The sequence below is a fragment of the Sinomonas sp. ASV322 genome (assembly GCF_030908245.1).
Taxonomy (GTDB): Bacteria; Actinomycetota; Actinomycetes; order Actinomycetales; family Micrococcaceae; genus Sinomonas.
Window position 1 is genome coordinate 56,010 of record NZ_JAVFJJ010000013.1, and the last position, 53,473, is coordinate 109,482.

47 protein-coding genes, 1 tRNA gene and 1 pseudogene (1 of these 49 running past the window's edge) are annotated in these 53,473 nt (G+C 69.0%); 27 read left to right on the plus strand and 22 right to left on the minus strand.

Annotated features, from left to right (window positions below; all coding sequences use genetic code 11):
• A protein-coding gene (locus tag RBS12_RS15805; RefSeq protein WP_307967095.1) for a methyltransferase crosses the window boundary here: on the minus strand, positions 1 to 1,018 show its 5' portion. 719 nt of this gene lie to the left of the window's left edge; the window shows 1,018 of its 1,737 coding nt (coding positions 1-1,018); its start codon is at positions 1,016 to 1,018; its stop codon lies beyond the left edge, outside the window.
• Positions 1,019 to 1,135: 117 nt separating this feature from the next.
• Between RBS12_RS15805 and RBS12_RS15810 the strand changes: the two genes are divergently transcribed.
• Together RBS12_RS15810 and RBS12_RS15815 are read left to right on the plus strand one after the other, a co-directional pair.
• Positions 1,136 to 1,660 (plus strand): hypothetical protein, encoded by a 525-nt coding sequence (locus tag RBS12_RS15810; RefSeq protein WP_307967096.1) that lies wholly within the window; start codon positions 1,136 to 1,138, stop codon positions 1,658 to 1,660.
• 187 nt (positions 1,661 to 1,847) lie between these two features.
• Positions 1,848 to 2,387, plus strand: a complete 540-nt coding sequence (locus tag RBS12_RS15815; protein ID WP_307967097.1) for a hypothetical protein — start codon at positions 1,848 to 1,850, stop codon at positions 2,385 to 2,387.
• Here RBS12_RS15815 and RBS12_RS15820 read toward each other — a convergent pair.
• Positions 2,377 to 3,324, minus strand: coding sequence for a rhodanese-related sulfurtransferase (locus RBS12_RS15820; RefSeq protein ID WP_307967098.1), 948 nt, complete (start codon positions 3,322 to 3,324; stop codon positions 2,377 to 2,379). The genes RBS12_RS15815 and RBS12_RS15820 overlap by 11 nt on opposite strands.
• A gap of 115 nt (positions 3,325 to 3,439) precedes the next feature.
• On the opposite strand from RBS12_RS15820, the gene RBS12_RS15825 reads away from it, so the two are divergent.
• Together RBS12_RS15825 and RBS12_RS15830 are read left to right on the plus strand one after the other, a co-directional pair.
• Complete coding sequence (locus RBS12_RS15825) at positions 3,440 to 4,126, plus strand: GNAT family N-acetyltransferase (protein WP_307967099.1); 687 nt, start codon at positions 3,440 to 3,442, stop codon at positions 4,124 to 4,126.
• A 56-nt stretch (positions 4,127 to 4,182) separates the two neighbouring features.
• Positions 4,183 to 6,543, plus strand: coding sequence for a DEAD/DEAH box helicase (locus tag RBS12_RS15830; RefSeq protein WP_307967100.1), 2,361 nt, complete (start codon positions 4,183 to 4,185; stop codon positions 6,541 to 6,543).
• Positions 6,544 to 6,624: 81 nt separating this feature from the next.
• Here the strand turns inward: RBS12_RS15830 and RBS12_RS15835 are convergent, their stop codons facing one another.
• The 7 genes and pseudogenes from RBS12_RS15835 to ssd all read right to left on the minus strand — a co-directional run bounded on the left by RBS12_RS15835 (position 6,625) and on the right by ssd (position 12,272).
• The gene (locus tag RBS12_RS15835) at positions 6,625 to 7,059 is read right to left on the minus strand and encodes an Rv3654c family TadE-like protein (RefSeq protein ID WP_307967101.1); all 435 of its coding nucleotides are present in this window, start codon (positions 7,057 to 7,059) and stop codon (positions 6,625 to 6,627) included.
• Positions 7,060 to 7,217: 158 nt separating this feature from the next.
• Positions 7,218 to 7,541 (minus strand): TadE family type IV pilus minor pilin, encoded by a 324-nt coding sequence (locus RBS12_RS15840; RefSeq protein WP_307967102.1) that lies wholly within the window; start codon positions 7,539 to 7,541, stop codon positions 7,218 to 7,220.
• Positions 7,542 to 7,660: 119 nt separating this feature from the next.
• A pseudogene (locus tag RBS12_RS15845) lies at positions 7,661 to 7,804 on the minus strand (DUF4244 domain-containing protein); the annotation flags it as partial.
• Between the two features lie 718 nt (positions 7,805 to 8,522).
• The gene (locus RBS12_RS15850; protein ID WP_307967103.1) at positions 8,523 to 9,206 is read right to left on the minus strand and encodes a type II secretion system F family protein; all 684 of its coding nucleotides are present in this window, start codon (positions 9,204 to 9,206) and stop codon (positions 8,523 to 8,525) included.
• Positions 9,203 to 9,838, minus strand: coding sequence for a type II secretion system F family protein (locus RBS12_RS15855; protein ID WP_307967104.1), 636 nt, complete (start codon positions 9,836 to 9,838; stop codon positions 9,203 to 9,205). Before RBS12_RS15855 ends, RBS12_RS15850 begins: the two co-directional genes overlap by 4 nt.
• Positions 9,839 to 9,945: 107 nt before the next feature.
• Positions 9,946 to 11,124: a TadA family conjugal transfer-associated ATPase gene (locus tag RBS12_RS15860; protein ID WP_307967105.1), complete on the minus strand. Its 1,179-nt coding sequence runs from the start codon at positions 11,122 to 11,124 to the stop codon at positions 9,946 to 9,948.
• On the minus strand, positions 11,121 to 12,272 hold the full coding sequence (gene ssd, locus RBS12_RS15865) for a septum site-determining protein Ssd (protein ID WP_307967107.1): 1,152 nt from the start codon (positions 12,270 to 12,272) through the stop codon (positions 11,121 to 11,123). Before ssd ends, RBS12_RS15860 begins: the two co-directional genes overlap by 4 nt.
• A gap of 121 nt (positions 12,273 to 12,393) precedes the next feature.
• Between ssd and RBS12_RS15870 the strand changes: the two genes are divergently transcribed.
• Positions 12,394 to 14,064 carry a bifunctional 3'-5' exonuclease/DNA polymerase gene (locus RBS12_RS15870; RefSeq protein ID WP_307967108.1) on the plus strand — a complete coding sequence of 557 codons (1,671 nt, stop codon included), beginning with the start codon at positions 12,394 to 12,396 and terminating at the stop codon, positions 14,062 to 14,064.
• 15 nt (positions 14,065 to 14,079) lie between these two features.
• Here the strand turns inward: RBS12_RS15870 and RBS12_RS15875 are convergent, their stop codons facing one another.
• The 3 genes from RBS12_RS15875 to RBS12_RS15885 are packed head-to-tail and all read right to left on the minus strand — an operon-like array spanning position 14,080 to position 17,056.
• Positions 14,080 to 14,757, minus strand: a complete 678-nt coding sequence (locus RBS12_RS15875) for a CoA pyrophosphatase (protein ID WP_307967109.1) — start codon at positions 14,755 to 14,757, stop codon at positions 14,080 to 14,082.
• Positions 14,754 to 15,632 (minus strand): endonuclease III, encoded by an 879-nt coding sequence (gene nth, locus RBS12_RS15880; protein WP_307967137.1) that lies wholly within the window; start codon positions 15,630 to 15,632, stop codon positions 14,754 to 14,756. Before nth ends, RBS12_RS15875 begins: the two co-directional genes overlap by 4 nt.
• A complete protein-coding gene (locus tag RBS12_RS15885) occupies positions 15,629 to 17,056 on the minus strand; it encodes a hypothetical protein (protein ID WP_307967110.1) in 1,428 nt (475 codons plus the stop codon). Before RBS12_RS15885 ends, nth begins: the two co-directional genes overlap by 4 nt.
• A 300-nt stretch (positions 17,057 to 17,356) precedes the next feature.
• On the opposite strand from RBS12_RS15885, the gene acs reads away from it, so the two are divergent.
• The gene (gene acs / locus RBS12_RS15890) at positions 17,357 to 19,336 is read left to right on the plus strand and encodes an acetate--CoA ligase (RefSeq protein WP_307967111.1); all 1,980 of its coding nucleotides are present in this window, start codon (positions 17,357 to 17,359) and stop codon (positions 19,334 to 19,336) included.
• Positions 19,337 to 19,440: 104 nt separating this feature from the next.
• Here acs and RBS12_RS15895 read toward each other — a convergent pair whose 3' ends face one another.
• The 3 genes from RBS12_RS15895 to RBS12_RS15905 form a co-directional block, all read right to left on the minus strand.
• Positions 19,441 to 20,478 (minus strand): hypothetical protein, encoded by a 1,038-nt coding sequence (locus RBS12_RS15895; protein ID WP_307967113.1) that lies wholly within the window; start codon positions 20,476 to 20,478, stop codon positions 19,441 to 19,443.
• 259 nt (positions 20,479 to 20,737) lie between these two features.
• The gene (locus RBS12_RS15900; RefSeq protein ID WP_307967114.1) at positions 20,738 to 21,763 is read right to left on the minus strand and encodes a LacI family DNA-binding transcriptional regulator; all 1,026 of its coding nucleotides are present in this window, start codon (positions 21,761 to 21,763) and stop codon (positions 20,738 to 20,740) included.
• Position 21,764: 1 nt separating this feature from the next.
• Positions 21,765 to 23,033, minus strand: a complete 1,269-nt coding sequence (locus RBS12_RS15905; RefSeq protein WP_307967115.1) for a Gfo/Idh/MocA family oxidoreductase — start codon at positions 23,031 to 23,033, stop codon at positions 21,765 to 21,767.
• 152 nt (positions 23,034 to 23,185) lie between these two features.
• Between RBS12_RS15905 and RBS12_RS15910 the strand changes: the two genes are divergently transcribed.
• The 14 genes from RBS12_RS15910 to RBS12_RS15975 all read left to right on the plus strand — a co-directional run bounded on the left by RBS12_RS15910 (position 23,186) and on the right by RBS12_RS15975 (position 38,203).
• Positions 23,186 to 24,136, plus strand: coding sequence for a sugar ABC transporter permease (locus RBS12_RS15910; protein ID WP_307967116.1), 951 nt, complete (start codon positions 23,186 to 23,188; stop codon positions 24,134 to 24,136).
• A gap of 13 nt (positions 24,137 to 24,149) precedes the next feature.
• Positions 24,150 to 25,058, plus strand: a complete 909-nt coding sequence (locus RBS12_RS15915) for a carbohydrate ABC transporter permease (RefSeq protein WP_307967117.1) — start codon at positions 24,150 to 24,152, stop codon at positions 25,056 to 25,058.
• A 121-nt stretch (positions 25,059 to 25,179) separates the two neighbouring features.
• Positions 25,180 to 26,535 carry a sugar ABC transporter substrate-binding protein gene (locus tag RBS12_RS15920; RefSeq protein WP_307967138.1) on the plus strand — a complete coding sequence of 452 codons (1,356 nt, stop codon included), beginning with the start codon at positions 25,180 to 25,182 and terminating at the stop codon, positions 26,533 to 26,535.
• Between the two features lie 137 nt (positions 26,536 to 26,672).
• Positions 26,673 to 28,874, plus strand: coding sequence for an alpha-galactosidase (locus RBS12_RS15925; protein WP_307967118.1), 2,202 nt, complete (start codon positions 26,673 to 26,675; stop codon positions 28,872 to 28,874).
• A gap of 52 nt (positions 28,875 to 28,926) precedes the next feature.
• Positions 28,927 to 29,115 (plus strand): hypothetical protein, encoded by a 189-nt coding sequence (locus RBS12_RS15930; protein ID WP_307967119.1) that lies wholly within the window; start codon positions 28,927 to 28,929, stop codon positions 29,113 to 29,115.
• Positions 29,112 to 30,239, plus strand: coding sequence for an acyltransferase (locus RBS12_RS15935; RefSeq protein ID WP_307967120.1), 1,128 nt, complete (start codon positions 29,112 to 29,114; stop codon positions 30,237 to 30,239). The genes RBS12_RS15930 and RBS12_RS15935 overlap by 4 nt, the downstream gene beginning before the upstream one ends.
• Before the next feature lie 146 nt (positions 30,240 to 30,385).
• Entirely contained in the window at positions 30,386 to 31,201 is an 816-nt protein-coding gene (locus RBS12_RS15940; protein WP_307967139.1) for a YdcF family protein, read from the plus strand.
• 10 nt (positions 31,202 to 31,211) lie between these two features.
• Positions 31,212 to 31,454, plus strand: coding sequence for a hypothetical protein (locus RBS12_RS15945; protein ID WP_307967121.1), 243 nt, complete (start codon positions 31,212 to 31,214; stop codon positions 31,452 to 31,454).
• A gap of 137 nt (positions 31,455 to 31,591) precedes the next feature.
• Positions 31,592 to 31,891, plus strand: coding sequence for a hypothetical protein (locus RBS12_RS15950; protein ID WP_307967122.1), 300 nt, complete (start codon positions 31,592 to 31,594; stop codon positions 31,889 to 31,891).
• A 171-nt stretch (positions 31,892 to 32,062) separates the two neighbouring features.
• Positions 32,063 to 34,099: a beta-galactosidase gene (locus tag RBS12_RS15955; protein ID WP_307967123.1), complete on the plus strand. Its 2,037-nt coding sequence runs from the start codon at positions 32,063 to 32,065 to the stop codon at positions 34,097 to 34,099.
• A 143-nt stretch (positions 34,100 to 34,242) separates the two neighbouring features.
• Entirely contained in the window at positions 34,243 to 35,544 is a 1,302-nt protein-coding gene (locus tag RBS12_RS15960; protein ID WP_307967124.1) for an ABC transporter substrate-binding protein, read from the plus strand.
• A gap of 70 nt (positions 35,545 to 35,614) precedes the next feature.
• Positions 35,615 to 36,526, plus strand: a complete 912-nt coding sequence (locus tag RBS12_RS15965) for a sugar ABC transporter permease (protein WP_307967125.1) — start codon at positions 35,615 to 35,617, stop codon at positions 36,524 to 36,526.
• Complete coding sequence (locus RBS12_RS15970; RefSeq protein WP_307967126.1) at positions 36,523 to 37,431, plus strand: carbohydrate ABC transporter permease; 909 nt, start codon at positions 36,523 to 36,525, stop codon at positions 37,429 to 37,431. Before RBS12_RS15965 ends, RBS12_RS15970 begins: the two co-directional genes overlap by 4 nt.
• Positions 37,432 to 37,435: 4 nt before the next feature.
• A complete protein-coding gene (locus RBS12_RS15975) occupies positions 37,436 to 38,203 on the plus strand; it encodes a DeoR/GlpR family DNA-binding transcription regulator (protein ID WP_307967127.1) in 768 nt (255 codons plus the stop codon).
• Positions 38,204 to 38,307: 104 nt separating this feature from the next.
• On the opposite strand, the gene RBS12_RS15980 is transcribed toward RBS12_RS15975, so the two are convergent.
• Positions 38,308 to 39,246, minus strand: a complete 939-nt coding sequence (locus RBS12_RS15980; protein ID WP_307967128.1) for a plastocyanin/azurin family copper-binding protein — start codon at positions 39,244 to 39,246, stop codon at positions 38,308 to 38,310.
• A 311-nt stretch (positions 39,247 to 39,557) separates the two neighbouring features.
• Here RBS12_RS15980 and aroQ point away from each other — a divergent pair, with 311 nt between their 5' ends.
• Positions 39,558 to 40,079, plus strand: coding sequence for a type II 3-dehydroquinate dehydratase (gene aroQ, locus RBS12_RS15985; RefSeq protein WP_307967129.1), 522 nt, complete (start codon positions 39,558 to 39,560; stop codon positions 40,077 to 40,079).
• A 72-nt stretch (positions 40,080 to 40,151) separates the two neighbouring features.
• Here aroQ and RBS12_RS15990 read toward each other — a convergent pair whose 3' ends face one another.
• On the minus strand, positions 40,152 to 41,336 hold the full coding sequence (locus tag RBS12_RS15990; protein WP_307967130.1) for a MarP family serine protease: 1,185 nt from the start codon (positions 41,334 to 41,336) through the stop codon (positions 40,152 to 40,154).
• Between the two features lie 131 nt (positions 41,337 to 41,467).
• Here RBS12_RS15990 and RBS12_RS15995 point away from each other — a divergent pair, with 131 nt between their 5' ends.
• Complete coding sequence (locus tag RBS12_RS15995) at positions 41,468 to 42,145, plus strand: Crp/Fnr family transcriptional regulator (RefSeq protein WP_136611216.1); 678 nt, start codon at positions 41,468 to 41,470, stop codon at positions 42,143 to 42,145.
• Positions 42,146 to 42,335: 190 nt separating this feature from the next.
• On the opposite strand, the gene RBS12_RS16000 is transcribed toward RBS12_RS15995, so the two are convergent.
• From RBS12_RS16000 to RBS12_RS16010, 3 genes are read right to left on the minus strand one after another with little or no spacing between them, the layout of a single operon-like run.
• On the minus strand, positions 42,336 to 43,274 hold the full coding sequence (locus RBS12_RS16000) for an NUDIX hydrolase (RefSeq protein ID WP_373886540.1): 939 nt from the start codon (positions 43,272 to 43,274) through the stop codon (positions 42,336 to 42,338).
• Positions 43,258 to 43,749, minus strand: a complete 492-nt coding sequence (locus RBS12_RS16005; protein ID WP_307967131.1) for a RidA family protein — start codon at positions 43,747 to 43,749, stop codon at positions 43,258 to 43,260. Before RBS12_RS16005 ends, RBS12_RS16000 begins: the two co-directional genes overlap by 17 nt.
• Complete coding sequence (locus tag RBS12_RS16010) at positions 43,746 to 43,904, minus strand: DUF4177 domain-containing protein (protein ID WP_138414528.1); 159 nt, start codon at positions 43,902 to 43,904, stop codon at positions 43,746 to 43,748. The genes RBS12_RS16005 and RBS12_RS16010 overlap by 4 nt, the downstream gene beginning before the upstream one ends.
• A gap of 37 nt (positions 43,905 to 43,941) precedes the next feature.
• On the opposite strand from RBS12_RS16010, the gene RBS12_RS16015 reads away from it, so the two are divergent.
• On the plus strand, positions 43,942 to 46,227 hold the full coding sequence (locus tag RBS12_RS16015) for a transglycosylase domain-containing protein (protein WP_307967132.1): 2,286 nt from the start codon (positions 43,942 to 43,944) through the stop codon (positions 46,225 to 46,227).
• A 113-nt stretch (positions 46,228 to 46,340) separates the two neighbouring features.
• Positions 46,341 to 47,225: a metallophosphoesterase gene (locus tag RBS12_RS16020; RefSeq protein ID WP_307967141.1), complete on the plus strand. Its 885-nt coding sequence runs from the start codon at positions 46,341 to 46,343 to the stop codon at positions 47,223 to 47,225.
• Positions 47,226 to 47,286: 61 nt separating this feature from the next.
• Here the strand turns inward: RBS12_RS16020 and RBS12_RS16025 are convergent, their stop codons facing one another.
• Positions 47,287 to 48,438, minus strand: coding sequence for an ATP-binding protein (locus RBS12_RS16025; protein ID WP_307967133.1), 1,152 nt, complete (start codon positions 48,436 to 48,438; stop codon positions 47,287 to 47,289).
• 167 nt (positions 48,439 to 48,605) lie between these two features.
• Here RBS12_RS16025 and RBS12_RS16030 point away from each other — a divergent pair, with 167 nt between their 5' ends.
• The 3 genes from RBS12_RS16030 to RBS12_RS16040 all read left to right on the plus strand — a co-directional run bounded on the left by RBS12_RS16030 (position 48,606) and on the right by RBS12_RS16040 (position 52,545).
• On the plus strand, positions 48,606 to 50,480 hold the full coding sequence (locus RBS12_RS16030) for an ABC transporter ATP-binding protein (RefSeq protein WP_307967134.1): 1,875 nt from the start codon (positions 48,606 to 48,608) through the stop codon (positions 50,478 to 50,480).
• Positions 50,477 to 52,360, plus strand: a complete 1,884-nt coding sequence (locus tag RBS12_RS16035; protein WP_307967135.1) for an ABC transporter ATP-binding protein — start codon at positions 50,477 to 50,479, stop codon at positions 52,358 to 52,360. Before RBS12_RS16030 ends, RBS12_RS16035 begins: the two co-directional genes overlap by 4 nt.
• 108 nt (positions 52,361 to 52,468) lie before the next feature.
• A tRNA-Pro gene (locus RBS12_RS16040) sits at positions 52,469 to 52,545 on the plus strand.
• A gap of 103 nt (positions 52,546 to 52,648) precedes the next feature.
• Here RBS12_RS16040 and RBS12_RS16045 read toward each other — a convergent pair.
• A partial coding sequence (locus tag RBS12_RS16045; protein WP_307964492.1) for an IS1249 family transposase occupies positions 52,649 to 53,473 on the minus strand: 825 nt, incomplete at its 5' end.

The following is a 53,473-nucleotide window of genomic DNA, read 5'->3' on the forward strand; positions in this document are numbered from 1 at the left end:
CCACGAGCCCAGCGACGAGCTGGTCGCCCGGGAGACCGGCGTCGCGGTACGTGAACTGGTCCTCGGCACTCTCGCCCTCCTCGCGGGGCGTGATGACGAACGGCGGATTCGACACGATGAAGTCGAACCGCTCGCCCGCGACCGGCTCGAGGAGGGAGCCGAGGCGGAGGTCGACGCGGTCATCGAGCTGCTCGGGGTCGAGGCCGAGCTGCCCGGCGTTCAGCACGAGGTTGAAACGCGTGAACGCGAGGGCGCGCTCGGAGACGTCGGTCGCGACGACACGACGCGCATGGCGGAGCAGGTGAAACGTCTGAATGCCGCAGCCGGTGCCGAGGTCGAGTGCCGTCCCGACGGGGCGCCGCGCGGTCGACTGGACGAGCGTCGTCGACGCGTGCCCGATCCCGAGCACGTGGTCCCTGCGCAGGATTCCGGGGCGCTGATGTGCCGCGAGATCGGACGCGACCCATAGCCGCACTTCGCCGTGGCCAGCCGCTTCGGCGTCGACCCATGCGTAGGGCCGCAGGTCCACCCGGGCCCGGAGCCGGGCGGGCTCCGTGCCCTCGCGCGCCGGGACTTCTTCCGCGAGCCCGAGCTCCACGAGTCCAGACGGCCCAATCGTCGGGAGGGCCGCGGCGACCGCGCCTTCGGGCTCGTCGCGCCCCAGGAGGAAGAGGCGCACGACGACGGCGAGCGCCGCGCGCCGGGCCGCACCGCCGTCGTCTGTCGGCTCGGCGGGCCTCGCCTCAGCAGCGAGCCTGGCCTCACCGGCGCGCCCTGCCTCAGCGGCGCGCCCTGCCTGAGCGGCGCGCCCTGCCTCAGCGGCGGCCCTGATGGCCCGCTCCGTCGCCACAAGGGCCGGGACGATCTGATCGCGCGAAAGGGCAGCGTGGGCCGCAGGACCCACAAGCTCCGCGACGTCGTCGACCGTGTAGCCGACCGCCTCGAAATCCGCGGCAAGGCGCCGCAGGAGCGCAAGGTCGCCGGCGCTGGGGACGTCGACGGCGGTCTCGTGGCCCATGGGCATTCCTCCTGGATCAAGGGGTACGGGTGCTGGATGCCACGCTATCGCGAGTGTCAGACACGGAAGCACCGGCAAGGAGCGCCCTGCGGAACGCCCCAGTGCTTGAATGTCTGCATGGGGGATTCCCGGCGCTCCTCGCATGGCACGGTGGCCATTGCCGTGCTCACGGGTGCGGCTCTGCTCCTCTCGGGGTGCGCATATGCCTACGATGCGGGGCCGAGGCCAAGCCCCAGCGCCACGCGGGAGACCCTCGGGAGCGCGGCATTCGGTCCTCTCCTTGATCGGCCGGCCGCCGAAAACTGGGCCGCTGCCGTGTTCGCTCGCGCGCGCGGTCTCGACCCCGGCGAGGGCGCCCACCACGGCGTCGGCACGCTGCGGGATTTGCCGGGCGAGGAGACCCTCAACGACGAGTTCTCCGTGCCCCCGGGCGACTACGCGCTGAGTGTCGCGTGCCGGGTGGCTGCCACGATCGTGGTGCGGGTCGCCGTCGATCGCCGACCGTGGTTCGCCGAGGCCGTGGAATGCGGCCAGCCGGTCCGGATTCCGTTCACAGTCGAGGCCGGACAAGGCGTATATCTGCGCTTCGACATGACGTCCGGAGTCCCGTCAAACGTGGCCTATCGCGTCGATCCCGAATGACCAGCCGGCCTCTGGCGCAAGCCCGTGTGCGGCGCCGCACGTCGCCTCTGGTACCGGCCCCTGTCCGGGCTGACAGGTCGCTGCATCTGGCGCCGGCCCCTGTCCGGGCTGATAGGTCGCTGCATCTGGCGCCGACCCCTGTCCGGGCGCATGCTCAGAAGGTAAGAAGTGCGCAAGGAGGTGAGCCATGCGCCGCTCGGCCGCGGCTCTCGTCGCCGCCCTCCTCATCGGCCCTCTGTCCGCGTGCGCCTATTCCTACGGTGACGGCCTGCCCCCGCTCGGAAGCCGCGCCACGCCGTCGTCCCCGCCTGCTCCAAGCGTGAGCCACCCGCAGTGGGACTCCCTTCCGCCGCCCTCCGGTCCCACCGAAGCCTCGCCCGAGAACTGGTCTCCGGACATGCTCTCCTCGTGGGCGGCAGCGGCTGTTCCGGACACGAGCGGCGTCTCGCTCGCGTTCGGCTACGGCATTGCGCTCTCCAACCAGCCCGTCGTGGCCATCGCGACGGTCCCGGCCGGAACCCTCGCCATCGAATACGCGTGTCGGGGCGCGGACACCGCTCGCCTCACCCTCTCGGTCGGGGGCACGGCGCTCGTGGATTCCAACTACGTGTGCGGGCGGCTCTGGGTGCGCGTGATCGTCATCGAAAAGGAATCGGTGGCCGAGGTGCGCTCGGCTCCGTCCGTGGCAGCGCCCGCGGCGTACGCCTTCCGCATCGTCAAGAAATGATGACGGCGTCCTTCGGGACGGCGCTCTCCGGGATGGCCTCGGCGTCGCCATCGCATCCGCCCGGACAGCGCAGCTCGTCGCCGCTTTCGGCGCAGGACGCGCAGAACAGCGTGAGCTCACGGCACGCGGGGTTTGCGCAATTGTGGAAGTCGCTCGTCGGGGCGTCGCAGCGGGCACACGAGCCGATCGTCGCGGAGGCGCCGCTGAATTCAAGGTGCATGCGGCGGTCGAAGACGTAGAGCGAGCCTTCCCAGAGGCCCTTGTCCCCGAACGCCTCGCCGTAGCGCACGATCCCGCCGTCGAGCTGGTAGACCTCTTGGAAGCCCCGGCTCCGCATGAGCGACGTGAGGACCTCACACCGGACGCCGCCCGTGCAGTACGTCACGACGGGCTTGTCCTTGAGCTCGTCATACACGCCCGACTCGAGTTCGCGGACGAAATCCCTCGTCGTCTCGACCTCGGGAACAATCGCTCCCTTGAAGCGGCCGATTTTGGCCTCGAACGCGTTCCGCCCATCGAAGAACACGACGTCGCCGCCCGCGGCACGCTTCGCGTCGACGAGCTCGTGGAGTGCCTCGGGGGTCAGCCGCGCGCCCCCGCCCACAACGCCGTCGTCACCGACCTCGAGCTCATCCGGTGCTCCGAAGGAGACGAGTTCGGGACGCACCTTGACGCTCAGGCGCGGGAAGTCCTCGGCCCCGCCTTCGGACCATTTGACGTCGATCCCACGGAAGCCCGGATACTCCTTGGTCGCCCGCACGTAGCGCTTGACGGCGCCGAGTTCACCGCCCACCGTCGCGTTGACACCGTGCCGGGAAATGATGATCCGTCCACGTAATCCGAGGCCCTCGCACAGGGTGCGCTGCCAGAGCCTGACGGCCTCCGGATCGGCCAGCGGAGTGAAGCAGTAGAAGAGGACGATTCGGTGCAAAGCCACGGATTCAAGGGTATCGCCAAGGCCGTCATGCCCCCCTTGGCGGCCGGGTTGCCGGGCGGTGACAGTTGAGTCACAAGGGTTATCAGAAACCCCGCGTACCGGTATGGTCGTGGCTATGGCAGAGGCACAGCTCAAGGAACTTTTGGCCATTTGGGTGGAGGGCTGGGCCTCGTCACGTCACTATCCAACCCAGACGATCGGCGGCTTTCCGGCGGCCCAGCTGCTCGACCGCAGCGGCGACTGGGTCGCGTTTGCGACCGATCCGACGGACGATGATTTCGCCCGGCTCGCGGAGTTCACGGCCGCCAGCCAGGACCGCATCCTGACCATCCTCACGGACGACCACCTGCGCTACCGGACGTTGGCCGAACGGCACGGCCTCTCCGTGCTCGGGGCCGACCAGGAGCTCATGGTGATGGACTTCGAGGGCAAGGATGTCGAGGAGCCCTGGCTCAACGACGACGAGCTCAAGCTCACGACCGAGATCGAGGAGCGCGCCGCGACCGTCACCGTCGCCACGCACGACGGCGACCTCGCCGCGAGTGGGCACGTCGCCGTCGCCGACGGCTTCGCAGTGTTCGACCGGATCGTGACCGAGCCGAACTTCCGGCGCCGCGGCCTCGGCTCGTTCGTCATGCGGGCGCTCACCGCGGCCGTGAGCGAGCACGGCGCCGATCAGGGGCTCCTCATCGCCTCGATCGACGGGCAGCACCTGTACCACCACCTCGGCTGGGGCGATGTCTCGGGCGTTCTCATGCTCAAGAACCCCCTGAACCCCGACGGTCCTTCGCTCAACGACTGACGAGCGGACGTCGGCCCGGCTCAGCCGGCAGCCTGTTCGGCTGGCAGAATGCTGGGGTGGCGCAGCACGATTCCCTCCTACCGCTCTTGGGGCGCAGTCCCCAGCCTGAGCAGCTCCGCCACGTCCGGCTCCTTCCCCCCCGTGAGGCTCGGACCATTCCGTGGCCCGAATGGGTGCACCCGGACCTCGTCGCCGCCTATGGACGCCTCGGCGTCGTTCGGCCGTACACGCATCAGGCCCAGGCGGCCACGCTCGCGCATGACGGCGCCCACGTCGTCGTCGCCACCGGGACAGCCTCCGGAAAGTCGCTCGCCTATCAGCTCCCCGCGCTCGACGCCGTGCACCGCGCCGAGCTGCGGGTCCTCGCCGAGCCGGGGCGCATCCACGACGACGGTGCCGTCACCCTGTATCTCTCCCCCACCAAGGCCCTCGCCGCGGATCAGCTTGCGGCCATCCGCGCCTTGGGCCTGCAGACCCTGCGTGCCGAAACGTACGACGGCGACACGGACCAGGCGGCGCGGCGCTGGATCCGCGACCACGCGAACGTGATCCTCGCCAACCCGGACATGCTGCATTTCGGGATCCTCCCGAACCACACGTGGTGGTCCGCGTTCTTCCGGCGATTGCGCTACGTCGTGATCGACGAGGCACACAGCTATCGCGGAGTATTCGGCTCGCATGTGGCGAACTTGCTCCGGCGGCTGAGGCGCGTGTGCTCGTACTACGGTTCCGAGCCCGTCTTCATCGCGGCGTCGGCGACCACTGCCGAGCCAGAGAGGTCCGTGTCGCGGCTCATCGGAGCGCCCGTCGTGGCCGTCACGGACGACGGATCGCCCCACGGCGCGACCGAGATCGCGTTCTGGGAGCCCGCGTTGACCGAGGCGCGCGGCGAGAACGGGGCGCCGCAGCGGAGGAGCGCCGTGGCCGAGGCGTCGGACCTGCTCGCGAACCTCGTCTCCGCGCATGTGCGCACGATCGCGTTCATCAAATCCAGACGCGGCGCGGAAGCCATCTCCTCGATCGCCCAGCGGCATCTCGACGAGGTGGATCCCGCCCTCGCGGGACGCGTCGCTGCCTACCGATCGGGATACCTCCCCGAGGAGAGGCGCGAGCTCGAGCGGAGGCTCCGAACCGGGGAACTGCTCGGCATCGCGAGCACGTCGGCGCTCGAGCTCGGCATCGACATCTCCGGCCTCGACGCCGTTCTCGTGGCCGGGTGGCCGGGGACCCGCGCGTCGTTGTTCCAGCAGATCGGGCGAGCCGGGCGGGCGGGCCAAGACGCCCTCGCCGCGTTCGTCGCGAGCGACGACCCCCTCGACACGTACCTCGTCAACCATCCCGAGGCAATCTTCGACGTCCAGGTCGAGGCCACGGTCTTCGACCCCTCGAATCCGTACGTTCTCGGGCCGCATCTGTGCGCCGCCGCGGCCGAGAAGCCGATCACGCCGGCCGACCTCGAGCTCTTCGGCCCGGCCGCGGAGGGAATCCTCGGACAGCTCGAGCGCCAGGGCCTCCTTCGACGCCGCGCCTCGGGCTGGTACTGGACGCACCCGGAAAGCGCCGCCGGGATGGTGAACCTGAGGTCCGGTGGCGGCGGGCCGGTGCAGATCATCGAGTCGGAGACCGGCCAGGTGCTCGGGTCGATGGACTCGCCGCAGACGCACTATCAGGCGCACGAAGGCGCGATCTACGTGCATCAGGGCGCGAGCTACCTCGTCGAGGAGCTCAACGAGGCGGAGCACTACGTGGCGGTGCGCCGGGTGAATCCCGACTACTACACGACCGCGCGCGACATCACACAGATCGAAATCCTCGCCGAGCAGCGCGCTGAGGCATGGGGGCCCGTGGGCGTGCACTTCGGCGAGGTCAAGGTCACAACGCAAGTGGTCTCCTTCCAGCGCAAGGCGCTCATCTCAAACGAGGTGCTCGGCGACGAGCCCCTCGAACTCGGGGCGCGTGACCTCTTCACGAAGGCCGTCTGGTTCACCATGGACGCGCGGAGCCTCTTCGCGGCAGGACTCATCGAGGCGCAGTTTCCCGGCGGCCTCCACGCGGCCGAGCACGCTGCGATCGGGCTTCTGCCCCTCGTCGCGTCGAGCGATCGCTGGGACGTGGGCGGCGTGTCGACCGCCCTCCACGCGGACACCGAGGAGCCGACGATCTTCGTCTACGACGGTCACCCTGGGGGGGCCGGCTTCGCGGAGCGGGGCTTCGAGCGGGCCCGCGAGTGGCTTTCCGCCACCAAGGCCGCGATCGAAGCGTGCGAGTGCCCCTCGGGCTGCCCGTCGTGCGTTCAGAGCCCTAAATGCGGCAACAAGAACAATCCCCTCGACAAGGCCTCCGCGATCCGGCTGCTCGGCGCGCTGCTCAAGGAGGCGGACCGGGCACGCACGGACGCTGGTCAGTCTCCGTGGTGAGCGGCGGGTGCTGCTGCGGGGTGAACTCCCTCGCGCGCGCCGGGCGCTCGCCCGAACGCGAGTGATGAGCTTCTTGATGCGTCACGACGGATTTCCCGCGCGGGCGCGGCCCTCGGCGGCGCCCAGACCCGCCGGGGCAGGAATCGTAACCACGATGCGGACGATCCTGCCGGGGCTCTCGACGTTGCACGAAACGAGTTCCGCACCGTTGAGGCGGGCGACTGACTCGGCTTTCGCGCACGCGGCCCCCGGGACGAGGCCGCGCTCGGCGTCGGCAGCCGCGAGGGCGGCGAGGTCCGCAGCCCGCGCAGACCTCGCCGCCGTCGCCAGCCCCTGAGAGACGAGGACGCCGGCACCGCAAGCGAAGACCACCACGAGCGCAAGGCCGAGCGCCAGAACCGTCCCGGCCCCGCGTTCGAGGTCATTGCCGCCCGGGGCGGGTATGTGTCCCGAGGCGGGTACCGGTCCCGAGGCCCGCGCGCCGCCCTCGGCCGCCACCCCATTCTCGGCAAGCACGCCAACCGCAGCAGGCGTCCCACTCCGACTTCGCGAGCCGCGCTGGCGCCGCTTGGCCGCCACCCCATTCCCGGTAGGCACGCCACGAACAGCAGGCGACCAGATCTGAGTGCACCGGCCGCGCTGGCGCCGCTTGGCCGCCACCCGGATTGCCGGCGTCATCTGCCAACCTCGAGGGGAAGGGCTGCGCTCGCCTCGGCGACGATCCCCGCCGCGGCGGCGAACGGCCCGGGCACGGGAAGCCGCACCCGGACGGTGACCTCACCGCCCACTGCAGCCACTTCGGGCGCTACGCCTTCGCCGGCCACGCGTCGCGCCGTGGCCACCACCACGTCCGGCGCCTCCCCGCGCGCGAGCTCCCGTGCAGCCGCCCGCACCGCCTCCTCAGCCCGCAGCTGAGTGATCCCGGCGGCCACCACTGTCAGGAGCACCCCGAGGAGAACGATCACCGCTGGAATGCCCACAGCAAACTCGGCTGTCACCGCTCCCCTGGACCCGACCCGGTCCGACGAGCGATGGCGCAGGCCACGGCCACATCCCCGGAGGTTGCACCGGACCAGACCGAGTCCCAAGCAGCGCAGGACGGACGCGCGGGGCCGCATCACGGGATGGCCAGCGCCGTGCGGACGATGTTCACGAGGAACCCGCGCACCTCGTCACTGCGCATGATGACGACCAGCAGCCCCGCGAAGGCCACCGCGGCAAGGGTTGCAATCGCATACTCGGCTGTTGCCATGCCGAGCTGTCCCTGGACGTTCCATCGAGGTCCACCGATCCCGAGGGCGGCAAGGACGCCCCGAACCGCAACCCGAAGCCGCAGAACGGCCCGCTTCCCCGAGACTGCCGTGTTCCCCGAGGCTGTCTTCTTCCCCGAGACTGCCTTCTTCCCCGAGACTGTCTTCTTCCCCGAGACCGCCGTGTTCCCCGAGACCGCGGTCTTCCCCGAGGCTGTCTTCTTCCCCGAGACTGCCGTGTTCCCCGAGGTAGAGCGACGCGCGTCCGCTTCGGTGCGGTCCGGTCGAGGCGATGTGGTGCGCTTCCGTCCCCCACGACTCCCGCCGCCCCGCGAGGTTCCCTCCCCGCCATCGGCAGGCCGAGTCGGCCGCTCGGCCTCCCCCGGCTGCCGCACCACGGGAGCCTTCGAAGCCCCGGGGTAAAGCTCGACGACGTCCATGAGCCGGTCTCCCGGCCCAGCGCGGAGACCGCCATCGTCGCTTACCGAAAGGTCCTTCGCTGGCGTCGGCTCCTCGTGCGGCATTCCTGCTGAATCGGCTGCCTCGGTAGGCACCTCGACCCCGCTCGTTGCTGTCGTGACCCCGCTCGTTGCTGTCATGGCCCCGCTCGTTGCTGTCATGGCTCCCCCTTTTCGTTGTCCGGCGCCGGTCGCTCCGGTGCCGTCCCCCGCCCGCCATGGCGGAAGCATGTGCTGCGCGATGTTCATCCCGAGCGCGTCATCATCCACCTCAGCCCGGCATCATCGAGATGAGCACCGGCACGACGCCGAGGCACAGGAACGCGGGCAGCGAACAGGTTCCGAGGGGAACGACGAGCCTGACGCCGAGGGCCGCGGCCCGCCTCTCAAGCTCACGGTGCCGCGCACGCCGGAGCAGTCGTGCGCGAGCCGAGATGAGCTGTGCCGAGGGCGCTCCGGTGGCCGCCGCGAATTGGAGCGACGCTCGAATCTCCGACACCTCGTCACCGATCTCATCGGGCGGCCAGGCGTGCTCCCACGAAACGCCGAGCTCAAGGGCCGCGGCCGCGCGGCCGACCGCACCATCCCCGAGGCCCGCCACCCGGGCCGCGATCCCAAGGGCCCGGGGCAGGGACGACCCGGCATCGAGCATCGCAGCAACAAGTTCGAGCACAAGGGCCGATCGCAAGACGCCGCCCGCGTCAGCGTCGTCATTGACGGTGGGCCCGCCCCCACCTCCGCGGCTCCCGCGCCCGAACCACCCGCGCCCGAACCACCCACCTCGGAAGCCCGCACATCGGGGGTCGCCGCCGAAGCGCCGTCCGATGCTGAGAGCACGGCCGTCCCGCTCTGTGCGTGCCCAGCCCGCCGGGAGCTTCCCCGCCGCGGATCCCCATACGAGCCACCACGCGCCGAACGCCGCCGCCCCGACGACGATCGCACCGAAGGCAGTCACCGGGCCACCCCCGCCGCCGCAACGAGCCGAGACGACCATGAGCGTCCGAGGACGGTCAGCAACGCGCCCGCACCGAGGCACGCGAGCCCGAGCGGCGTTTCGAGCAGGACCTTGAATGGATCGACGCCGATGAGCGTCCCGAGAGCAAGGCCGATCAAGGGCAGAACGCTGAGGATCTGCGTCGTCGTTTTGGGCCCGGCCAGAGCCGTCGCGCGCGCTGCAGCCGCATCCGCGTCGGCCTCGAGCTGGATCGAAAGCCGGTCGAACACGCCCGCAAGAGGGCAGCCCGAGGCCTCAGCGGCCTCGATGCACGCTGCCACTTCTTGCCACAGAACGGAGTGTCCGCGAGCGACGCGTTCGCGCCGTCCACCTCGTCCCGTCGCGCCGAAGGCTGCGGCCTCGCGGATAGCCTGCGCGATGGGCGCCCCGACGGCCGCCGCACGGGCGGCCGCCTCGAGAACCCTCCCGAAGGCGGGAGAGCTGGCCGACGCGGCCTGGCCCCACAGCTGTTCTGCGGTCCGCCCGGCCCGCAAGAGCGCGGCGAGCTGGGCCACCATGAGAGACGCCTCGTGGAGCCCCGTCGAGGACGTCGTGCGTTCCTGTCGAAGACGCCGGAGAAGTCCTCGGAGCACAGTCGGACCCCTCCGCTCGGACGGCGTGTGAAGCCAGGCGTCCCTGCGCCGCGGAGCTGTGAGGAGAGCCCCGACCCAGAGGAAGCAGAAAACGGCCAAAGCACCGATCATGGCCGTTTCCCTCCGGACGTTCCAGCGAGCCTCGCCGCGAGCGCCGCCCAGCCGGGGCCCCGGTCGAGCTGATCCGTTGAGACGTCTCGCATGAGCGCAGGCTCGATGTGAAGCCGCCCGTCGCGCTCGGCGACGGCACCGATGGTCGCAAGACGTCGACCTGCCGGGGTGCGCTCGAGATGGACCACGGCACCTATGGCGTGCGCGGCCTGGAGAGCCGTTGCCTCAGACGAGAGTCCCGCGAGGGCCCCGAGCGCCGCGAGCCGCGCCGCGACAGACTCCGCGGAATTCGCGTGGATCGTGCCCGCTCCGGAATGCCCCGTGTTGAGGGCTGCGAGCAGTTCCCGCACTTCGGCTCCACGGCATTCGCCAACGACGAGACGGTCTGGCCGCATGCGCAGGGCCTGACGCACAAGCTCGGCGAGATCGACGCCGCCGCTTCCCTCGACGTTGGAGTGCCGGACCTCGAGTCCTACGACGTGGCCGTGCTCGGGATTCAGCTCCGCGGCATCCTCGACGAGGACAACGCGTTCCGAGGGGGCCGAGAGGCCGAGGAGCGTGCTCAAGAGGGTCGTCTTCCCGGTTCCGGTCGCCCCGCTCACGAGGTAGCTGACCCTCCGCTCGACCAAGGCCTCGAGCACCGACCGTTGCTCGGCCATCACCATGCCGGACCGCTCGAGCTCCTCGAGGCTGAACACGCGCTCACGACGGATGCGCACGGAGATGAGCGGCCCGCTCGCCGAGACGGGAGGCAGCACAGCGTGGACGCGGTAGCCACCCGCGAGACGAACGTCGACGCACGGACAGCTGTCGTCGAGGCGCCGCCCGCCGGCAGCGACGAGGCGAACCGCGAGCGCCCTGATCGCTTCGTCCGAGCCGAAGCGCACTCCAGCCCGCTCGAGCCCGTTGCCGCGGTCCAGCCACACCTCCTCCGGGCCATTGACGAAGATGTCCGTCACGGACGGATCTTTCGCAATCGTCTGGAGAGGCCCGAGACCGCTCAGCTCCGCCGTGATCGCTTCTACTGCCGCGAGCGTCCCCGCGGTCCCCAAGAGCCTTCCGCTTTCGTTGACGGCCGCGGCGATGCGAGCGGGCGTGACCGGCCCGGGTTCGGACAAGACCCGCTGGCGGACGGTTTCGAGGAGTTCGGCATCGACGAGCCGCGCGGATCTCATCGCGTCCTCGCGAGCGGTGCCCGCCGAGCGCCAGATCCGGTCAGCTGCCCCTTCGCGGGCTCGCCGTCGGGAAGGGCGTCGAGGACTCCCAGCACCTCGTCCGCCATGCGGCGCACGGATCTGCGGCGCGCAAGGTCGAGGAGGCGCCCTGCATCGGCCGCGGCGGCGAGACCGCGGATGTCAGGGACACGCGCCGCGAGAGGCGCACCGACCGTCTCCGCCAGCCGTTCTGCATCGATTCCTTCGGCCAGACGCCCGCGCGCGAGAACGGCAGTCGGGACGGGCGGAAGCTCGTGGAGGATATGGGCGGCCGCGAGCGCCGCGCCCAGCCGGCCCGGCACGACGACGAGCAGCCGATCGCTCGCCCACGCAAAATCCTCGATGGCCTCGCGCCCCCGGCCCACGTCGACGAGAACCAGCTCGAACGCCCTCTGCGCCGCATCGAGAACGCCCGCGATCGCGGCCGACGGGAGGCTTGCGGCGCGCGGCGGCGCCGAGGGCCACGAAAGCGTCGCGAGGCCGCCGAGGCGTGGGAGCGAGACGTCGAGCTGGGAGGGGTTGATCTTCCCGCTCGCGGTCGCGAGATCTGGCCATGAGAGGCCCGAGGGCCGGTCGTCCGCGAGACAGAGCTCAAGACCGGGGCCTAGGCGGTCGCCATCGACGAGGACGGTGGCCCATCCTCGCGCGGACGCCGCCCCGGCGAGCAGCACCGCCGTCGTACTGGCCCCTGCACCGCCGCAGCCGCCCACGATCCCGAGAATCATGCCTTCGCCGGCGTGAGGCTGCCTTCGACCGAGGAAGTCCACAAGCCAGCCTGCAGCGTCGGGCAGTTCGGCGACGTGCTCGACCCCGAGGTCGGCGGCGCGCCGCCACAGGAGCTCGCGCGCGGACGAGCGCCCCACCAGGACGGTGTCCATGGCCCTGCGGGGAGGGACGTCGTCGATATCGGCGCCCAGAAGAAGCTGGCCGCCTGCGGCACGCCCGGCCGTCGCGAAGCTCGCTGCCGCCTCAAGCCGGACGCCGGCCACGGCCGCGACGCGCGCGCATTCCTCGAGCAGTGTGTCGTCGGCCGTCACGCAGAGGACGGGGGACTCGTCCGGCAGCCACGCGCCGGCCGTACGTCCCGCAGAGTCCTGTTCCTTGCCCATGCACCAACCCTGCCCGGCCGCGTGGGCTCACGGCGCCGGGCGAACGGCCCATGTGGACGACACTCGCCCGCGGACTGTGTGGAGGACCAATCCTGTCCGCTGGGCACGCAAGAATGTGGGAGTGCACGTCATCCTGGCCCCCGCTCCCGACGGGCGCGTCGTCCTTCGCCCGCTCGACGCGCGGGGCCGCAGGACCGGGCCGGACACCACCGTCGCGCGACCCGAGCTCGCCCGCGAGGCCCAACGCATCGAGGCGGCCGACCGCCCCCGCTGGGTGTGGCGGCGCGCGGCAGACTGGTACCCCGGGTTCCTCGCGGCGGGGGTGCGCCTCGAACGCTGCCACGACCTCACGCTGTGCGGGACCGCGCTCGAAGGCTCAGCGTTCGCGGCAACGACCGGGTACACGAGCGCGTTCGCGGCGCGAACGGAGGTCGCGGACCCTGCGGGTACGCTCCCCCAGCTCCCGCCCGCGGAAGGACAGGGTTTCCTCTTCGAGGACGCCCCCGACCACGGCCCCGGCGCTGATGACCTCGAACGAGAGCTCACGGCCCAGCTCGCCGCCATAGCCGGATCGAGCCAGCCCGGGCGCCTGCGCCTCCTCTGTGCGGCCGACTCGGCGGGGGCTCTCGTCGCGGCAGAGATGCAGGCCGCCGGCATTCCGTGGGACGCGGCGACCCACGAGGCCCTCCTCGCAGAGCAACTCGGGCCGCGCCCGCGCGGCCTCGAACGCCCCGCGCGCCTCGAAGAGAAGGCCAACGAGCTCCGCGACCTCCTCGGCGCCCCGAAGCTCAACCCGGATTCGCCCCAAGAGCTCATGCGCGCCCTCCACCGCGCGGGCATCGAGGCCCACACGACGCGCGCGTGGGAGCTCCGAGAATTCACGCACCCCGCGATCCAGCCCCTCCTCGAATACAAGAAGCTCGCGCGGCTCCTGGCGGCGAACGGCTGGGCCTGGCTCGACGCCTGGGTGCGCGACGGCCGGTTCCGGCCCGAGTACGTCGTCGCGGGGGTTGTGACGGGCCGCTGGGCATCGCGCGGCGGCGGAGCCCTACAGATCCCGAAGCAGGTCCGCGCGGCCGCACGCGCGCTGCCGGGCCACAAGCTCGTCGTCGCGGATGCGTCGCAGCTCGAACCGCGAGTCCTCGCGGCCCTCGCGCGGGACGACGCGATGGCGGCCGCCGCCGAAGACTCCGACCTCTACGCACGCATCGCCGCGGCGGGCTTCGGCGGCGACCGCGCCAAAGCGAAAGTCGCGCTCCTCGGCGCCATCTATGGGGCCACGACAGGCGAATCCGGCCGCCTCCTGCCGCAGCTCGCCAAGCTCTACCCGCGCGCCGTCGGCTACGTCGAGCAGGCAGCGCGCGACGGCGAGCGCGGGCTCACCGTGACCACCCACCTCGGCCGCAGCTCCCCACCCCCGTCGGAGCGCTGGCACCACCTGCAGCGGTCGACGACGGCGGAGGAGCAGCGCCGGGCCGACGCCGTCGCGCGGGACCGGGGGCGCTTCACGCGCAACTTCGTCGTGCAGGGGACCGCAGCCGAATGGGCCGAATGCTGGATGGCCGAGCTCCGCCTCCGCCTGCGCCGCCTCGCCGCGCGCGGGTTTCGCGGGGAGCTCGTCTACTTCCTCCACGACGAGGTCATGGTGCACGCCGAAGAATCCGTGGCCGAGGCGTGTGCCGACGCGATCCGGGACGCGGCCGCCGCCGCCCGTCGTCTCCTCTTCGGCCAGGCGCCCGTCGAATTCCCGGTGAGCATCGCCGTCGTCGACTCCTATGACCAGGCGAAATAGGCATGCCCGCGCGGATCAAGGCGAGACGAACAGCTTGCGCTCCCTATCCCACGGAAGGGACCAGCCGAGGCCCTCGAGGAGGGCGTCGAGAACCATCGCGGTAAACCCCCACACGAGAACGCCGCTGACCTCGAACGCGGGGCTTGCGAACGTGGCACCCCGGCGCTGCACGACGGCGGTGACGCGGTTCGCCGGGTCGAGAAGGTCCCGAATCGGCGTGCGGAAGACCCTCGCCGATTCGGCGAAGTCCACGACGTCGACGGGCGACGGCGCAGCCCACCACGCGAGGACGGGCGTCACGAGGAAGCCGCTCGCCCCGAGCCCGAGCGCGGGCAATTCGGCGAGGACGTCGACGCCGGCCGGGTCGAGTCCCGTCTCCTCGACCGCTTCGCGGAGGGCACAGTCCACGAGGTTCGCGTCTTGAGGCTCACGGCTCCCGCCCGGAAACGCGACCTGCCCGGGATGGGCCCCGAGGGTCTGGGCGCGTTCGAGGAGCAGGACGTCGAGATCCGCGGGCATCAATGGCCGGTCCGAGGGCATCGGCGCGCCGTCGAGCGTTCCGAAGAGGACGAGTACAGCGGCCTCGCGCGCCTCGTGCCCCACGACCTTGGGGTGCCAGCGGGGATCGAAGGGATCGAGTTCGCCCGAGCGGACGCCTGCGGCGAGCGACTCAAGCTGCGCCCGGGCGCTCACGCCCGGTCCTTCCCCGCCGCCGCGTTCCCCGCCGCCGTGCTCGCAGCCGCCGCGCGTTGCGTCCGCATGCGGATCTCGGCCGCGCGATGGACGTTCTCGATCATCTCGGCCCGCAGCTCCTCCTGGCCCGGCGCAAGCTCGTATTTGAGGAGCTTCCGCGCCTTCTCGGGGTCGGTCTCCCCGTCGCCGAACGAGGGGCACATGGCGGCGACGGGGCACGCGCCGCATGCTGGCTTCCGGGCGTGGCACACGCGCCGGCCGTGGAAGACGACGTGATGCGAGAGCATCGTCCAGTCGCTCGGCGGGAAGAGCTCCATGACGTCCTGCTCGACCTTGACCGGATCCTCCGACGCCGTCCACCCGAACCGCTTGGCGAGCCGCCCGAAATGCGTGTCGACGGTGATGCCCGGCACCCCGAACGCGTTGCCGAGCACGACGTTCGCCGTCTTGCGCCCCACGCCCGGCAGCGTGACGAGATCCTCAAGCCGTCCCGGCACGACGCCGTCGAAATCATCGACGATCTTCTGCGAGAGGACGTGCAGGCTCTTGGTCTTGGCCCGGAAGAAGCCCGTGGGCTTGATGATCTCCTCGATATCCGAGGGTTCCGCCTCGCTCAGGGCGCGCGCGTCCGGGTATTTCGCGAACAGGGTCGGCGTGACCTGGTTGACGCGCACGTCGGTCGTCTGCGCCGAGAGGACCGTCGCGACGAGGAGCTCGAACGGGTCGCGGAAGTCGAGCTCGGCGTGCGCGTACGGGTAGAACTCCGCGAGCACCCGGTCGATCTTGCGGGCGCGGCGCTTGAGTGCGAGCGGGGATTCGTCCGCCGTGAGCCGGCGCCGCGCGGGCCTGCGCTCGGCACCGGCGAGACTGGTCAGCCCCGCTCGATTCCGGAGAGATCGCGCAGCACGCCGATCCTCCCGTCCTGGCTCTGGACGAGGAATTCGTGGCCGCGGTCTTGGAGCGCGAGGATCCACTGTCCCGGTTCCAGCGTGAAGACGGGCAGCCCGCTCTGCGGATCGACCGCCGTACGTGACTCGCTCACCGCGAACCAGAAGGCATCGTAGGCCGGCTCCGGCTCCTCGTGCTGCGTCGCCTCGATGCCCGCCGCACGGTCGACGGCGGGGGTCGCCTCGGGCTCGCGGCCCTCGTCTGCCGATGCGGCGGGCATGAGGCGCGTGTGGCCGAAGTCGACTTCAGCGGGCGATTCCGGGCTGGGGGCACCGTAGACCTCGCCGTCGGCGTCGCCGGCGATGAACGCGCCCTCCGGCCCGCCTGCTGCCGCCGCCGCCAGTGCTGCCGTGGCCGGTTCCGCCGCCTGCCCGACGGCGCTCGGTGCGGCCTCGGGCTCGAAGCCAGGCACGACGGCCTCTGGCTCCCCGAAGCGCTCGGCGTCTTCCCAACCAGGCACTGCGGCCGCGGGCGGGGGCCCCGCAGCACCCGCCGCCTCGACGTACTCGCTCGGGGACTCGGCTCCCTCCGCGTGGGACGCGCCCTCACCCGCGGCCATCGCGCCTGCGGCAATCGCCGCGACTCCCGCGCCCGCCGCCGTCGCCCCCGCGAAGCCGGCCGCGGCCGCCGCGGCCCCGGCGGAGGAGACCCCGGCGCCTAACGTGCCCTCGCCGCCCTGGCGAGCCTCGTCGTCGTGCGCGTAGGAGCCGGCCCACGGCGCCCCTATGGCGCTCCCCTGAGACGGCGCAGGCTGAGATTGCGCCGGCTGCGCTGCTGGTTTCGTGAGGGGGGCGGGCTTCGGGAGGGGGGCGACGGCGTCGCGCGCGACGACGTGCGCCGGCACCTCGGCGCGCCCCTCGAAATCGCCGGCGAAAGGCGGAATCATCCGCGCGAAGACGGTCGCGGCGACGAGGATCGCGCCGCCGAGGAAGCCGACGATCCCGCCGAGGCTGGCAGTCGTCACCGCCAACAGGAAGAAGAAAGAGGCGGAGAGGACGGCGACGACCGAGGCGAACTGGTCGAGGGAGAGGGACCCGATCCGGATCGAAGCGTCAGCGGCGACGCGACGCCACACGAAGAGGCCGGCAAGCGCGAGCGGCACAAGGATCCCAATGCCCAAGTAATAAAGGCCCGCCGCGTTCCAAAGATTCGGGTAGCCGTAGGGGGTTTGAAGGATCATCATCGGCAGGAGCGAGCCGAGGAAGGTCACAAGAACGCCAGCGAAGACCGCGAGGTCGCGCACGGTGAAAGGTCCCAAGACAGCCTGGTTCGCAGGCGGTTTGGGGTTTTCGCTCCCAGGCCCCGGCGCGGCATTTTCGGCGCGGGCGGGACCGAGACGGGAATCAGACATGGCTGCTCCTTCGGTCGTCCTTGCACTTCAGCCTAGCCACATCGCCTGTGCACCACCTAGCGGGGAGCCAGTTTCGTCGGGGCCGCTCGGCGACGGCTGGATACCGCCCGTCGCACGCGGCCCCCCGCACGGCGAGGCAATGTGACCCACGCAACTCGCTTGCTACTCGTGAGGGGCTAGTGTGGACGTGAAGCAGCCACCTGTATCCGCCACTGACCCCCTGGGACGCCGCCTGCGCGGGTCCCGGCTGAGCGGACGCATGGGCTGGACGACGCGACCGATCGAGCCGAAAGGACGTTCATGTCCCAGCAAACCGTCAACGGAGACGCTTTCGAGAACCTCCTTCGGGAGGAGCGCCGTTTCCCGCCGTCGCCCGACTTCGCGGCAGCCGCCAACGTCCACGAGGACATCTACGCGGCGGCCGAGGATCGGACCGCGTTCTGGGCCGATCAGGCGCGCACGCGGCTCACGTGGTCGAAGGACTTTGAGGAGACCCTCGACTGGTCCGACGCGCCGTTCGCGAAGTGGTTCGTGGGCGGCAAGGTCAACGCGGCCTACAACGCGCTCGACCGCCACGTCGAGAACGGGCTCGGCGACCGCGTCGCGATCCATTTCGAGGGCGAGCCCGGGGACACCGAGACCATCACCTACGCCGACCTCACGGAGCGGGTCAAGAGGGCCGCGAACGCGTTCGAGTCCCTCGGCGTGCAGGAGGGCGACCGCGTCGCGGTGTACCTGCCGATGATCCCCGAGGCCGTCGTGACGATGCTCGCGTGCGCGCGGATCGGCGCGGTCCACTCGGTCGTGTTCGGCGGCTTCTCCGCCGACGCGCTCCGCTCCCGCATCGACGACGCCGAGGCCAAGCTCGTCGTCACGGCAGACGGGACGTACCGCCGCGGCAAGCCGTCCTCGCTCAAGCCCGCTGTCGACGACGCCCTCGCCGAGCCGGGGCACACGGTCGAGCACGTCGTCGTCGTTCGCCGCAACGGGCAGGACATCGCGTGGACCGAAGGCCGCGACCTCCACTGGACCGAGCTCCTGGACGCCGCCTCGCCCGAGCACACCGCCGTCGGCCACGACTCCGAGCACCCCCTCTTCATCCTCTACACGTCCGGGACCACGGGGAAGCCCAAGGGCATCCTCCACACGACCGGCGGCTACCTCACGCAGACCGCCTACACGCATTCGGTCGTCTTCGACCTCAAGCCCGAGTCGGACGTGTACTGGTGCACGGCAGACATCGGCTGGGTCACGGGCCACTCGTACATCACGTACGCGCCGCTCATCAATGGCGCGACCCAGGTCATGTACGAGGGCACGCCCGATTCGCCGCATCAGGGCCGCTGGTGGGAGATCGTCGAGAAGTACAAGGTCTCGATCCTCTACACCGCCCCCACGGCGATCCGCACGATGATGAAGTGGGGCTCCGACATCCCCGCGAAGTACGACCTCTCGAGCATCCGCCTCCTCGGATCCGTGGGCGAGCCCATCAACCCCGAGGCGTGGATGTGGTATCGCGAGGTGATCGGCGGAAGCGGCGGGAAGGCAGAACCAGCCCCGATCGTGGACACGTGGTGGCAGACCGAGACAGGCGCCATCATGATCGCCCCGCTTCCCGGCGTCACCGCGACGAAGCCAGGCTCGGCGCAGGTTCCGATCCCGGGCATCGCCGTGGACGTCGTCGACGAATCCGGCAACTCGGTGCCGAACGGGCACGGCGGATTCCTCGTGATCCGCGAGCCGTGGCCCGCGATGCTGCGCACCATCTGGGGCGACCCCGAGCGGTACAAGGACACCTACTGGTCCCGGTTCGACGGCATGTACTTCGCGGGCGACGGCGCCAAGAAGGACGACGACGGCGACATCTGGCTCCTCGGGCGAGTCGACGACGTCATGAACGTCTCGGGTCACCGCCTCTCGACGACCGAGATCGAGTCCGCGCTCGTCTCCCACGAATGGGTCGCCGAGGCCGCCGTCGTGGGGGCCGCGGATCCGACGACGGGCCAGGCCGTGGTGGCGTTCGTGATCCTGCGCGGCGAGGCCGAGATCCCCGACGGCGAGGACGCCTCCGCGGCGCTGCGGGCCCACGTGGGCAAGGAGATCGGGCCCATCGCGAAGCCCAAGCACGTGCTCGTCGTGCCCGAGCTGCCCAAGACCCGCTCCGGCAAGATCATGCGCCGCCTCCTCAAGGACGTCGCCGAGGGACGCGATCCCGGCGACGCGACCACGCTTGCCGATCCGTCGGTCATGCAGCAGATCGCGGCCGACCTGCGGAAGTAGCGGCTGCTCGCCGAGGAAACGAACGACGGCGGGGCTCACCTCGAGTGGTGAGCCCCGCCGTCGTCCGTGTCAACCGCGCCGGAGACGGTCGGGCCACCCAGCAGTTACCTTCGGTCTTCGGAAGGTCCCTCCACGAGAACTTCCGGAACATTGCCGTGACTTCGGATGGGACGGAGTCCAGCGTCGAGCAGTCTGGCACGGAAGAGCTCCGGCGGTTCAAGCTCGGACCAGTCCCATCGGAGCACCGGGTGGCCTAGGGCAAGCAGGCGATTCTCGCGCCGCTTTTCGCGACGGATGACTTCCCGCGGGTCGATTCCGCCGGTGAGTTCCTCGCGAAAGTACTTGCCCCAGCCGTCGAACTCGCCGACCGGGCCGGGACCAACGTCCCACGCGAAATCTGTTCGGCCGATGAATCCACGCGAATCGCGAAACTCCTTCTGGAGCGTGGGCTCGGGGAACCCGAACAGGTGCATGAGAGCACGGCTCACAGACTCGCCTGGCGACTCCGCGCCCGTTCGGGCCAAAGCGGCGATGTCATGGGCTCGCTTCCTTCGGGTTTCGAACGCCAGCGCCTCGATTTCCTCGCGGACACCCCGCACGTCGAGCAGTGAGTCGAGCCCTGATCGGCGCAGCATGCCGTCGGCCACCGTGAGTCCACGTGCGAACCGGGCCGAAGCCAATACTTCGACGAGCGCTGCCGCGGGTGGCACGGTGTGAAACTCGTCAATCGTGACTAGCTCGGACTGCGCATGACGGTGCCGTCTTACGGGCGGAGGTGGCATGAACCGAGCGCGCTGGGCGTGATCCGATTCGCCCCGGACGCAGAACGTGTTCGGCCGAATGCCCAGCTTGGTAGTCGAGGCAATGGCCACATCAATGGCCGGCGGCACCTTGACGACCGGAATGCCATGCAGGAACAACGCGGTCTCACCACAGAAGACCGCCTGCGGGTTGGCCCTCGAGTAAGCCGCGACCGCCGTGCGGAACCGCTCATGGGGAGGCGCATCGACCCACGCCGATGTCGGCACATAGAACCCTCGGCGGATCCGCACGAAACGCCCGCTTGCGATTGCCGAGCGTGGCGCTAGCGGACCGTCCGCGAACCGCGAGGAGGTATCGATGAGCGGCAAAACACGTTCCATGGCTCGACTCTGCCGGGCGGGTGAACACCCCGCACAGCCAGGTGCCGAGATGTGGACGACGGGCCGGAACTGGTGGTGTTGAGGACATATGAGGTGCGCGGGTGGAGTTCCGAGTGGCAGTCACCCTGAAGCGCAGAAAGGTCCCCTCGAGGTGACTTCCCGCCCATTAAGGTGACTGCCCGCCGTCGCCCGCCCCTCACTACGGCGCCCCGCCGTCGCCCGCCCCTCACTACGGCGCCCCGCCGTCGCCCGCCCCTCGCTACGGCGCCCCGCACCCGCACGACTCGCGGCGCACGAGGGTCGCGTGGAACCGCCGGTTGCTCTTGTGGCCGCCCCCTTCCACGAGTGCCTCGACGGCGGCCTGGGCCATCTCCTCGACGGGTTGGGCGAGCGTCGTGAGCGGCGGCCAGCAGTACTCTGACTCGGCCAGGCCGTCGAAGGAGACAATCGCGACGTCGTCGGGAACGCGCACGCCGCCCTCGTGGAACGCGCGGAGCAGGCCGACGGCGATGAGGTCGGAGGAGGCGAAGATCGCCGTGGGCCGCTCCGCGGAGTTGAGCAGCCATTTGCCGGCCTGATAGCCCCCGTCGCGGTCGAAGGGCTGCCGCATGACGGGTCCGACGGGGAGCCCCGCATCCTCAAGCCCCTTCCGCCACCCCGCCTCGCGCCCGTCGAGGCCTCCGCCGGTCGTGATGCCCATGATCAACCCGATGTTTCGGTGGCCGTGCGAGACAAGATGCTCGACGGCGGCACGCCCCGCCTCCACAAAGTCGACGCCGACGGAATCGAAGCCCGGGCTCTCCGTGCTGTGGTTGAGCAGCACAGCCGGGATCTCCATGGCTTCGAGCTCGCGGAGGTCGGGCTCGAAGAGGACACTCGAGAGGAACACGCCATCGACTCGACGGCTCGCGAGCTGCTCGACCGCGCGTCGTTCCGCCGAGAGGGAACCGCCCGAATTCGCCATGAGCAGCGCATAGCCGCGCGCCACAGCGGCCTCCTCGACCGCATGGGTGAGCGTCGCGAAGAACGGACTCGTGATGTCCGGCACGACCATGCCGAGCATCTCGCTCGACCCGAGCTTGAGTGCCCGCGCGGCGGCGTTCGGCCGGTAGCCGAGCGCCGCGATCGCGTCGCGCACCTTGGCCTCCGTGGCAGGCGAGACGCGCTTGGGCCCGCCGTTGACCACGTAGCTCACGACGGCGGTGCTCACCCCCGCGAGCTGGGCCACGTCCTTGCGGGTGGCGGTCGGCTTCGCGGGGGTGGGCAGGTGCGGCATAGCCACCATGCTAGCCGCGCGCTTCTCCCGCGCTGGCGGACGACGACGGCGCAATCTCGCGCGCGGACAGCTCGCCGGGGGCGTCGCCGAAGTCGGGCACGGGCAGGCGCTCGCCGCCGCGGAGGGCCGATTCGTGGGCGACGATCCCAGGAAGCGTGTAGCGCGCGGCCTCCCACGCGTTCACGGGCGGGAGGGACCGGGTCGCGACCGCGGCCGCGAAGTCGTCGACGAGGAAGTGGTGGCTGCCTTCGTGGCCGCTCGGAAGGCGGCGGAGCTCCTCGGGGAGGCGCGCGGCGTCGTGCACGGGGGCGAGGCCCGAGACGAACGCATCGCGGAGGGCCGGGTCGACGTTGGCGAGCGACGGGTCGTCGTGGGACATCGTCGGCAGAGTCTTGAGCTGTTCGCTCACGTCGGAGAAGCCCTCCTTGTCCTGCCACACGGCGGTCTCGACGAGCTGCTCGAAGCTGCCGTCCGTGCCGAAGTAGCGGAAGCGGCTCTCGCGCAGGTGCGAGGGGTAGCCGACGCGGCGGAACTCGTTGATGCGCATGGACCCGCCGCCCGCGAGCTCGAAGAGGGCGGTCGCGTTGGAGAAGTCGTTGTGGAACATGCTGACCTCGCGGTCGAACACGCCGTCGCCGCGGTCGTCGCGCACGCCGATGCAGCTCACGCTCACGGCGTGGCCGCCGATCGCGCCGATCACGCCGCCCACGGAGTGCGTCGGGTACAGCATCGGCGGGTAGCTCGCGGTGCGCTTCCACTCGGGGCCGCCGCTGTACTCGTACGCGGCGTAGAAGCCGAGGTCCATGTCATGGACGTAGTCGCCCTCGGCGTAGAAGATCCGCCCGAAGGCCCCCTCCGCGCGTCGCTGGCGTGCATAGACCGTCGCGGGGTTGTAGTAGCTCGTCTCGCCCATCATGTAGGTCAGCCCGGTCTCGCGGACGGCCTCGATGATCGCGCCGATCTCCTCGACGCTGATGGCCATCGGCACGGCCGAGTAGACGTGCTTGCCCGCGCGAAGTGCCTGGACCACGAGGGGGCCGTGGGTCCAGCGCTGGGTGAAGATCCCGATCGCGTCGACGTCGCTCTCGAGCATCGCCTCGAAGCTCGGGAACGTCCCCGAGAGCCCCTGCTGTTCCGCGAGCGCCTCCGCGCGCTCGGGGAGGACGTCGGTGACGTAGACGGAAGAGACGTACGGGTGGGCCTGGAAGAGCTTCGTGAACTGCCCGGAGAACTGTCCGGCGCCGACGATTCCGAGGGAGAAAGGCGTGGGTTGAGTCATGCAGGGAGTCTCCCACTGGTATCTACTCGAGTCAATCACCAGATCGGAAGACTTGCCTCATTCCCGGAAGTTTCGGTAAACCTTCTTGCATTTTCAAAAGTTACTCGTGTAGATTTCTCGGCAACTGTTAGCCACATCACAGCGAGGAACCAATGACGACCACCTCAGTGGGGACGCGGAAGCCGGCGCGGCGCAGCACCGAATCCGATGGTCCCAAGCGCACCGCCCTCCGCCGCGGGCTCGGCGACCTCCGGGTCGCCCTCCTCTTCGTTGCCCCGGCCCTCGTGGGCTTCGTGCTCTTCTACCTCGTGCCCACGATCCGCGGCATCTACCTGAGCTTCACGGACTACAGCATCCTGGGAAACCCGGTATGGGTCGGGGTCAAGAACTACGTCAAGATCTTCCAGGACAAGCTCGTCTGGAACGCGATGGGCGTCACCCTCGAGTACGTCCTGCTGAACATCGGCTTCCAGACCGTGATCGCCCTCGGGCTCGCCCTGCTCATGTACCACGTGGCCAAGTCGACCCTCATCCGGGGTGTCCTGCTCTTGCCCTACCTCGTGGCCAACGTCATCGTCGCCCTTCTGTGGTTCTGGATGCTCGACTACCAGATCGGAATCGTGAACCAGGTCCTCCAGTGGATCGGCATCCCTCGCGTGGCGTTCTTCGGAAACGAATTCTGGGCCATCCCCACGGTTGCCTTCGTCAATGTCTGGCGGCACATGGGCTACACGGCCCTGCTCATCTTCGCCGGCCTGCAGGCCATCCCGGGCCATCTCTACGAAGTGGCCAACCTCGACGGCGCGAGCAAGTGGCAGACGTTCTGGAAGATCACCATGCCGCTCCTGCGGCCCGTGCTCCTCCTCGTCATGGTCGTGACGATCACCGGATCGTTCCAGATCTTCGACACCGTCGCCGTGACAACCCAAGGCGGCCCGGTCAACGCAAGCCGCGTCATCCAGTACTACATCTATCAGCGCGCGTTCAGCCAGCAGGACTTCGGGTATGGCTCGGCCCTGAGCGTGATCCTCTTCATCATCCTCGCGATCGTGGCCTTCCTGCAGATGAAGTTCCTCCGAGGCAACGAGAACGACCTTTCCTGAGAGGACGCACACCATGACCACCCTCACCTCAGCCGCCCGGCGTCGTCGTCCGATCAATTGGGGCCGTGTCGCCTCGTGGGCCGCGCTCGTCCTCGCCATCGTCGTCACCGTCGGCCCGTTCCTCTGGATGCTCCGCACGGCGCTGTCCAACAACCACGCCCTCGCGTCGCAGTCGAGCAGCCTCCTGCCGGCCGACTTCACGTGGGGCGCGTTCGCCCGCGTCTTCGGGCTCCAGTCCCAGGCACAGGCCCAGGCCGAGGGCGGCTCGGGCGCCTCGATCAATTTCTGGCAGTACCTCGTCAACTCGGTCATCGTCTCGACGATGATCACGGCCTCCCAGGTGTTCTTCAGCTCGCTCGCGGCCTACGCGTTCGCCCGCCTCCAGTGGCCGGGCCGCGACAAGGTCTTCGCGCTCTTCCTCGGAACCCTGCTCGTCCCGGCGATCTTCACGGCCCTGCCGAACTTCCTGCTCATCAAGAACATCGGCCTCCTGAACACGTATCTGGGGATTGCACTCCCGAGCATGCTCATGACCCCGTTCGCGGTGTTCTTCCTGCGGCAGTTCTTCCTCGGCATGTCCCGCGAGGTCGAGGAAGCGGCGATGCTCGACGGCGCGAAGCACGGCCGGATCTTCTTCCAGATCGTCCTCCCGAACGCCGCCGCCCCGCTAGCGACACTGTGCCTGCTGACCTTCATCGCGGCGTGGAACGACTACTTCTGGCCGCTGCTCGTGGGCAACGACCCAGCCATCCGAGTGCTCACCGTCGGCCTCGGCGTCTTCAAGTCGCAGTCGCCCCAAGGTGCACCTGACTGGTCCGGCCTCATGGCGGCGACCCTCGTCTCGGCCCTCCCGATCCTGCTCCTGTTCGTCGCCTTCGGGAAGAAGATCGTCAACTCGATCGGATTCTCGGGCATCAAGTAGGGCTTCCTCCGGCCCACCACCCAAACCCCACCACCGAAACCCGCCCTACCAAACCCATCCCCAGAAACGACCGGGAAATGCCCGGCCGTCACCACCCCCCTGTCCCGGAAAGGACATCATGATGAAGAAAGCACTCGGCGCCGTTGCCGTCGCAGCCGCCGCGGCGCTGGCCCTCTCGGCCTGCACAGGCAGCGGCTCAAGCAATCAGGCCGCGAGCGGCGGCGAGGCCAAGGGCGACATCAGCTACTGGCTGTGGGACGCGAACCAGCTTCCGGCCTACCAGCAGTGCGCGGACGACTTCCACAAGGCGAACCCGAACATCAACGTCAAGATCACCCAGACCGGCTGGGACGACTACTGGACGAACATCACGAACGGCTTCGTCGCCGGCAACGGCCCGGACGTGTTCACCGACCACCTCTCCAAGTTCGGCGACTTCGTCAAAAACAACCAGATCCTCGCCCTCGACGACGCGGTCAAGAACGACAACGTGGACCTCAAGCAGTACCAGAAGGGCCTCGCGGACCTCTGGGTCGGCAAGGACGGCAAACGCTACGGCCTCCCGAAGGACTGGGACACCATCTCCCTGTTCTACAACAAGGACATGGTCGCCAAGGCCGGCCTCACCGCAGACCAGCTGGGCACGCTGTCCTGGACCCCGCAGGACGGCGGCACCTTCGAGAAGACCGTCGCGCACCTCACCGTCGACAAGAACGGCAAGCGCGGCGACGAGGCGGGCTTCGACAAGAACAACGTCGCAGTCTACGGGCTCGGGCTCGCCGGCTCGGGCTCGGGCAACGGCCAGACCGAGTGGAGCTGGCTGACCGGCACGACCGGCTGGACCCACACGGACAAGAACCCGTGGGGCACGAAGTACAACTACGACGACAAGAAGTTCCAGGACACGATCGCCTGGTTCCACAGCATCATCGACAAGGGCTACATGCCCAAGCTCGAGACCACGGTCGGCGCCTCCGTGGCCGACACGTTCGCCGCCGGCAAGGCCGCGATCAACGCCAACGGCTCGTGGATGATCGGCCAGTACTTCGGCTACAAGGGCATCAACGTGGGCCTCGCCCCGACTCCGACCGGCCCCGACGGGAAGCGCGCCTCGATGTTCAACGGCCTCGCCGACTCGATCAACGCCGCCACGAAGAACCCCGCCGCCGCGACCAAGTGGGTCGAGTACCTCGCCTCCCCCGCGTGCCAGGACGTCGTCGCCTCGAAGGCCGTCGTCTTCCCCGCCATCTCCGAGGCGACGGACAAGGCCGCCGCCGCGTTCAAGGCCAAGAGCGTCGACGTCACGTCATTCACCCAGCAGGTCAAGGACAGCACGACCTTCCTGTTCCCGATCACGGAGAACGCCGCGAAGGTCGACGGCATCATGAAGCCGGCCATGGACGGCGTCTTCTCCGGCAAGGCCCCGGCCAGCTCGCTGACCGACGCCAACAGCCAGGTCAACGCGCTCTTCCAATAGTCCAGGAAGAAGGCATTGACTAGGACGGGGTCCGGCGCACACCGCTGGGCCCCGTCCGGCTCCTCCCCGTCCCGCAGCCGGCACCGAACCCGGCCGCTCGCCTGCCACAAGCAGGCATCGACACGAAAGCGATCTTCATGCACCCCCTCCACCTCCGCACCTCTGGCACGAGTCTCCTGCTGGCCTTCGACCGCGGTGAGGCCGAGATGGTCCACTGGGGCGCGGATCTCGGCGATTCGATCCCGGACCTTGCGCTCCTGCGCAGCCCGATCCCGCATTCCGCGCTCGACGTTCCGGTCGTCGCAGGGCTCCTCCCGCAGGCGTCCTCGGGCTGGCTTGGGCGGCCGGGGCTGCGCGGGCACAGGATGGGGGCCGTCGAGGCAGAACACAGCGTCCCGGGCTACGCCTTCTCGCCCGCCCTGCGTGTGGTGGCGGCCGAGCAGAGCGAGGACGGCCGCAGCGCGCGGATCGTCCAGTCAGATGCGGAGGCGGGCCTCGATGTGGTGTCCGAACTCGTCCTCCACGAGGGCGGGCTCCTCGAGATCTCGCACGAGCTGACCAACACAGGAGGCGGGGCCTACCAGCTCGACGAGCTCGGCGTCGTCGTCCCCGTCCCGGCGCAGGCCGCGGAGCTGCTCGACCTCACGGGCCGGTGGTGCCGCGAGAACCACCCGCAGCGCCACACGATCCAGCAGGGCACCTGGGTGCGGTCGGGGCGCCACGGCCGCACAGGCCACGACTCCTCGCTCCTCGTCGCCGCCGGGACACCCGGCTTCGCGAACCGCTCGGGCCGCGTCTGGGCGGTGCACTTCGGCTGGTCTGGCAACCACGAGCAGTACCTCGACTCCCTCGCGGACGGCCGCCGCATGCTCGGCGCCACCGAGCTGCTCGGCTCGGGCGAGATTGTGCTAGCGCCAGGAGAGAGCTACCGCACCCCGATCCTCTACGCGGCGTACTCCGACCGCGGGCTCGACGGCGTCACGGACGCGTTCTACCGCTGGTTCCGCTCGCGCCCGAACCACGTGGGCACCACGTCGGGACGGCAGCGCCCCGTGGTGCTGAACACGTGGGAGGCCGTGTACTTCGACCACCGGCTCGAGCCGCTCCTCGAGCTCGCGGAGTCGGCGGCGGAGCTCGGAGTCGAGCGCTTCGTGCTCGACGACGGCTGGTTCCGCGGCCGCCGCGACGACCACTCAGGCCTCGGCGACTGGTACGTCGACGAAGCGCTCTGGCCGGACGGCCTCACGCCGCTCATCGAGAAGGTCAACGGCCTCGGGATGGAATTCGGCCTGTGGGTCGAGCCGGAGATGGTCAACCTCGATTCGGACGTCGCCCGGGCTCATCCCGATTGGATCGTTGGGCCCTCTGCAGCCTCGCATCAGGACGGCGGTCGCCTCCCGCTCGAGTGGCGTCACCAGCACGTCATCGACCTCGCGAACCCGGACGCGTGGCAATACATCTACGACCTCCTCGACGCGCTCCTGACCGAGAACAACATCGCGTACCTCAAGTGGGACCAGAACCGTGACCTCACGGAGCACGGCCACAGGGGCCGACCGTCGGTGCACGAGCAGACGCTCGCCGTGTACCGGCTGTTCGACGCGCTCAAGGCCGCGCATCCGGGTGTCGAGATCGAGTCGTGCTCGTCGGGCGGGGCGCGCGTTGACCTCGGCGTGCTGCAGCGCACCGACCGAGTATGGGCCTCGGACTGCAACGACGCGCTCGAACGGCAGACCATCCAGCGCTGGACCCAGGCCGTCCTCCCGCCCGAGCTCGTGGGGTCACACGTCGGACCCACGCATTCCCACACGACCGGCCGCGTCCACGACATCACGTTCCGCGCCATAACAGCCCTGTTCGGGCACTTCGGCATGGAATGGGACATCCGGGAAGCCACAGACCGCGACCGTGCCGTGCTCAAGCGCACGATCGAGCTCTACAAGCGCCACCGCGGACTCCTGCATTCGGGCGAACGCGTCAACGCGGACCTCGCGGATCCGAATCTCAAGCTGCACGGCGTCGTCGCCCAGGACCGCTCGGAAGCGCTCTTCGCCGCCGTCGTCCATGGCTCGCTCGCCGCCGAGGTGCCCGGCCGCGTCGGGCTCCCCGGCCTCGACCCCGAAAGGACGTACCGGATCGAGGCCATCATGCCGACGTCCGCGGACCTGCCCAAGACCGTAGAGGGCGACGCCGAAAGCCCGTTCGCGGAGATCTCGCCGCCCGCGTGGCTGGCCGACGGCGCGACGGCGTCGGGCCGCTTCCTCGCGGAGGTGGGCCTCCCGCTCCCGGTCCTTCGGCCTGAGCACGCGCTGCTGCTCAGGGCGACGACGGTGGGCTGAGCTCCGTGAGCGCCCCGCGGGACGTTCCTCGGGTCACCTGGGCAGTGCGGTCGTGCCGGGGGCCGAGGTGGAGGCGCGCATCGGCGACGTCGTCCATTTCCGCGGTCGCGTCGTCGTGCTGCACGAGCCGATGCAGCTCTTCTGGGCAGTCGACCCGATCGGCGAGCGCCGCATCATCGACTTCCACGAGTTTGCGGTCCGCATCGTGACTGAAGTCGAAAGCGCGGAAGGTGCCGCGTGAACGCGACGCTCATGGGTTCCCGGAGCCTGGGGTCCGCCCTGGGCCCGGGAACCAACTCCCTCAACGCGCTGCGTCTCCTCTTCGCCGCATGTGTCATCGTCTCCCATGCGTGGTGGCTCGGCGGGTACGGGCCGGAGCCGGCGCTGTACGGGATCAAGCTCGGCACGGCGGGCGTGATGGGGTTCTTCGCGATCTCGGGGTACCTCATCACGGTCAGCGCCGAGCGCTCGACGCCGCTCGGGTACGTTCTGGCGCGTTTGGCCCGGATCTATCCGGCGATGGCCGTCTCGGCGCTCCTCGTGGCCTTCCTCGCAGCGCCGATCGGTGCGCTCATCACGCGCGGTCGCTACAGCATCTCGGGAGCCCTCGCGTTCCTCGAGTCCGCCCTCGGCCTCGGCATCGGGCTCATGAACACGCCCCCGATCGGCAGCTCGCTGCTCGGGAACCACGACCGCTTCGACTGGGACGGGCCGCTGTGGACGCTAACGTGGGAAGCGCTGTGCTACGTCGTCGTCGGGCTTGCCGTGTTCCTCGCGCGGAGGTTCTCGAAAGGCCGGGCGGCGATGGTGATCGTTGTCCTCTTCGCCGCCGCGACCGGAGCCCTCCTCGGCAAGATCCTCGCGGGCGGATACGGGCCGAACCGGACCGAATTCGTCCTGCCGTTCATCGCGATCTTCATGGCGAGCGCGCTGTTGGCCACCATGAGGGATCGGGTCCGAGTCGGGGCCATGCCGGCCGTCGCCGCAGGCCTTGCGGTCTGGGGTGCTCTCGCGACGGGGCAAGGCACGGCCCTCGCGCCGCTGCCGTTCAGCTACCTCGTCCTGTGGCTAGGCTCGCTGCGTGTGGCATCTCGCGTCGGGAGTCGCTTCGACATCTCCTACGGTGTCTACCTCTACGGCTGGCCCGTGCAGCAGCTCCTCGCGGCCGCACGCGTGCCGCTGCATGTCCCGCCGCTCGGGTACGCGGCCCTGGCCCTCGTGCTCGTGTGGCCGCTCGGCTTCCTCAGCTGCGTCGTCATCGAACACCCGGCGCAGAAGCTGCGGCGAGCCATCGCCCGCTCGAGGGACAGCTCCGCCTCACGAATCGCGGGGTCGGAGAGCGCTCCTCGGAGCCCTGAACGGTGAGGCGCCGCGCTTCAGCCCTGTGGATCGCGGCCATTCTGGCTGGAGCGGTCGGCGCGAGCGAATACCTGACGTGGAAGGCCTCGCAGGACTTCGTACCCGAAGGGCACACCCGCCCGAAAGAGGTCACGGCTGGCGAAACCATCCTTGTGCTCGGATTCCCCGCGGATTCACGCGGTCGGCTCAGCTTGGTTCAGCGCTGGCGCGTCCGGATCGCCATCCGGTCAACGGACCCTAATACCGCGCGTTTCGTTTTCACGGGAGGCATCACTCGCGGCGAAACGTCAGAAGCGATGATGATGGCGGAGCACGCAATCCAGGCCTTCGGCGTCCCGAGACATCGCATCGTGCTCGAAGAGCGTGCACGCACGACGTGGGAGAACATCGCGCTCTCGCTCCCCCTGATCGGCGACGCTCCCGCCATCAAGATCGCCTCCAACACCTTCCACGCCCGCCGAGCACGCCAATACCTTGCCGCTCAAGCCCCCGAGCTCGCGGCACGCCTGCGCCGCGCCCGAGACTTCGTGCCCGGAGAGCTCGCCCTCCTCAAGCCAATCCTCGTCGCTCACGAATGGCGCCGCGCAAGGCGTGAATCCCGCTTTCGGCTCCGTTCCCCCTTCTTCCGCGTTCGCGCGGGCAAGGTGCCCGGGGTCGAGCAGGGCCGCGACGGCGTCCCGGGCCATGTCGACGATGGGCTGGCGGGCGGCTGTGATCCCCGGGTGGGCGAACGCCGATTCGGGCGAGTCGTCCAACGCAACTACCGCAATTTCGCGGAACGGACCCATCATCGAAGATGTCGGGTGGGGTACAGCTGCTGGCAAAGTGCGCTTGCCCAGGCTGGGTACGCGGCCGCCAGCGGAGCGATTTGCGGAGCCATCGGAGCCTTCAGCGCCGGCATCGGATGGTGGACGTGCTTCGGATTCGGGGCGTTCGGAGGAGGGATCAACTGGGATGCCGCGTGCTAACACTGAGGGTATGAGCCGAAGCCCGCTTCTTCGCACCCCAACAACATGGAAAGGTCGCCTCTTCCTGTTCGTGGTGTCGGTTGGCGGCGTCTACTCTGCTCAATGGCTCGCCTACTGGGCAACGTCCTGGCAACAGATCAGGCCCTCCGACTTAAGCCCGGTGATGCTGGCCGTGATCTTCGGCGTGTTCTCGGCGACCATTCCCGGCGGGCGCCCTTGGTTCGGCCGGCGTGGCGGGATCGATCAGGGGTAGCCCGAAGTCGGACCGGCTCACCGCCGTCGTTCGCGAACGGACGACGGCGGGAGGGCTGACGGCAGCGCTTGACGGAACCTTCGCTCCGGCTCCACCCAGCGGTACCGTAGGCACAAGCGGCAGGAAGGACAGCAACGATGCGCTTCCTTATCACCTACCACGGCATGCCGTACCCGCAGGAGGAGATCATTTCCGCCTCCCGAGCGGCCCTGCGCAGCTGGGCCGATAAGTCCCTCGGCGCTGCGCTCGTCGACTTCGGCGCTCCGCTGCTCCTGGGCGGCCAGCTCGCTCGGGGCGAGCCTGTCGACGCCGTCGATATCGACGGCTACTCGATCATCGAGGCACGTTCTCTCAGCGATGCTCGAGCCGTCCTCGCGGACCACCCCTACATCGCGCTCGGCGGCACGATTCAGATCAACGAGTGCCTTGAGCTCTGATCCCACCCAGATGCCGGCCTTAAGGCCTGAGGGATCTTTCGTTTCTGATTCGTTCTGTACGTTCTTGTTCGCCACGCCGTACTCTGGTGTGACGACGGCCACCGACCTGGCACCCATCCGCCCGCCGGACGACATGGCCGCCCTTCCCCACCATTGAGACAGGGCAAAAGCATGGACATGAACGACCTCACGCGTCGCCTCGGCGGCGGATCCCCCCGTGTCGCCTTCGGCGCGGACTACAACCCCGAGCAGTGGCCAATGGAAGTGTGGAAGCACGACGTCGAGCTCATGCGCGAGGCCGGTGTCAACCTCGTGAGCCTCGGCATCTTCAGCTGGGCCCTCCTCGAGCCCGAAGAGGGCCGGTACGAATTCGGCTGGCTCGACGAAGTCATGGACCTCCTGCACGAGAACGGCATCGCCGTCGACCTCGCGAACGCGAGCGCGTCCCCGCCGCCGTGGTTCACCGTCAAGTATCCCGACTCAGCGCCCGTGAGCGCCGACGGTGTCCGGCAGACCCACGGCTCCCGCCAGGCCTTCGCCGCATGCTCCCCCGACTACCGCCGCGCTGCCGCCGCCCTCACCACGGCCATCGCCGAACACTACTCGGACCATCCGGCCCTTGCCATGTGGCACGTCCACAACGAGTACGGCTGCCACAACCAGCCGGACTTCGGCCCGCACGCCGAGCGCGGCTTCCGCGCTTGGCTCCAGGCCCGCTACGAAACCCTCGATGCCCTCAACGACGCGTGGGGCACCGCCTTCTGGTCGCAGCACTACTACGACTGGTCCGAAATCATGCCGCCGCGCCGCTCGGGCACGCACGTCAACCCGAGCCAGCAGCTCGACTTCGCGCGCTTCTCCTCCGACTCCCTGCTCGAATGCTTCGAGGCCGAGGCCGCGATCATCCGCGCCCACTCGGACAAACCCGTCACGACGAACTTCATGGGCCTGAACATGGGCCTGCACGCCCCAATCGACTACTGGCGATGGGCAAAGAGCATGGACATCGTCTCGAACGACCACTACCTCATCGCCGAGGACCATCGGAACCACCAGGACCTCGCGCTCACCGCGGACCTTACGCGCGGCTGGGCGGACAACGAGCCGTGGCTCCTCATGGAGCACTCGACGTCCGCCGTGAACTGGCAGCCCCGCAACATCGCCAAGTCCCCCGGCCAGATGCTGCGTAATTCGTTCCAGCACCTCGCGCGCGGCGCCGACGGCATCCTGTTCTTCCAGTGGCGGGCGTCGCGCGCGGGCGCGGAGAAGTACCACTCCGGGATGCTCCCGCACGCCGGCCGGGACACGAAGGTCTGGCGCGAGGTCGTCGAACTGGGAGCCTCCCTCGAGAAGGTCTCAGAGGCGGCCGGCTCGCGCGTGGTGGCGTCGGCCGCGCTCGTGTTCGACACCGACGCCCGCTGGGGCGCAGAGCTCGACTCCCACCCGAGCATCGAGGCCCAGCCCGTCCGCGAACTGAGGGAGTGGCATGACGCGCTCTACCGCGCGGGCATCACGACGGACTTGCGGCAGAGCACCGACGACCTCTCCGCCTACCAGCTCGTCGTCGCACCCATGCTGTACCTCGTGACGGACGACGGCGCCGCGAACCTCCGTCGGTACGTCGAGGGCGGCGGCACGCTCGTCCTGACCCATTTCTCGGGCATCGTCGACGAGCATGACCGCATCATCATGGACCCCATCAACGGCGGCGGGTACCCGGGCGCGTTCCGCGAGCTCCTGGGCATCGAGATCGAGGAGTTCTTCCCGCTGCGCGCGGGCGAAGCGGTCGTGCTGACCGCCGGCTCGGGCGCGCGGTGGAGCGAGCTGGGGCGGACGACGACGGCGGAGGTTATCTCCCGCTACGAGGCGGGCCCGACGTCGGGGTCCCCAGCCGTCACGCGCAACGTCGCCGGGGCCGGAATCGCCTACTACGTGGGCACCGCACCGGACCCAGCAGCCCTCGCCGCCCTCCTCCCCCAAGTGTTCGCCGATGCCGGGCTCGAGGCCGCGGCCCACGCGAGCGAGTTCCCCGACCTCGAGGTCGTCACGCGGGCGTCGGGCGAAGGCTCTTGGGTCTTCGCGATCAACCACGGCGACGCGGAGGCGCGCCTCGGCGTGAACGGATCTGAACTCCTCTCTGGCACCCCGACCGGCGGCGCGCTCGCCATCCCCGCGGGCGGCATCGCCGTCGTCCGTCTCTCGGCCTAGGCGACGCCCACCGCGGAGCCGCTGCGGCGATCACGGATCGGCAAAATTTGCGTTCCTGATCTTTTCCGATCGTTTTTGAACGTCTACCATAGCGATGTGGCGCAGGTCACCCGACCGCGCAAGGCACTCCCAGGAGACCCCCCATGGACATTGAAGTCCCGTCCCGCCCCCTCGACCGCCGGACCCTCCTGAAGACCCTCGGCGTCGGCGCCGTCGGCCTCGCGGGAATTCCGCTCCTCTCGGCCTGTACGGGCGGCTCGGGGCCGTCCGGCGGATCGGGCGGCGGCAAGTCGTTGACGTTCGGCTCGTCCGCCTCGGATGACGTCCCGAAGCGCGCCTACCAGGCCGTCGTCGACGCCTTCCAGAAGAAGACGGGTGCGACCGTCGCCACGAACGTCGTGCCGCACAACGACTTCCAGAACAAGATCAACTCCTACCTGCAGGGCAGCCCGGACGATGCCTTCACGTGGTTCGCCGGCTATCGCATGCAGTACTACGCGGGCAAGGGCCTCCTCGCGCCGATCGACGACGTGTGGCAGCAGATCGGCGGCAACTACTCCGACGCGCTCAAGAAGGCCTCGACCGGGCCTGACGGCAAGATGTACTTCGTCCCGAACTACAACTACCCCTGGGGATTCTTCTACCGGAAGAGCTTCTGGGCCGAGAAGGGCTACACCGTCCCGAAGACGTTCGACGAGCTCAAGACGCTAGCCGCCAAGATGAAGTCCGACGGCATCATCCCGATCGGCTTCGCCGACAAGGACGTCTGGCCCGCCATGGGCACGTTCGACTACATCAACATGCGGCTCAACGGCTACCAGTTCCATCTGGACCTCTGCGCCCACAAGGAGTCGTGGAACCAGCCCAAGGTCCAGGCCATCTTCGACACGTGGAAGGCCCTCCTCCCCTACCATGACCCGGCGGCCCTCGGGCAGACGTGGCAGGACGCGGCCCAGCTGCTCGGGCAGAAGAAGACCGGCATGTACCTGCTCGGCTCATTCGTGACGCAGCAGTTCACGGACGCCGCCGTGCTCGCGGACATCGACTTCTTCCCGTTCCCGTCAATCGCGGTCGAGGGCCAGGACGCGATCGAGGCACCCATCGACGGCCTCCTGCTCTCGAAGAAGGGCGGCCAGAACCAGACCGCGAAGGATTTCCTCGCGTTCATGGGCACGCCCGAGGCGCAGAACGCCTACTACGCCGTGGACACGTCCAACATCGCGACCGCGAAGGGCTCCGACACGTCGAAGTTCACCGCGCTCAACAAGAAGTGCGCCGACGCGATCGCGAACGCGAAGTCGATTAGCCAGTTCTTCGATCGCGACGCGCTCCCGGCCATGGCGAACAACGTTTTGGGCCCCGCGCTGCAGTCCTTTATCAAGGACGGCACGGTGGATGTGAAGAACCTCGAGTCCCAGGCGGCCGCACTCTACGCGGCCCAGTAAGACCACACGGACTGCTGGCGTGGGCGGACGAACCCTCCCGCCCACGCCAGCCCGACTCGCAGGAAACGTCATGCCCACTACCCGCCGCAAAGTCCGCCGCCTGTCGAGGCAGGACAAGATCGTCCTGACCGCCATGGTCGCCATCCCGACGCTCATCGAACTCGTCTTCGTCTGGCTGCCCACGCTTTTCTCGATCGGCCTCAGCCTCACCCGCTGGAACGGCCTCGACCTGACCGACATCCGCCCCGCCGGCGCCTCGAACTACCAATTCGTCGTCGAGGACTACCCTCCGTTCTGGCCCGCGGTCCAGCACAACGTCCTCTGGCTCGTGTTCCTCGCCCTCATCGCGACGCCGCTCGGCCTGCTCCTGGCAGTGCTCCTCGACCAGAAGATCCGCGGCAGCAGGATCTACCAGAGCATCTTCTTCGCCCCCGTCATGCTCTCGCTCGCGCTCGTCGGCGTCATCTGGCAGCTCTTCTACCAGCGGGACCACGGCCTGCTGAACTTCCTCCTCGGCACGGCCGGCCAGCCCGCCGCCGTCGACTGGTTCGGCGACAGCAACGTCAACATCTGGGCCGCGCTCATCGCGGCGACGTGGCGGCATTCGGGCTATGTCATGCTGCTCTACCTTGCCGGGCTCAAGGGCGTCGACCCCTCGCTCAGGGAGGCCGCAGCGCTCGACGGGGCGAACGCAGCCCAGACCTTCTTCCGCGTCGTGTTCCCGGCGATGCGCCCCATCAACATCGTCATCGTGGTCATCACGATCATCGAGTCGCTTCGGGCGTTCGACATCGTCTACGTCATCAACCGCGGCACGAACGGCCTCGAGCTCATCTCCGCGCTCGTCATCCAGAACCTCGTCGGCGAGGGCCAGGTCATCGGCGTCGGCTCCGCGCTCGCGACGATCCTGCTGGTGATCTCGCTCGTACCGATCGTCTTCTACCTCACCCGCACGTTCGGAAAGGAGGCCAAGGAATCATGACGACGGTCATCGCGCCCTCGGACCTCGCACGCGGCACCGAGTATGCCGGGTCCCGGCCCAAGCGCCACATTGGAACCCACATCATCCTGCTCGTCCTGGCCGTCATGTGGCTCCTGCCGCTCGGCTGGTCGCTTTACACGGCCCTCCGTCCGATCGAATCGACGAATCAGAACGGCTACTTCAGCGTCGCCGGGCCGTACAACTTCGACAACTTCGTCACGGCATGGAACCAGGGCGGCTTCTCGAAGTACTTCTGGAACTCGGTCACGATCACGGTTCCCGCCGTCCTCCTGACGCTCTTCCTCTCCTCGCTCATGGCGTTCGCCGTGAGCCGAGTGAGCTGGAAGTTCAACATCACGCTGCTCATCATGTTCACGGCCGGCAACCTCCTGCCCCCGCAGGTTCTCGCCGCGCCGCTGTTCCAGATGTTCAAGCACCTGAATCTCCCGTACTGGTTCAGCGATTCGGGAACGCTCCTCAATACGTACATTTCGGTCATCGCAGTGGACACGGCGTTCCAGATCGGCTTCTGTACATTCGTGCTCTCGAATTACATGAAGGCCCTCTCGTCCGACCTGACGGAGGCCGCGCTCGTCGACGGGGCGGGCGTCTGGCGACAGTACTGGTCGATCATCATGCCGCTGTGCCGCCCGGCGTTCGCGGCGCTCGGAACCCTCGAAGTCATCTTCATCTACAACGACTTCTTCTGGCCCCTCCTCTTCATCCAGAGCGGCGACCGCCTCCCCGTGACGACGGCGATCAACAACCTCCAGGGAGTGTTCCTGAGCAACTACAACCTGCTCGCCGCGGGGGCGACGATCACGGTCATCCCGACCCTCGTCATCTATCTCCTCCTGCAGCGCCAATTCGTCGCCGGGCTGACGCTCGGATCGAGCAAGGGGTAGACGGATGCTCGCCGCAGCCCGACAGTCCGTGATCCTCGACACGGTCCACCGAGAAGGCGTCGTCAAGGTCGCGGACCTTGCCGAGCGGCTCGGGGTTTCGGCCGTCACGGTCCGCCGTGACATCGATGCCCTGAGCGACTCCGGCCTCCTGACGCGCGTTCACGGCGGCGTCATGCTCCAGGAGGACGTGGGGACGCACGAGCCGGGGTTCGCGCTCAAGTCCACTCAGCGGCTCGAGGAGAAGGCCGCGATCGCCCGGGAGGCCGCGGGGCTTGTCACGGAGGGGATGGCGGTGGGTATCACGGCTGGATCGACCACGTGGATGCTCGCCAAAGCGCTCTCCGCGGGACCCCGCATCACAGTCCTCACGAATTCGGTGCGCGTCATGGAGGCCTTCGACGCGTCGTCGTCCGGCGCAACGGTGCTCCTCACGGGAGGCGAGCGGACGCCGTCGGACGCCCTCGTCGGCCCGCTCGCCACCTCGTCCATCCGCCACCTGCACCTCGACCTGCTCTTCCTCGGGGTGCACGGCATGGACGAGCGGGCCGGCTTCACGACGCCCAATCTGTTGGAAGCCGAGACGAATCAGGCTTTCGCGGCGTCGTCGCGGCGCGTCGTCGTCGTCGCGGACCACAGCAAGTGGGGCGTTCAGGGCATCGGCAGCATCTGCGGGTTCAACGACATCGACGTTCTGGTCACCGACCCTGGTCTGCCGCAGTCCGCTCTGGCCTACCTTCGCGACCGCATTCCGTCAGTGCGCGTCGCGGGCTGAGCATACGACGGCGGCGGCGACGCACTGCGAAGGCGGCGAGGCACGACGGCGGCGCCGCTCCAGATCGGGAGCAGCGCCGCCGTCGTCGGGCAGAGACTGAGGGGCTAGGGAACTACTGTCACGCTCCCCACCATGCCCATGTCGTCGTGGAACTCGCAGAAGTAGTTCCAAATGCCGAGCTGATCGAACGTCACGGAGAACGTCGACGGTCCGCCGACGAACGCCTCGAGGAGGGTTCCCGAGTCGACAGGCATTCCGTGCTGCATGAGCGTCGTGAACGTCACGGTGTGCGGAACGACCATGTGGTCCGCCGACAGATCGAACGTCACCGTCTGGCCGAGGTGCACGACGTCGTCTTGCCAGATGAACCGCATAACCTCGGTCAGGCCGTCGGCAGCACCGACGAACACGTGGGTCGGCGTCGCCTGCGCGGCCGTCGCGGCCCAGAGGCCGTAGCCGTGAGCAACAATGCCCGCAGTTTCGGCCGCGGCCTGGGCGTCGTAGAAGGCCTGCGTGTGCGGATACGCCGCGTTCGGAGCCTGGACGTGGACGGTGAGCGTCATGACCTCACCGTGGAAGAGGCAGAAGAACGTGAAGTCACCGCGTGCCGCGAACTTCTGGAGGTACGACGTCGAGGTCGGGAAATCGGGCACCGGCATCGTGGTCAGAATGCCTGAATTGGTCCACGGGGCGGTCGGATCGAACACGGGACCGCCGACCCGCGGCACCGCGTCGGCGAGCAGATCGCCGATGCCCCTGATCGGCGTCGGGGGCGTTCCGAAGCTCACGGTGTGGACTTCGGCGGCGTTGGCCAGGAACTTGATCGAATCGCCCTGATCGATCCAGATCTCGCCGGGAAGGAAACGCATGCCCTGGATGGCAAGGTCAGGGGACTGCTCGCCGACGAGGACCCTCCACGTTGTGGCGTTCGGGTTCGTCGTGACGGAGGCCTGAGCCGGGGCCGTGCCCACGAGGCCGACCACGAGCGCGACAAGTGCGAGCACGACGGCGTACGGGCGTTTGAGGACTGGACGAAGAGACATGTCGGATGGTGCTCCTCATACGAGGCCACGCGCCGCGCCCGTCCAGCTCGGGCGTCAGCATGACGAGCACCTCCCGCGCGTGCGGGCGGTGCGCGTGCGGCGTCAAACGGCACCCCAGCGCGTTAACCGCTGCTCCGCTTCGGCGTCGAGACCCCGCCGAACAGGTTCCTGCCCCGCAGCCGGGACGGCGCGGGACAGAACCGGGATCAGGGTAGACCCAAACCGCACAGCTGGCCAACAGTCTGCGTCGAGCAACCTGCCAGCTTCCCGGGAACGGCGTGCGTCTCGAGGGCACCCCTTAAGATCGGACCATGACCCAGCCGACAGAGTCGTCCCCCGCCGCCCGCCCGGACTCTCCCGCCGCCCGCCCGGCCTCTCCCGCCGCCCGCCACAGCGTTCTCGTCCTCAACGGCCCGAACCTCAACCTGCTCGGCACGCGCGAACCGGAGAAGTACGGGACCGCGACTCTCGGGGACATCGAACGGCTGTGCGCGGGTGCGGCCGATGCGCGCGGGCTTGCGTGCGAGTTCGTCCAGTCCAACCACGAGGGCGCACTCATCGACGCGATCCATGCGGCACGCGGGTCCGCGGTCGGCATCGTCATCAACGCGGGCGCCTACACGCACACTTCGGTCGCGATCCGCGACGCGATCTCGGCGGTCCAGCTCCCGGCCGTCGAGGTGCACATCACGAACGTCCACGCGCGCGAGCCGTTCCGGCACCACTCGTACCTGAGCGACGTCTGCAAGGCCGTCATCGCCGGGGCGGGCACGCTCGGCTACCGGTTCGCGATCGAGTACCTCGCGGAGCTCACGCAGGGGCCGGCCGTCTGACGCCCGCAATCGACTGCTCCATAACTGTCGTTTTGAGGGCTCAAAACGACAGTTATGGAGCAGTCGATGCTGTTACTTGCGCGTGCACGCCCCAGGCTGCACGGGCTGGCTGAGTGACGCGGCCTCGTCGGCAACGGGCCTGACCTCGCTCATCGTGATCGCGTAGCCCACGCCGTCGGTGTTCTCCGACTTCGCGAACACCACGCCGGTCACGGCACCGTCAAGGGTGAGCAGCGGGCCGCCCGAGTTGCCCTGCTGGACTTGGCCCGAGATCTGATAGACCGTCTTGGGCGTCGCATTGGCGCCGTAGATGTCCGGGGCGAGCACCGTCGTCGTCCCTTGGATCGCCGCGGGGCGCATCGTGAACGGGCCGCCGAGCGGGTAACCGCCGAAGGCCGCCGACGTACCGGGCGGGCTGTTCCCGGCGAGATTGAGGCTCGGCAGCGAGAGGCCGCCGACGGCAAGCACGGCGAGGTCATGCACGCCGTCGAAATAGACCACGTGAGCCGTGCGCGCCCCAGCATTCTGCATTTCGACGACGGGCTCGGGCACTCCCGCGACGACGTGCGCGTTCGTCAGGACTCGTCCCGGCGCCACGACGAAACCGCTTCCGGTCTGGTTCTGTCCGCACTGGAACGCGGTGCCCGTGATCCGGACAATCGACTTCGAGGCCGCGCGCAGGGCGGGCGAGTCCATATTCGCGTCGGGAACGGGGACCGGATTGAGCGGGCCGATGCCCTCGATGATCCGCGGAAGCGTGTCGCCGAGAACAAAGGCGCGGAGCTGGGCGGCCTCCGCCTTGACGGGATCGGGAGTGAGCGCGTCGATCGCCGTGATGACGCGCGACGACGAGAGCTGCTGCGAGAGCACCGGCACGCCGACGCTTGAGACCGTGAATGCGAGCATCGACATGACGAGCGCCGCGACGGAGACGTTCGCGACGCCTCCCAGCGCGCGGTCGATGACCCCGAGCGGCCTCCAGCGGATCTGGCGCCGCACCCGCCGTCCGATCGTGGTGCCGACGGCGTTGCCCGCGACCATGAACACGATCGCCGTGACGACGACGGCGGCCGCGCGCCACCCGCTGTCCGAGAGCCACTGGCTGACGAGGGGGACGGCGAAGAACGCAGCTGCACCGCCCACGATGAAGCCGATGATGCCGCCGAGGCTCACGAGGAAACCTACCCGTGCTCCGTAGACGAGATAGCCGATGAGGACCACCACGAGTACAAGGTCCAGGAAGATCGTATCGAGCATCCCCGACAGTCTATCGGCGCTGTCTGGGGCGAAGCTGGGCGGCCTGTCGGTGGCGTGTTCGTCACAAACACTTGCGGAATCTGAAAGAATGACCGCAGCGCAAGCACTGGCAATGTGATGAGGAGACTGAATTGGATATCGAGGTACTGCGCCGCGCGCCGCTGTTCGCCACGCTCGACGACGAGGCCTTCCGCCTGCTCACGGACGAGCTCATGGAGGTGGACCTCTCCCGCGGTGCCTCGGTGTTCCGCGAGGGCGATCAGGGCGACCAGATGTACTTCATCGTCTCCGGCAAGATCAAGCTCGGCCGCACGTCGCCGGACGGCCGCGAGTCGCTCCTCGCGATCCTCGGCCCGGGCGAGCTCTTCGGCGAGATGGCCCTCTTCGACCCGGCGCCCCGCACTGCGACTGCGACGGCCGTCTCCGAGACGCGCCTCGCGGGCCTCAAGAACGATGCGCTCGTGGCCCTGCTCCGCGCACGCCCCGAGGTCTCGGCCCAGCTGCTCCAGGCGCTCGCCCGCCGCTTGCGCCGCACGAACGATTCGCTGTCCGACCTGGTCTTCAGCGACGTCCCCGGCCGCGTGGCCAAGGCGCTCCTCGACCTCGCGGACCGCTTCGGCCGCCCCGCGACCGATGGCGTCCTCGTGGCGCACGAGCTCACGCAGGAGGAGCTCGCACAGCTCGTCGGCGCGTCGCGCGAGACCGTGAACAAGGCCCTCGCCGAGTTCGTACAGCGCGGCTGGATCCGCCTCGAGGCGCGCGCCGTCGTCATCCTCGACATGCCGCGCCTGCGCCAGCGGAGCCGGTAGGGATTCCCGGACAGACACCGACGACGACGGCGCCGCTCCCCACTGCGGGGAGCGGCGCCGTCGCTCGTCTGACCGGAAGACGGGTTGTGGCCGGGAAGACGGCTACGGGTCGCCTTCTCGGCCACAAGCCGTCTTCCCGACGCCTGCCCGCCTCTCGCCGAAGGGGTGGCCACGTCGCGCCCGCGGCGCGTCAGGAGGCGATGCCGCCCGGATGGGGTACGGTCGCGAGGGCCTCTGTGGCCGGAGCCGCGCTCGGCGCCTCGACGCGGAGCCACAGCTGGCCGTTGTCCTCTTCGAGTTCGGCCTGGTACGTGTGCGTCGAGCGCTTGATGTTGAGATACGCGATGCAGCCCTTGGCCTTCGCGATCTTCTCGAGGATGATCTCGCTCGCGGGCACGAGGAGCTCCGGGAGGGGGAGGCCTCGCGTGTCCTCTTCGCCGATCAGGTCGCCGATCGCCGTCGAGTCGCGATCCTTGAGCAGGCGGGCCGGGAGCGCCCACTCGCCCCAGACGCCCTTGCTCGGAAGGAGCGTCGGCGTCTGGCCAACGGGGAGGGTGGCCGCGAAGTACCGGGTGTCGAAGCGCCGGTGCGCGAAGTCCGGCGAGACCCAGTGCACGAGCGGGCGGAGCAGGTCCGTCCGGAGGCCGAGGCCACGCTTGGAGATGAACTCGGCGAAGCCGATCTCCTCGCTCGCGACGGCTTCGCGCACCCGCGTCCAATCGGGGGTGTTCGTGCCCTCGACGAGGGTCGTGGCGTCGCTCCCTGCAAGGAGAACTCCGGTCTCTTCGAACAGCTCGCGGATCGCCGCGACGACGTGCGAGCGGGCGAGGGCGAAGTCCGTCACGCCGAGCATTTCGGCCCAGTGGCCGACCGACGGGCCGAACCAGTCGAACGTGTCGTGGTCGGTGTTCTGGACCGATCCGCCCGGGAACGCTACAACCCCGAGCGGAGAGTTGCCGGGCCGGTACGCGAGCCACGTCTCTGTGCCCTCGACCGAATCGCGAACGAGGACGACGGAGGAGGCGAGCCGCGCCGTCCTCGGCGGACGGTCCCCTTCTTCAAGCCAGCTTCGTGCGGCTCCCTGGAGCCGCTTGGGAACGATGAAGCGGCGGCTATGCGAACTCAGCAATCAGTTCCACCTCGACCGGGGCGTCGAGCGGGAGGACCGCGACGCCGACGGCGGAGCGGGCATGGATGCCCGCCTCGCCGAAAACCTTCCCCAGGAGCTCGGAGGCCCCGTTGATGACGCCCGGCTGTCCCGTGAACGACGGGTCGGAGGCGACGAAGCCCACGACTTTGACGATGCGCGTGACGCGGTCGAGGTCGCCGATCTGGGCCTTGACCGCTGCGAGGGCGTTGATGATGCTCAGTTCGGCGTAGCGCTTGGCGTCCTCGGCGCTCACCTCGGCGCCGACTTTGCCGGTTGCGGGCAGCTGGCCCTTGACGAACGGGAGCTGGCCGGCCGTGTACACGAAACCGCCGGCGACGGCGGCGGGAACGTACGCGGCGACGGGCGCCGCGACCTCGGGCAGGCTCAGGCCGAGATCGGCGAGACGCTGCTCGACGGCTCCGAGCGCTGCGGTCGTTGCCTCTGCTTCGCTCATGCCTGCTTCTCCCTCTTCATGTAGGCCACCAGCCCGTTTCCGCCGGGTCCCGGGACGACTTGGACGAGCTCCCAGCCGTCCTCGCCCCACTGGTCGAGGATCTGCTTGGTGGCGTGGACGATCAGCGGTACGGTGGCGTACTCCCACGTGGTCATAAGGTCTAGGTTAGTCGGTCCCGGTAGACTGCCCTGCATGGCGTCTGGCAAGAATCCGCTCTTCGACACGGCCACAACGCTCGGCAAGATCATCGCCTTCCTTGGCATCAGTGCGATCTGCGGAGTGCTCGTGGCGGGACTCATGGTGCCCGCCGCGGCCGTGACCGGGGGTGCAGCGAACGGCTCGGTCCAGTTCTTCAACAACCTCCCAAGCGAGCTCACCGTGAGCCCTCCGGGGCAGGTGACGAAGATCGTCGCGTCCGACGGCTCGCCGATCGCGACCCTGTTCAGCGAGAACCGGACGCCGGTCAAGCTCGACCAGATGTCCCCGAATATCAAGAACGCGCTCGTCGCGATCGAGGACTACCGGTTCTACGACCACGGCGGCGTCGACATGACCGGCATTCTGCGCGCCCTGTCCTCCAACCTCGGCGGCGGCCATCAGGGGGCCTCGACCCTCACGCAGCAGTACGTCACAAACGTCATCAACGAGAACCTCGTCGCCCAGGGCAAGGACGATCAAGTCGTCCTGAACGGCCAAAAGGGCGTCGGCGACAAGCTGCGCGAGATGAAGCTCGCGATCGCGCTCGAGAAGCAGATGAGCAAGGACCAGATCCTCGAGGGCTACCTCAACATCGTCTTCTTCAACAGCAACGCATATGGCATCCAGGCCGCGAGCCAGTACTTCTTCTCGGTCGACGCGAAGGACCTCTCGCTCCCCCAGGCGGCAACGCTCGCGGGGCTCGTCAACAGCCCGAGCGCGTTCAACCCGATTGTTCATCCCGAAGCGTCGACGAAGCGCCGCAACCTCGTGCTCGACGCGATGCTCGACCACGGCAAGATCAACCAGCAGCAGCACGACGAAGCCGTCAAGACGCCCATGCAGACCAAGGTGAACCAGCCCAAGCAGGGCTGCCAGTACGCGGTGCAGGCGCAGTACTTCTGCGACTACGTGTACCACCAGCTGCTCAACGACCCCGCCTACGGTGCGAGCGAGGACGAGCGCGCCCTCAAGCTCTCGCGCGGCGGCCTCACGATCAAGACGACGCTCGACCCGCGCCTCCAGGGTCCGGCTCAGGCACAGGTGGACTCCACGGCCGGGGCGAACCCAGACAAGTGGGGCGCCTCGCTCGTGACGGTCGAACCGGGGACGGGCAAGGTTCTCGCCATGGCGCAGAACTCGCGCAAGCTCGCCGGACAGGGCGCCGACTTCGTCTCGGACTACAACTTCAATGTCGACAACAGCGACGGCAAGGGCAATCCGCTTGGCGGAGTGGGCGGCATGCAGCCCGGCTCGACGATGAAGCCCTTCACCCTCACGGCGTGGCTCAACGAGGGCAAGTCGACCAATCAGGTTGTGGACGCGTCGAAGCGCCGCTACTCGCTCAACTATCCGTGGAAGACGACGTGTGGCCGAGTCAATGGCGCCTACGACGACACGACCGCCGGGCCCCCGTACCACACTGCCAAGGACCTGCAGAACGACGAGCCGCAGTGGTACCGCCCCATGTCCGTCCGCGAGGGCATCTACCAGTCGATCAACACTGCGACGTTCGCGTCCGCCGCCGGCCTGAATGACTTCTGCGATATCCAGCGTGCCGCCGACGCACTCGGAATGCACACCGGCGAAGGGCCCGACAAGAAGCTGGATCTTTCGACCCTCGGCAACTTGCTGGGTGGGCCGAACGTGGCGCCCATGACGCTTGCGAGCGCTTTCGCAGCCTTCGCGAGCAACGGCACGGTCTGCCAGCCGATGTCGATCGCTGAGGTGGACGATTCGCAGGGCAAGAAGATCGGCGGACAGGCACCGACGTGCCAGCAGAACGCCATCAAGCCGGATGTTGCCAAGGCCGTGACCAACGTCCTCCAGGACGTCCTGACCAAGGGTTCGGGCTACAACATCAAGGACGCGGGCGGCCAGACCATCAGGGTCGGAGTGCCGGACGCAGCGAAGACCGGTACCAACGAGCTCAACAACCAGACATGGGTCGTGGGCTTCACCCGCGGCCTTGCCACCGCGTCGTTCTTCGGTGACCCGTTCAACTCGACGGCCAGGGTCGGCCAGGGCGTCATGATCAACGGAAGGTACTACAAGTCGGTCGACGGTGCCTTCATCGCCGGACCGCAGTGGGCCTACTACATGCAGAAGGTCGCGCCGCTGTTCGATCACGGCGAGTTCGACGCCCCGCCGCAGAACCTCATCGGCGCGCCGCCGGCCCAGAAGAGCGACGACAACGGCGGCACCTCGCCGTCGAACGGCGCCTCGCAGCCTCCCGCGACGCCACAGCCGGGCCCGACGGACAAGGGCAAGGGCAAGCCCTGATGACCGCTAGCGAAGGGCTCGCCCCCACCACGGGGCGGGCCCTCGCCCGTGTCGCGGAGCGGGCGACGGCGGCGCTCGCCACGGGCGCGAAGCGCACCGCCCTTGTCGCGGGCATGGCGGCGTCGGCGGGCCTAGCGACCGCCGCGTACGGCTGGTGGGAGAAGGACCAGTTCCGGCTCCGGGAGGAGACGGTCGCGGTCCTCCCGCCGGGCTCGAGGCCGCTTCGTGTGCTCCACCTAAGCGACATCCACTTCGTCCCGGGGCAGACCAAAAAGGCCCGCTGGCTCGCGGGCCTCGCGGATCTCGCTCCCGACCTGGTCGTCAACACGGGCGACAACCTGAGCCACCTCGAGGCGGTCGACCCGCTGCTCGACGCGCTCGCCCCCCTCGTGCGCTACCCGGGCGTCTACGTTCCCGGCTCCAACGACTATTACGCGCCGGTCCTCAAGAACCCCGCCCTGTACCTCCTCGGGCCGTCGAACACGCACCCCCTCCCGACGCGCGTTGCGCTCGACTGGCGCCGGCTCTTCACCGGGTTCGGCGAGGCCGGATGGGTCGACCTCACGAACCGATCCCAGTCGCTCGCGTTCAACGGGACGCGCTTCGACTTCTCAGGCGTCGACGATCCGCACCTCAAGCGCGAGCGGTACGCCGACTGGCCTCGCGGCGCGTCAGGCCACGAGCGCAAACCCCACGTCAAGGTCGCCGTCATCCACGCGCCGTACCAGCGCGTGCTCGACCACTTCACGGGCGCCGGGGCGGACATCATCTTCGCGGGCCACACGCACGGCGGGCAGATCTGCCTCCCCGGCTACGGCGCGCTCGTCTCCAACTGCGACCTTCCGACGTGGCGCGCGAAGGGGCTCACGACCTGGGAGCACGGCGGCCGCTGGGTTCCACTCAACGTCTCGGGCGGCATCGGCACATCCCGCTTCGCGCCCATCCGCGTCGCGTGCCGCCCGGAGGCCGTGCTGCTCACGCTCCGGGCGAAGGCCTAAGTCCGCCCTCGCCCCGACGCCGGGCGGCGCAACTGGCTTCGTCAGAAGCCCAGAGCATTGGTCACTCCCGGGTGACGCGGCGCGCGAACTCGGCGAAGCCAGGAATGGTGAACTCAAGGGATCCTCGAGTGCTCGCCCGGACAAATCCCTTGTCGATAAGCCTCGCCCTTGGCACGGACAGGCTTTCGATGCTCACCCCCATGAGATCGGCGATGTCCTTCCGCCGGACGTCATGGTCGCCCAGCGAGGCCATCGCCGACATGAATTCGCGTTCGGCCCTGGTCGCGTTCGCCCATCTAGCCCGGAACAAGGCTTCCATGTCCGCCTCCATTGCACGGCGGCCCGCCTCCACGTGCTCGTCAGTGATTGTCGCGCCCGGGTCCGGCCGCCCTGCTGCGGTCCACGTGGCGTCTCCAATCAGCTGGACCAGATAAGGGTAGCCGCGGGCAGCAACGACGGCGGCCTCAAGCGCGGGGCGGTGCCACTCAACGCCGAGCTCCCGAGCCGGAATCGCGAGAGCGAGTTCTTCAGCTGCCGGTTCGAGGCCGGGGAGCGGTCTGTAGGCAAATCTCTCGCTGAAGGTGACGGCGGAGGCCACCACATCCGAAGCGTTGGGCAACCCCGCCGCGAAAACCGCCGCCGGAAGGTCGTCTCCCTCGGCTTGAAGATGCTGCCACGCGTAAGCGAGGGTTCGAAGGCCATCGGGATCCGCTGACTGAATTTCGTCGATGAGGATGACAAGGCCCTGGTGTTCGTTCCCTGCCGCAACCGCCCGCACGAGGTCCTCGAACTCTCGACTTCCACGCGGAGTCTTGTCGTGGCCGGTGCGGACAGCAGCATCCGCCCCCACAATGCCGGGCACTCCGATTCGGACCGTAAGGCCTTCGAGGCGCTCGCGAATCACGCGGCGGGCCTCGGTCCCCCATCTTGTGCTTGCACGCGAGATCTCGGCGGCAATCTGTCCGATAAGGCCCGCGTCTTCCCCCGCAGTGACCCAGATCGTCAGGACATTGCGAGCATCTGCATGGCGCTGGTACTGCCGCAGAAGTGACGTCTTGCCGAAGCCGCGAGGAGCATGGTCGATTCGGATCCGCCCGACTAAGCGGTGCAGATCCACCAAGTAGGAAAGCCGTTCGTCGAAGTCAGCCAGCTGCTGGAATCGACCTGGCACGGTGCGAGCGACCTCGCCGGGTGTGTACGGGCTGGGCTGCATCAGGACTCCCGTTATAGTCTTTTATAGAAGAGGTCATCTATAACAAACTATAAATGAGCGCCCGGCTAGACGCGGCACCCCGGTCTCGCGCGGCCGACGGTCACGGCGTCATGGCGTAGGGTAGTTGCCACAGCTAACTACTCCTGACCGGAGGTGTGAGCGCCGGCATGCCACAGCAAGCCCCCGCCCGAGAGCAGATTGCCTTCAGCCGCAGCCTCAGCAGGCTCGCGCCGGAGGTCCGCCCGATTGTCCCGCGCCTCGTGGGCGGCCTCGTCGTGGGACTCACGGCGTCGGTACTCGCGGTGCTCGTCCCGCAGGTCTTCCGCGCGGTGATCGACGCTCTCCTCAAACCCGGGGCCGGCCCGTCGGCTGTGTGGTGGGCCGCCGTCGTCGTCCTCGTCATGGGCGTCCTCGAAGCGGGACTGACGTTCCTGCGCCGCCTCTTCGTCATCGACCCGGCCACGAACGTCGAGACGTCGATGCGCCTCAAGCTATACCGCCACCTCCAGGTGCTCCCCGTCTCGTTCCACGACCGCTGGGGATCGGGGCAGCTGCTCTCGCGGGCCATGACGGACCTCAACATGCTGCGCCGCTGGCTCGCGTTCGGGGCGATCTTCCTCGTCGTCTCGGTGGCGACGGTCGGCGTCGGCGTCGCGATGCTGTTCACCATCAGCTGGCAGCTCGCGCTCATCTTCCTCGCGGCGGCCGCACCGATCAGCATCTACAGCTTCCGCTTTCGCCGCCAGTTCATGGCCGCGTCGCGCCGCAGCCAGGACCAGGCCGGCGACCTCGCGACGGCCGTCGAGGAATCCGTGCACGGCATCCGCGTCCTCAAGGCGTTCGGCCGAAGCGGCGAGGCTCTCGAAAGCTTTGCGGCCCAGGCGGAGGAGCTGCGGGACACCGAGGTCACCAAGGCGCGGCATCTCGCGGTGTTCAGCATGGTCGTGACGCTCCTGCCCGAGCTCGCGCTCGGCGCCGGGCTCGTGACGGGCGTGTGGCTCGCTGCGACGGGACAGATCACGGTCGGCGCCCTCGCGGCGTTCTTCGGCACGGCGGCGGCGGTCGCCAACCCCGTCGAGATGTCCGGTGCCCTCGTGGGCATGGCACTCATGGCGAAGACGGCGATCGACCGCCACTACGAGGTCATGGATCAGAAGATCGCGATTGCCGACCCGGAGGTGCCCGCCGCCATGCCGCCCCGCCCCCGCGACGCGCTCGCCTTCCGTGGCGTGCGCTTCGGCTTCGAGGGGCGCCGAGGCGCGCGGGGCACCGCAACGGACGACGGCGCGCGTCCGGTTCTGGAGCGCATCGACCTTGAGCTCGTCCCCGGCGAGACGATGGCTCTCGTCGGCGTGACGGGCTCGGGGAAGAGCACGCTCCTGGCGCTCGTCCCGAGGCTCTACGACGTGACGGCCGGGTCAGTCGAGATCGACGGCGTGGACGTCCGCAAACTTCCGCTGGCGGAGCTGCGCCGCATCGTGTCGGTCGCCTTCGAGGACACGACGCTGTTCTCGAGCTCGGTCCGGGACAACGTCCTGCTCGGCGCCGCAGTGCGCGACGGGACGGACGCCGAGCTGCTCCTCGACGAGGCACTCGACGTCGCGCAGGCCCAGTTCGCGTATTCGCTCCCCGACGGCGTCGACACGCGGATCGGCGAGGAGGGCCTCAGCCTCTCGGGCGGCCAGCGGCAGCGCATCGCGCTCGCGCGGGCGATCGCGGCGAAGCCCGCCGTCCTCGTCCTCGACGACCCGCTGTCCGCGCTCGACGTCGCCACCGAGGAGCGCGTCGAGGCGCGCCTCCGCGAGGTGCTCGCCGACACGACGACGCTCGTCGTCGCGCACCGCCCCTCGACCGTGACGCTCGCCGACCGCGTCGCGCTCCTCCGCGACGGGATCATCGACGACGTCGGAACGCACGCCGAGCTCCTGGCCCGCAGCGAGCACTACCGCTACGTCATCGCGAGCCTCGACGCCGAGCCTCGCGATCTCGACAGCGCCCGCGACCCCGACGACACCCTGGACGACCTCGAGGAGGCCCGATGAGCGCCGCACCGTCCTCGCGCCCGCGCGTCGACAACCCGCGCGTCGACCGCCAGGCTCCGCGCCCGGGCGAGGCCGACGACGAGACGCACGCCGAGGATGCCTTCGAGCTGTCGAAGGCGGACTCGCGAGCCGCGCGCCGTCGTTCGCTCGCGCTGCTCGGCGAGCTCATCCGGCCCGTGCGGGTCAGGTTCTGGGTGACGCTCGCGATGGTCGTCGTCTCGCAGGCGACCAAGGCCTCGGGGCCCGCGATCATCGCGCTCGGGATCGACCGCGCCCTGCCCGCGCTCTTGCGCGGCGAGTCGGGCCTTATCTGGCTCACGGGCGCGGCGTACATCGGGGCCGCGCTCGCGACCGCGGTCCTCACGGCCGGTTACGTGACCTCGACCGCCAAGCTCAGCCAGGCGATGCTCCTCGACCTCCGAGTCAGGGTGTTCCGCCACACGCAGCGCCTGAGCCTCGATTTCCACGAGCACTACACGTCCGGCCGGATCATCAGCCGGCAGACCTCCGACCTCGAGGCGCTGCGCGAGCTCCTCGATTCCGGCGTGAGCTCGCTCGTCTCAGGAATCCTGTTCATGCTCTTCACGGCCGGGACCGTGTTCCTCCTCGACTGGCCGTCTGGGCTCATCATGCTATTCGCGGCGGTACCGATGTTCGGGCTCGCGCGCTGGTACCAAGCCCGCTCGGAGGTGGCGTTCCGGGCCTCGCGCGTCGCGTCGGCGCGGCTCATCGTGCACTTCGTCGAGACCATGACCGGGATCCGCGCGGTCAAGGCGTTCCGCAAGGAGGCCGAGAACAACGAGCGCTATGGCGAACTCGCCGAGGACTACCGGAGCGTGACGGCCCGATCGATCCAGCTCAACGGAGTCCTCCAACCCGGGCTCGTGTTTATCGGGAACGTGACGGTCGCCGTCGTCCTGCTCGTCGCGGGGCTGCGCGTGCTCGACGGCGGGCTCGCGGTCGGCGTCCTGCTCGCGCTCGTGCTCTCCGTCAAGCGCTTCTTCCAGCCGCTCGCGGACATGGCGATGTTCTACAACTCGTTCCAGAGCGCGACGGCGGCGCTCGAGAAGGTCTCAGGCCTCCTCGCCGAGGCACCCACGGTTGTGCCGCCGAAGGAGCCCACGCCGCTGCCGACGCCGCGGGGCGACGTGCGCTTCGGAGGCGTCGAGTTCCGGTACGCCTCCGGACCCGTGGTGCTGCCACGCTTCGACCTCGACATCCCAGCGGGGCAGACCGTCGCGCTCGTCGGGGCGACGGGCGCGGGAAAGTCGACGCTCGCGAAGCTCGTCGCGCGCTTCTACGACCCCACCGAGGGCGCCGTGACGCTCGACGGCGTCGACCTCCGGCGGCTCTCGACGCCGGACCTGCGCCGCGCCGTCGTCATGGTCACCCAGGAGGCGTTCCTGTTCAGCGGCTCGGTCGCCGACAACATCGCCTTGGGGCGTCCGACGGCGTCGCGCGCCGAGATCGAGGCCGCCGCCAAGGCTGTGGGCGCCCACGAGTTTGTCCGGTTGCTGCCAGACGGGTACGACACCGACGTCAACAAGCGCGGCGGCCGGGTCTCGGCCGGGCAGCGCCAGCTCATCTCGTTCGCGCGGGCGTTCCTCGCGGCGCCCGCGGTGCTCATCCTCGACGAGGCGACGTCGTCGCTCGACATTCCGTCGGAGCGGCTCGTACAGGCCGGGCTGTCGCGGCTGCTCTCGCAGCGCGGGCGGACGGCGATCATCATCGCGCACAGACTCTCGACCGTCGAGATCGCCGACCGAGTGCTCGTCATGGACGGCGGGCAGATCGTCGAGGACGGCACCCCGGACGAGCTCATCCGCGGCGGCGGCCGCTTCGCCGCACTCCACGGGGCGTGGCAGGACTCGCTCGTGTAGCTCCTTCGGGGGCCTGTCGATTTCGCGTCCCGTGCTCGGATCGGGTACTCTGGATGAGTTGCTTCGGGGAGCCGTGCTGGGAAACTGGCGGGTACTCGCGCAGCGGATCGGGATGTAGCGCAGCTTGGTAGCGCGCTTCGTTCGGGACGAAGAGGTCGCAGGTTCAAATCCTGTCATCCCGACCAATTGAACAGAAGGGCGCCGAGGAATCGGCGCCCTTTTTGTCGCCCTGCGCAGAAGGCAGCCACGGAGGGTTATCGGTCAAAACGTGGGGATGGCCCGGGCGTGTCATCGGCTTCTGCCGGCCCGTCCGGTGCGTGCCCAGAGGCCTTCCTCGGCGGTCGTGGCGGTGTCGTAGAGGGCCGGTCCGATCCGTTCTTCCTCGGTCGTTGTCGGTGTTCGTTTCGGCGGTTCGCGGTGCTCTGGGCGGATGAGCTTGTGGGCCGGGGCGGGGTTTTCGGAGTGGGTGTAGAGCCACCATTCGACGGCGCGTTTCATGTGGTTCTGGCTCATGCCGCGGTGGTGCTTCAGGAGCAGGCGCAGCTGGGCGTTGACCCCTCCTTCGATCCGGTTTGTGGTCGAGGCGATCCGGAGGTCCTCGTGCTCGGGGGCGAGGTGGGTGAACAGCGTCCCGGCCTTCACGAGCCGCTCGAGCAGGTAGTACGCGGCGCGCAGCCGCTTGTGGGTGTACCACCACTGCTGGGAGGGCTTGACCCATGACGGCGCGGCCCCGGCCTCGCCGCGGTGGGTGCGCTGTTTGAGCATCGGGCCCCAGCGGGTGTGCCAGTCGTTCAGCGCGGTCGCCCAGGCGGCGGCCTCTTCGGCGGTCTTCAGGCGCATGAGCGCCTTGGAGAGGCGAAGGAGGGCTCTGCCGGCTTCGAGCCGGGGCCGATGGGTCAGGTGGGTGCGGACGTTGCGGTGAACGTGCACCAGGCAGCGCTGGACCCGGGTCTCCGGCCAGACCTTGCGCAGGGCCGAGGCCAGGCCGGCACCGCCGTCGCAGACCACCACGCGCGGGGCGGGGAAGCGCTCGAGCAGGGCCGCCCACGCGGCGGACTTCTCGGTGTCGCACCACTGCCAGCCGATCACGTGCTCCCCGGCCGTGGCGATCAG

Excerpts from the sequence above, each read along its gene's own strand:
- RBS12_RS15810 (WP_307967096.1), top strand. The coding sequence starts at position 1,136 with ATGGGGGATTCCCGGCGCTCCTCGCATGGCACGGTGGCCATTGCCGTG.
- RBS12_RS15815 (WP_307967097.1), top strand. The coding sequence starts at position 1,848 with ATGCGCCGCTCGGCCGCGGCTCTCGTCGCCGCCCTCCTCATCGGCCCT.
- RBS12_RS15825 (WP_307967099.1), top strand. The coding sequence starts at position 3,440 with ATGGCAGAGGCACAGCTCAAGGAACTTTTGGCCATTTGGGTGGAGGGC.
- RBS12_RS15860 (WP_307967105.1), bottom strand. The coding sequence starts at position 11,124 with ATGAGATCCGCGCGGCTCGTCGATGCCGAACTCCTCGAAACCGTCCGC.
- ssd (WP_307967107.1), bottom strand. The coding sequence starts at position 12,272 with ATGGGCAAGGAACAGGACTCTGCGGGACGTACGGCCGGCGCGTGGCTG.
- RBS12_RS15885 (WP_307967110.1), bottom strand. The coding sequence starts at position 17,056 with ATGTCTGATTCCCGTCTCGGTCCCGCCCGCGCCGAAAATGCCGCGCCG.
- acs (WP_307967111.1), top strand. The coding sequence starts at position 17,357 with ATGTCCCAGCAAACCGTCAACGGAGACGCTTTCGAGAACCTCCTTCGG.
- RBS12_RS15895 (WP_307967113.1), bottom strand. The coding sequence starts at position 20,478 with ATGGAACGTGTTTTGCCGCTCATCGATACCTCCTCGCGGTTCGCGGAC.
- RBS12_RS15900 (WP_307967114.1), bottom strand. The coding sequence starts at position 21,763 with ATGGTGGCTATGCCGCACCTGCCCACCCCCGCGAAGCCGACCGCCACC.
- RBS12_RS15905 (WP_307967115.1), bottom strand. The coding sequence starts at position 23,033 with ATGACTCAACCCACGCCTTTCTCCCTCGGAATCGTCGGCGCCGGACAG.
- RBS12_RS15910 (WP_307967116.1), top strand. The coding sequence starts at position 23,186 with ATGACGACCACCTCAGTGGGGACGCGGAAGCCGGCGCGGCGCAGCACC.
- RBS12_RS15915 (WP_307967117.1), top strand. The coding sequence starts at position 24,150 with ATGACCACCCTCACCTCAGCCGCCCGGCGTCGTCGTCCGATCAATTGG.
- RBS12_RS15920 (WP_307967138.1), top strand. The coding sequence starts at position 25,180 with ATGAAGAAAGCACTCGGCGCCGTTGCCGTCGCAGCCGCCGCGGCGCTG.
- RBS12_RS15925 (WP_307967118.1), top strand. The coding sequence starts at position 26,673 with ATGCACCCCCTCCACCTCCGCACCTCTGGCACGAGTCTCCTGCTGGCC.
- RBS12_RS15945 (WP_307967121.1), top strand. The coding sequence starts at position 31,212 with ATGAGCCGAAGCCCGCTTCTTCGCACCCCAACAACATGGAAAGGTCGC.
- RBS12_RS15950 (WP_307967122.1), top strand. The coding sequence starts at position 31,592 with ATGCGCTTCCTTATCACCTACCACGGCATGCCGTACCCGCAGGAGGAG.
- RBS12_RS15955 (WP_307967123.1), top strand. The coding sequence starts at position 32,063 with ATGGACATGAACGACCTCACGCGTCGCCTCGGCGGCGGATCCCCCCGT.
- RBS12_RS15960 (WP_307967124.1), top strand. The coding sequence starts at position 34,243 with ATGGACATTGAAGTCCCGTCCCGCCCCCTCGACCGCCGGACCCTCCTG.
- RBS12_RS15965 (WP_307967125.1), top strand. The coding sequence starts at position 35,615 with ATGCCCACTACCCGCCGCAAAGTCCGCCGCCTGTCGAGGCAGGACAAG.
- RBS12_RS15970 (WP_307967126.1), top strand. The coding sequence starts at position 36,523 with ATGACGACGGTCATCGCGCCCTCGGACCTCGCACGCGGCACCGAGTAT.
- RBS12_RS15975 (WP_307967127.1), top strand. The coding sequence starts at position 37,436 with ATGCTCGCCGCAGCCCGACAGTCCGTGATCCTCGACACGGTCCACCGA.
- RBS12_RS15980 (WP_307967128.1), bottom strand. The coding sequence starts at position 39,246 with ATGTCTCTTCGTCCAGTCCTCAAACGCCCGTACGCCGTCGTGCTCGCA.
- aroQ (WP_307967129.1), top strand. The coding sequence starts at position 39,558 with ATGACCCAGCCGACAGAGTCGTCCCCCGCCGCCCGCCCGGACTCTCCC.
- RBS12_RS15990 (WP_307967130.1), bottom strand. The coding sequence starts at position 41,336 with ATGCTCGATACGATCTTCCTGGACCTTGTACTCGTGGTGGTCCTCATC.
- RBS12_RS16005 (WP_307967131.1), bottom strand. The coding sequence starts at position 43,749 with ATGAGCGAAGCAGAGGCAACGACCGCAGCGCTCGGAGCCGTCGAGCAG.
- RBS12_RS16010 (WP_138414528.1), bottom strand. The coding sequence starts at position 43,904 with ATGACCACGTGGGAGTACGCCACCGTACCGCTGATCGTCCACGCCACC.
- RBS12_RS16015 (WP_307967132.1), top strand. The coding sequence starts at position 43,942 with ATGGCGTCTGGCAAGAATCCGCTCTTCGACACGGCCACAACGCTCGGC.
- RBS12_RS16020 (WP_307967141.1), top strand. The coding sequence starts at position 46,341 with ATGGCGGCGTCGGCGGGCCTAGCGACCGCCGCGTACGGCTGGTGGGAG.
- RBS12_RS16025 (WP_307967133.1), bottom strand. The coding sequence starts at position 48,438 with ATGCAGCCCAGCCCGTACACACCCGGCGAGGTCGCTCGCACCGTGCCA.
- RBS12_RS16030 (WP_307967134.1), top strand. The coding sequence starts at position 48,606 with ATGCCACAGCAAGCCCCCGCCCGAGAGCAGATTGCCTTCAGCCGCAGC.
- RBS12_RS16035 (WP_307967135.1), top strand. The coding sequence starts at position 50,477 with ATGAGCGCCGCACCGTCCTCGCGCCCGCGCGTCGACAACCCGCGCGTC.